The sequence below is a fragment of the Geobacter sp. AOG1 genome (genome assembly GCF_019972315.1).
GTDB lineage: Bacteria > Desulfobacterota > Desulfuromonadia > Geobacterales > Geobacteraceae > Geomobilimonas.
Genome location: NZ_BLIZ01000001.1, coordinates 922,417 through 980,087, shown reverse-complemented (window position 1 = coordinate 980,087; position 57,671 = coordinate 922,417). Strand labels below are relative to the sequence as shown.

Annotated in this window: 43 protein-coding genes and 1 tRNA gene (2 of these 44 only partly in view); 23 read left to right on the top strand and 21 right to left on the bottom strand. The window is 58.3% G+C overall.

Annotation, left to right across the window (positions count from 1 at the left end):
- On the top strand, positions 1–4,577 hold the 3' portion of the coding sequence (locus LDN04_RS04395) for a S8 family serine peptidase (protein ID WP_223906802.1). It extends 1,366 nt beyond the left edge of the window; 4,577 of the gene's 5,943 nt are visible here — the last part of the coding sequence; its start codon lies off the left edge, out of view; its stop codon occupies positions 4,575–4,577.
- Between the two features lie 141 nt (positions 4,578–4,718).
- On the opposite strand, the gene LDN04_RS04390 is transcribed toward LDN04_RS04395, so the two are convergent.
- From LDN04_RS04390 to rpmH, 10 genes are all read right to left on the bottom strand, one after another.
- Positions 4,719–5,216, bottom strand: coding sequence for a Spy/CpxP family protein refolding chaperone (locus tag LDN04_RS04390; protein WP_223906799.1), 498 nt, complete (start codon positions 5,214–5,216; stop codon positions 4,719–4,721).
- Positions 5,217–5,336: 120 nt separating this feature from the next.
- Positions 5,337–7,379 (bottom strand): ATP-binding protein, encoded by a 2,043-nt coding sequence (locus tag LDN04_RS04385; protein ID WP_223906796.1) that lies wholly within the window; start codon positions 7,377–7,379, stop codon positions 5,337–5,339.
- A complete protein-coding gene (locus tag LDN04_RS04380; RefSeq protein ID WP_223906793.1) occupies positions 7,376–8,230 on the bottom strand; it encodes a substrate-binding domain-containing protein in 855 nt (284 codons plus the stop codon). Before LDN04_RS04380 ends, LDN04_RS04385 begins: the two co-directional genes overlap by 4 nt.
- A 463-nt stretch (positions 8,231–8,693) precedes the next feature.
- Entirely contained in the window at positions 8,694–9,347 is a 654-nt protein-coding gene (gene rsmG / locus LDN04_RS04375; RefSeq protein ID WP_223906790.1) for a 16S rRNA (guanine(527)-N(7))-methyltransferase RsmG, read from the bottom strand.
- On the bottom strand, positions 9,344–11,224 hold the full coding sequence (gene mnmG, locus LDN04_RS04370) for a tRNA uridine-5-carboxymethylaminomethyl(34) synthesis enzyme MnmG (protein ID WP_223913334.1): 1,881 nt from the start codon (positions 11,222–11,224) through the stop codon (positions 9,344–9,346). The genes rsmG and mnmG overlap by 4 nt, the downstream gene beginning before the upstream one ends.
- Positions 11,225–11,466: 242 nt before the next feature.
- Positions 11,467–12,837 carry a tRNA uridine-5-carboxymethylaminomethyl(34) synthesis GTPase MnmE gene (gene mnmE, locus LDN04_RS04365; protein ID WP_223906788.1) on the bottom strand — a complete coding sequence of 457 codons (1,371 nt, stop codon included), beginning with the start codon at positions 12,835–12,837 and terminating at the stop codon, positions 11,467–11,469.
- 8 nt (positions 12,838–12,845) lie between these two features.
- Positions 12,846–14,441, bottom strand: coding sequence for a membrane protein insertase YidC (yidC, locus tag LDN04_RS04360; protein WP_223906785.1), 1,596 nt, complete (start codon positions 14,439–14,441; stop codon positions 12,846–12,848).
- Positions 14,442–14,457: 16 nt separating this feature from the next.
- The gene (yidD, locus tag LDN04_RS04355; protein WP_223906783.1) at positions 14,458–14,670 is read right to left on the bottom strand and encodes a membrane protein insertion efficiency factor YidD; all 213 of its coding nucleotides are present in this window, start codon (positions 14,668–14,670) and stop codon (positions 14,458–14,460) included.
- Positions 14,664–15,008, bottom strand: coding sequence for a ribonuclease P protein component (rnpA, locus tag LDN04_RS04350; RefSeq protein ID WP_223906781.1), 345 nt, complete (start codon positions 15,006–15,008; stop codon positions 14,664–14,666). The genes yidD and rnpA overlap by 7 nt, the downstream gene beginning before the upstream one ends.
- Before the next feature lie 10 nt (positions 15,009–15,018).
- The gene (rpmH, locus tag LDN04_RS04345; protein WP_223906779.1) at positions 15,019–15,168 is read right to left on the bottom strand and encodes a 50S ribosomal protein L34; all 150 of its coding nucleotides are present in this window, start codon (positions 15,166–15,168) and stop codon (positions 15,019–15,021) included.
- A gap of 268 nt (positions 15,169–15,436) precedes the next feature.
- Between rpmH and dnaA the strand changes: the two genes are divergently transcribed.
- From dnaA to hemH, 16 genes are all read left to right on the top strand, one after another.
- Positions 15,437–16,786 carry a chromosomal replication initiator protein DnaA gene (gene dnaA / locus LDN04_RS04340; protein ID WP_223906775.1) on the top strand — a complete coding sequence of 450 codons (1,350 nt, stop codon included), beginning with the start codon at positions 15,437–15,439 and terminating at the stop codon, positions 16,784–16,786.
- A 220-nt stretch (positions 16,787–17,006) separates the two neighbouring features.
- Positions 17,007–18,125, top strand: a complete 1,119-nt coding sequence (gene dnaN, locus LDN04_RS04335; protein ID WP_223906772.1) for a DNA polymerase III subunit beta — start codon at positions 17,007–17,009, stop codon at positions 18,123–18,125.
- Between the two features lie 85 nt (positions 18,126–18,210).
- Positions 18,211–19,311: a DNA replication/repair protein RecF gene (recF, locus tag LDN04_RS04330; protein ID WP_223906769.1), complete on the top strand. Its 1,101-nt coding sequence runs from the start codon at positions 18,211–18,213 to the stop codon at positions 19,309–19,311.
- Between the two features lie 4 nt (positions 19,312–19,315).
- A complete protein-coding gene (gyrB, locus tag LDN04_RS04325) occupies positions 19,316–21,703 on the top strand; it encodes a DNA topoisomerase (ATP-hydrolyzing) subunit B (protein ID WP_223906766.1) in 2,388 nt (795 codons plus the stop codon).
- A 78-nt stretch (positions 21,704–21,781) separates the two neighbouring features.
- Positions 21,782–24,340 carry a DNA gyrase subunit A gene (gyrA, locus tag LDN04_RS04320; RefSeq protein WP_223906764.1) on the top strand — a complete coding sequence of 853 codons (2,559 nt, stop codon included), beginning with the start codon at positions 21,782–21,784 and terminating at the stop codon, positions 24,338–24,340.
- Positions 24,341–24,417: 77 nt separating this feature from the next.
- Positions 24,418–25,983 carry a HEAT repeat domain-containing protein gene (locus LDN04_RS04315; protein WP_223906761.1) on the top strand — a complete coding sequence of 522 codons (1,566 nt, stop codon included), beginning with the start codon at positions 24,418–24,420 and terminating at the stop codon, positions 25,981–25,983.
- Positions 25,984–26,056: 73 nt separating this feature from the next.
- A complete protein-coding gene (locus tag LDN04_RS04310; protein ID WP_223913333.1) occupies positions 26,057–27,064 on the top strand; it encodes an NAD(P)H-dependent glycerol-3-phosphate dehydrogenase in 1,008 nt (335 codons plus the stop codon).
- Between the two features lie 128 nt (positions 27,065–27,192).
- On the top strand, positions 27,193–29,466 hold the full coding sequence (locus tag LDN04_RS04305; protein WP_223906759.1) for an ATP-binding protein: 2,274 nt from the start codon (positions 27,193–27,195) through the stop codon (positions 29,464–29,466).
- Entirely contained in the window at positions 29,456–31,003 is a 1,548-nt protein-coding gene (locus LDN04_RS04300; protein ID WP_223906756.1) for a response regulator, read from the top strand. Before LDN04_RS04305 ends, LDN04_RS04300 begins: the two co-directional genes overlap by 11 nt.
- A gap of 36 nt (positions 31,004–31,039) precedes the next feature.
- Complete coding sequence (locus LDN04_RS04295) at positions 31,040–31,966, top strand: ATP-binding cassette domain-containing protein (protein ID WP_223906754.1); 927 nt, start codon at positions 31,040–31,042, stop codon at positions 31,964–31,966.
- 83 nt (positions 31,967–32,049) lie between these two features.
- Positions 32,050–32,805: an ABC transporter permease gene (locus LDN04_RS04290; protein WP_223906751.1), complete on the top strand. Its 756-nt coding sequence runs from the start codon at positions 32,050–32,052 to the stop codon at positions 32,803–32,805.
- A gap of 152 nt (positions 32,806–32,957) precedes the next feature.
- Complete coding sequence (locus LDN04_RS04285; protein ID WP_223906748.1) at positions 32,958–34,028, top strand: radical SAM/SPASM domain-containing protein; 1,071 nt, start codon at positions 32,958–32,960, stop codon at positions 34,026–34,028.
- Positions 34,029–34,216: 188 nt separating this feature from the next.
- Positions 34,217–35,239 carry a uroporphyrinogen decarboxylase gene (gene hemE / locus LDN04_RS04280; RefSeq protein ID WP_223906745.1) on the top strand — a complete coding sequence of 341 codons (1,023 nt, stop codon included), beginning with the start codon at positions 34,217–34,219 and terminating at the stop codon, positions 35,237–35,239.
- Positions 35,240–35,994: 755 nt separating this feature from the next.
- Positions 35,995–36,900, top strand: a complete 906-nt coding sequence (locus tag LDN04_RS04275; protein ID WP_223906742.1) for an exopolyphosphatase — start codon at positions 35,995–35,997, stop codon at positions 36,898–36,900.
- Between the two features lie 147 nt (positions 36,901–37,047).
- Positions 37,048–37,812, top strand: coding sequence for an SDR family NAD(P)-dependent oxidoreductase (locus LDN04_RS04270; RefSeq protein ID WP_223906740.1), 765 nt, complete (start codon positions 37,048–37,050; stop codon positions 37,810–37,812).
- 46 nt (positions 37,813–37,858) lie between these two features.
- The gene (gene hemH, locus LDN04_RS04265; RefSeq protein WP_223906736.1) at positions 37,859–38,812 is read left to right on the top strand and encodes a ferrochelatase; all 954 of its coding nucleotides are present in this window, start codon (positions 37,859–37,861) and stop codon (positions 38,810–38,812) included.
- Between the two features lie 64 nt (positions 38,813–38,876).
- Here hemH and LDN04_RS04260 read toward each other — a convergent pair whose 3' ends face one another.
- Positions 38,877–39,779, bottom strand: a complete 903-nt coding sequence (locus tag LDN04_RS04260) for a protoglobin domain-containing protein (RefSeq protein ID WP_223906733.1) — start codon at positions 39,777–39,779, stop codon at positions 38,877–38,879.
- Positions 39,780–39,853: 74 nt separating this feature from the next.
- Here LDN04_RS04260 and LDN04_RS04255 point away from each other — a divergent pair, with 74 nt between their 5' ends.
- The 3 genes from LDN04_RS04255 to LDN04_RS04245 all read left to right on the top strand — a co-directional run bounded on the left by LDN04_RS04255 (position 39,854) and on the right by LDN04_RS04245 (position 43,337).
- Complete coding sequence (locus tag LDN04_RS04255; protein ID WP_223906730.1) at positions 39,854–40,081, top strand: hypothetical protein; 228 nt, start codon at positions 39,854–39,856, stop codon at positions 40,079–40,081.
- Positions 40,082–40,257: 176 nt separating this feature from the next.
- Positions 40,258–41,076 (top strand): MoxR family ATPase, encoded by an 819-nt coding sequence (locus tag LDN04_RS04250; RefSeq protein WP_223906726.1) that lies wholly within the window; start codon positions 40,258–40,260, stop codon positions 41,074–41,076.
- A gap of 269 nt (positions 41,077–41,345) precedes the next feature.
- The gene (locus LDN04_RS04245) at positions 41,346–43,337 is read left to right on the top strand and encodes a hypothetical protein (RefSeq protein ID WP_223906724.1); all 1,992 of its coding nucleotides are present in this window, start codon (positions 41,346–41,348) and stop codon (positions 43,335–43,337) included.
- Positions 43,338–43,376: 39 nt separating this feature from the next.
- Here LDN04_RS04245 and LDN04_RS04240 read toward each other — a convergent pair whose 3' ends face one another.
- From LDN04_RS04240 to LDN04_RS04195, 10 genes are all read right to left on the bottom strand, one after another.
- Positions 43,377–46,001: a pilus assembly protein gene (locus LDN04_RS04240; protein WP_223906721.1), complete on the bottom strand. Its 2,625-nt coding sequence runs from the start codon at positions 45,999–46,001 to the stop codon at positions 43,377–43,379.
- A gap of 72 nt (positions 46,002–46,073) precedes the next feature.
- Positions 46,074–46,538, bottom strand: a complete 465-nt coding sequence (locus LDN04_RS04235) for a PilX N-terminal domain-containing pilus assembly protein (RefSeq protein ID WP_223906718.1) — start codon at positions 46,536–46,538, stop codon at positions 46,074–46,076.
- Positions 46,535–47,605, bottom strand: a complete 1,071-nt coding sequence (locus tag LDN04_RS04230) for a PilW family protein (protein WP_223906715.1) — start codon at positions 47,603–47,605, stop codon at positions 46,535–46,537. Before LDN04_RS04230 ends, LDN04_RS04235 begins: the two co-directional genes overlap by 4 nt.
- Before the next feature lie 6 nt (positions 47,606–47,611).
- Positions 47,612–48,064, bottom strand: coding sequence for a prepilin-type N-terminal cleavage/methylation domain-containing protein (locus LDN04_RS04225; RefSeq protein ID WP_223906713.1), 453 nt, complete (start codon positions 48,062–48,064; stop codon positions 47,612–47,614).
- A 1-nt stretch (position 48,065) separates the two neighbouring features.
- Complete coding sequence (locus tag LDN04_RS04220) at positions 48,066–48,809, bottom strand: hypothetical protein (protein ID WP_223906711.1); 744 nt, start codon at positions 48,807–48,809, stop codon at positions 48,066–48,068.
- Between the two features lie 287 nt (positions 48,810–49,096).
- On the bottom strand, positions 49,097–49,537 hold the full coding sequence (locus LDN04_RS04215; RefSeq protein ID WP_223906708.1) for a DUF2721 domain-containing protein: 441 nt from the start codon (positions 49,535–49,537) through the stop codon (positions 49,097–49,099).
- A gap of 162 nt (positions 49,538–49,699) precedes the next feature.
- A tRNA-Arg gene (locus LDN04_RS04210) sits at positions 49,700–49,776 on the bottom strand.
- 34 nt (positions 49,777–49,810) lie between these two features.
- Positions 49,811–51,721, bottom strand: coding sequence for a selenocysteine-specific translation elongation factor (gene selB / locus LDN04_RS04205; protein ID WP_223906705.1), 1,911 nt, complete (start codon positions 51,719–51,721; stop codon positions 49,811–49,813).
- Positions 51,722–51,885: 164 nt separating this feature from the next.
- Entirely contained in the window at positions 51,886–53,682 is a 1,797-nt protein-coding gene (locus LDN04_RS04200) for an ABC transporter ATP-binding protein (protein WP_223906702.1), read from the bottom strand.
- A gap of 42 nt (positions 53,683–53,724) precedes the next feature.
- Positions 53,725–55,434: an ABC transporter ATP-binding protein gene (locus LDN04_RS04195; protein ID WP_223913332.1), complete on the bottom strand. Its 1,710-nt coding sequence runs from the start codon at positions 55,432–55,434 to the stop codon at positions 53,725–53,727.
- A gap of 502 nt (positions 55,435–55,936) precedes the next feature.
- Here LDN04_RS04195 and LDN04_RS04190 point away from each other — a divergent pair.
- From LDN04_RS04190 to LDN04_RS04180, 3 genes are all read left to right on the top strand, one after another.
- A complete protein-coding gene (locus LDN04_RS04190; protein ID WP_223906699.1) occupies positions 55,937–56,521 on the top strand; it encodes a 4Fe-4S dicluster domain-containing protein in 585 nt (194 codons plus the stop codon).
- Between the two features lie 55 nt (positions 56,522–56,576).
- Positions 56,577–57,461 (top strand): CoB--CoM heterodisulfide reductase iron-sulfur subunit B family protein, encoded by an 885-nt coding sequence (locus tag LDN04_RS04185; protein ID WP_223906697.1) that lies wholly within the window; start codon positions 56,577–56,579, stop codon positions 57,459–57,461.
- A gap of 113 nt (positions 57,462–57,574) precedes the next feature.
- Positions 57,575–57,671, top strand: the 5' portion of a protein-coding gene (locus LDN04_RS04180) for a CoB--CoM heterodisulfide reductase iron-sulfur subunit A family protein (RefSeq protein ID WP_223906695.1). It continues 1,901 nt past the right edge of the window; only the first 97 of its 1,998 coding nucleotides appear in the window; the start codon lies at positions 57,575–57,577; its stop codon lies beyond the right edge, outside the window.

Sequence of the window (57,671 nt, the reverse complement as noted above, 5' to 3'; positions counted from 1 at the left end):
CAGTATACTCCTATTCCATTATTGGAATTACCGGGGGCAGCAGTGCGGATTATCGAATCCAATGGTACAGCAGCCAGACAGTTTTTAGCAGCAGCACCTTGGCGAGAGACACCGTCTCGGCTAACCACGGAAGTGGCACCTATTACACGGCTGATTCGTATGTGCCGACAACTACGGGCTCCTACTCCGTACTCGTCTGCAAAGGAGCTTCTACAGGTGCTTGCCCTCCAGGTAACAGAATAGGCGTTGCCAACTTCACGGTTAATAAGGTCACCCCGACTCTGTCGGTAACCAATTCATCGGTCATCTATAACGGCTCTCCCCAAGCAGCGACCATATCTGCTGGTTCCGTAGCCGGTAGCGTAAGCAACGTCAAATACAATGGTTTAACAACTGTGCCGGCCAATGCCGGCACCTATACAGTCACGGCAGATTTCGCTCCGACAGACACGACCAACTACAATACCCTTACCGGTGCATCCGCGGGGAACTTCACGATCAGCCAGGCTTCATCCTCGACGGTGGTTACCTGCTCGGCAGGGCCATTCACATACAACGGGGCAGCCCAAACTCCTTGCACCGCTCAGATGTCGGGAGCAGGCGGATTGAGCCAGTCACTTCCGGTGAGTTACTCAAACAATATAAATGCGGGCACAGCGACAGCGAGTGCAAGCTTTGCCGGTGACACCAACCACACGGGGAGCAGCGACTCCAAGAACTTCACGATCGGCAAGGCCACACCGACAGCGACACTGGCAGTAAGTAATTCACCCCAGTCATACTACGGCACACCCCAAGCTGCCACCGTCGCTATCTCCACCAGTTCCGTCCCCGGTTCGGTCGCCAACATCCTCACCGGCGGTGCCACTACCCAGACCAATGCCGGGAACTATGCCGTCACGGCGGACTTCGTTCCTGCCGACACCGCCAACTATGCTAACTTGACCGGTCTCTCCGCAGGGAATTTCCTAATTGGTAAAGCCAGCCAGGCCATCACCTTTGCGGCTCTCTCCGACAAAACTGCCGGCGCTCCCGCATTTGACGTAACCGCTTCAGCGGATTCCGGGCTTACCGTGGGCTTCAGCAGCCTGACGACATCGGTCTGTACGGTTACGGGGTCAACCGTCACCCTTACAAACCTTGCCGGTATCTGCACGATCCGTGCATCGCAGGGAGGCAATGACAATTTCAACGCCGCCACTGATGTCGATAACTCCTTCAACGTAATTCCGGGACCCGCCGTCGCCTTCACCGTGACCGCCCCGTCGAGCAGCACTGCCGGCTCTTTCTTCGATGTAACCGTCACGGCAAAAGACCAGTACAACAACACCGCGACGGGCTATCTCGGAACAGTCCATTTCACGACCACGGACAGGCACACCGGGATAACTCAGCCAGCTAACTTTACCTTCCAGGCGACCGACAAGGGCACTAACACCTTTACCCGTGGTGTAGCACTGCTCACGGCGGGCAATCAGACAGTCACCGCCACCGACATAGCAACCGCCTCGATCAACGGCACCAGCAGTAATATAAACATCACTCCTGCAGCAGCCTCCGCATTCATCATTGACGTACCAGCCGCCGCGACGGCAGGTACCCCCTTTACGGTAACCGTGACTGCACAGGACTCCTACGGCAATACCGACACCAACTACACCGGGACTGTCCAGTTCACGAGCTCGGATAGTGGAGCAGTGATCCTGCCTGCCAATTACCACTTTGTGGCCAGTGACAACGGCTCACATGCCTTCACAAATGTCACCCTGGTAACCGCGGGGAGCCAGACGGTCACCTTAACAGACACTACTAACTCTTCAATGACCAGGACCAGCGGCAGTATCAATGTCGGAGCCGGCGCCGCAAACAAGCTGGCCTTCACTGCACAGCCGACGAACACGACCGCGCTGCAAAAGATTACACCACCGGTGGCAGTGGCGGTGCAAGACCAGTACGGCAACATAGTAACAAGCAATACCGATACCGTCTCACTTGCAATCGGCACCAACCCCGCAGGCGGGACCTTGAGCGGAACGGCCTCAAAGGCGGCAGTCAGCGGTATTGCCTCCTTTGAGGACCTCTCCATCGACTATGCCGGAACCGGGTACACGCTGGCCGCAACCAGCGGTACCTTGACCGGCGCTACAAGCAGCGCCTTCGACATAGCCAAGGCTGATCAGACCATTACCGTAACGACCCATGCTCCTGCCAACGCGACTTATGGGACAAGCTTCACGGTAGATGCATCGGCACCAGGCGGAGGAATTAATTACAGTAGTGACGGCGGCTGCACGAACATCGGTGCAATATTCACCATGACAAGCGGTACCACCGCATGCACCGTGATGTACGACCAGCCTGGAAATAACAGCTATAAACCGGCAACGCAAATCAAAGAGACGGTCACCGCCCAGAAGGCCGACGCCGTTATCACCGTCACCCCCTACAGCGTAATCTACGATGGCAACGCCCACACGGCAACCGCCACGACCACCGGTGTCAAGGGCGAAGACCTCAGCAGCCAGCTGACCTTGAGTGGCACTACTCACACCGATGCAGGCGACTATCCTGCTGATGCGTGGACCTTCGCCGGTAACGGCAACTACAACGCGGCCAACGGCACAGTCAACGACAAGATCGCCAAGGCCAACGCGACGATTAATGTCGTTGGCTACACCGGCACGTACGATGCAGCAGCTCACGGTGCTACCGGCACGGCGACGGGCGTGGGCGGTGTTGACCTGAGCACCGGCCTCAATCTGGGTGCAAAGTTTACCGACTACCCCGGCGGCGCTGCCCACTGGACTTTCACCGGCGGTACCAATTACAACGACCAGAGCGGTGCCGTGGCCATCGTGATCAACAAGGCTGACGCCACGGTCACGGTCAACGGCTACACCGGCACCTACGATGCAGCAGCTCACGGTGCCACCGGCTCGGCTAAAGGCGTGGGCAATGTAGACCTCGGCGCCGGTCTTAACCTGGGCTCCACATTCACTAACGTTCCTGGCGGTACGGCCCACTGGACCTTCACCGGCGGTACCAATTACAACGACCAGAGCGATGACGTGGCCATCGTGATCAACAAGGCCGACGCCACGGTCACGGTCAACGGCTACACCGGCACCTACGATGCAGCAGCTCATGGTCCTACCGGCACGGCGACGGGCGTGGGCGGTGTTGACCTGAGCGCCGGCCTCAATCTGGGTGCGAAGTTTACCGACTACCCCGGCGGCACCGCTAACTGGAGCTTCACCGGCGGCACTAACTATAACGACCAGAACGGCACAGCGGCCATCGTCATCAACAAGGCCGACGCCACGGTCACGGTCAACGGCTACACCGGCACGTACGATGCAGCAGCTCACGGTGCCACCGGCTCGGCTAAAGGCGTGGGCAATGTAGACCTCGGCGCCGGCCTCAACCTGGGCTCCACATTCACTAACGTTCCTGGCGGTACCGCGCACTGGACCTTCACAGGCGGTACCAATTATAACGACCAGAGCGGTGACGTGGCCATCGTGATCAACAGGGCCAACGCCACGGTCACGGTCAACGGCTACACCGGCACCTACGATGCAGCAGCTCACGGTGCTACCGGCTCGGCTAAAGGCGTGGGCAATGTAGACCTCGGCGCCGGCCTCAACCTGGGCTCCACATTCACTAACGTTCCTGGCGGTACCGCGCACTGGACCTTCACAGGCGGTACCAATTATAACGACCAGAGCGGTGACGTGGCCATCGTGATCAACAGGGCCAACGCCACGATCAGCGTCGGCAGCTGGACCGGCACCTATGACGGCACTGCCCACGGCGCCACCGGCACGGCGAAGGGTATAGGCGGCATAGACCTCTGCGCCAGTCTTAACCTTGGCAGCACCTTCACCACCTTCCCCGGTGGCACGGCCCACTGGACCTTCTCCGGCGGCATCAACTATTACGATGCCAGCGGTGACGTGGCCATCGTGATTAACAAGAAACCCGCCTCGGTAACGCCGAACTCAACGTCCAAGGTCCTCGGCGCTGTCGATCCGGCATTCACCGGTACCCTGACCGGCTTCCTGGCTTCTGACAGCGTGACCGCCACCTACACCCGCGTTGCAGGTGAAGCGGTCGGCCCGTACACGATCAGCGCCACACTCAGCCCGGCTGGCGTGCTCGGTAACTACGACATCACCTATAAGACGGCCACCTTCAATATCTACTTCAGCTGGCCCGGCTACCTGCAACCGATCAACGACACCGCCCACCAGATTGGCTCGACCATGAGCAGCTTCAAGGCTGGTCAGACCATTCCGGCGAAGTTTGTTCTGCAGAATGCAGTGGGTACCGTTGTGCTTCAGACAAAGGGTAACCCCACCTTTACCCGTACCGGTAACCTTGGGACATGCGGAACAGCAACAATAGCAGAAGATGTAGCGGCTCTTCAGGCCGACACGACTCCCGTCTATATGTGGGACGGCAGCCAGTACCACTACAACTGGAGTACAAAGGGCCTGAGCGCTGGCAAGTACCGCATCTTTGCGAACCTCGAAGACGGCACAAGCCAATGGGTTGACATCTGCCTAACCAAGTAGCCCTCTGATGCGGACAACCTCAAAAAGGGGAGCACCGAAACGCTCCCCTTTTTCTTTGAACCCCTGACCTTAACGCAAAAAAAAGCCCCGCTTCGCACATAGTCGAAGGGGGCTTTTATTGTTCATAGAAGACAGCCGCCACTACGGCCTTTTCATCTTCCGTATCGGCTTTTTCTGTGCCTTCATCGGCATCAGCTTCTTCATCTTCTGAAACTGCGCATCCGTCAGGATGGTCCGTGCTTCTTTCATGGATTTCAGCATCTCCAGATGATGGGTCGTCTTGATGTCGGAAATCTTTTTGACTGCGGCGTTCGCCTTCTCCAGGTCAAAATCCTTCACCTCCATGATCTCCATCAGCTCGATCTCTGCGATCTTCAGGTCCGCCTTGAACCGCGCGTGCTTTTTCTCCATCTCCCGATGGATCGGGGTGAGCTTCTTGACCTGCTCATCGCTCAGCCCGATCTTCTCCGCATTCTCAAGGCACATCCCCATCATGGTCCCCATCCGGTCCATGCCGCTCCCCATTTCCATCATGTGCCCATGCCCTTCCATGTGCTCCTGCATGGGCATATCCATCTGGGAAAACGCTGGTACTGCGAAAACGACCGTCAGGAACAGTGCCACGACTATTCTTTTCATGTTCATCTCCCCCTTGCCTGCGATTAGTACGTTCTTATATCTATTACTGCGAAATGGGGGATAGTCAAGAAAGGGTTGATCGGACCGCACAGCAGGCAAAACCCTGTGCTGTCCACGCCTTCAGGGGAGGACGCTGTTTACGGCATTCCGCAACTGATCCGGCTTGTACGGCTTTTTTAAGAAGCCGGTATGTTCATCATCGAGGATGTCGGCCGGAAGCTCTTCTATACTGCATCCGCTGCAAAATACAATCGGAATGGTCTTGGATAGTTCACGCAGCCGGTAATATGTTTCGACACCATCCATCTCTGGCATGAGCAGATCTAACAGAATCAGATCGATCCCGTTCCCTTTCTCCCGGTAGATTCGGAGAGCTTCAAGGCCATTGGCAGCAGTTAGTGAAGAATAACCGAGTGCTTTAAGCCGGATGGGACCAATAATACGCAGGTCCTCCTCATCATCCACCAACAGGATGGTGCCACTTCCCGTTGCAACGGTAGTTTGGCAGGCTGCTGGCTTGGTTTCAGCCGGATCGGAAACGAAAGACAAGGGGAGGTAGACCTTGAAGGTGGTGCCGACACCCGGCCTGCTTGACAACTGCAAGGCACCGTCATGTGACTTGATAATGCCGAGCGTGGCGGACATGCCCAGTCCACGACCCGCAAATTTCGTGGTGTAGAACGGCTCGAATATCCGGTTTTGTGTCACGTCATCCATGCCACAGCCATCATCCGATACTTCCAGGCAGACGTATCTGCCGGCAAGGGGGGTTTTGCCGACAAAATCCATGTCAGATTGCCCTGTCAACGCTTCCGCCTCTCTGAGGGAGATAGTGATTGTGCCTTTACTGTCTCCGATCGCCTCGGCGGCGTTCAGGATCAGGTTCATGACAATCTGCTGAATCTGGCTGCTGTCAGCTATGATCACCAGGTCATCATGCAGATCAAGCTTGATCGTTACATTCCTTTTGATTCCGGAATGCACCATTTTTACCATTTCATCCACCATCATGCGCATATTGACGGGGGAGTGTCGCAGTTCATGTTTTCCTGCGTAGGACAGCATCTGTCGGCAGAGATCGGCAGCGCGGTCGGCAGCTCCTTCAATCTTCTGAACAGAGTCTGCATGTGCCGATAGCGGATCGATATCGGCCTTGATGGTTCCGCAGTATCCCGTAATTATCGACAGGATATTGTTGAAGTCATGGGCTATACCGCCGGCAAGCACCCCGAGGCTCTCCAGTTTCTGGGTCTGCTGGAATTGCCGCTCCAGCACCAGACGTTCTTCTTCGGCTTTGATGCGTTCGGTAATATCATCCATCGATACCACGACGCCCGTAATTGCTTTTCCACTTAACAGCGGCATGGCCCCACAGGAGAGACTCCGTACCACGCCATCCCGTCGCGGGAGTACCGTCTCGAAGGTGGCATTTTCCGCCGTTCCCGATAACACGCTGTGTAATCCGGCATCGACGTACGGCCAGGCATCACCCGTAAACAGACGGTTGAAGGAGTGCCCCAGGAGTTCTTCCCGGGAACATCCGGTGAGAGTCTCGACTCGCCCGTTGGCCATCTGGACATTCCCGGCGAGATCGAGGACGACCAGGGAGCTTGTGCTGCCTTCCATGACCTTCTTCAGAAACTCGTTCGCATCCTGTAGTTCTTTTCCCGCCTTGAATAAGGCCTGGAACGGAAGCCATCGATACAACAGCAGGCCAAACCCAAGGCCCAGAAGTCCCATAATCCCTGATTTCGCCAGAATGGGCAACACCGAACGGCTGATTTCGATCCTGCCGACACCTTCTCCACCATCCCTGATTTCATATGATGCTTTCACCTGTGGCAATGGTAGACGGTTAACACTTTCGGCGACCAGAACATTCTTCTCGTCAAATATGCGCCGCGTTTCAGCCGTCCCTGACCTCGGTCGACGTGCCAGCAGTTCTTCAATGCGAATCGTCTCGTAACGCCACAGTTCCGGATTGGTACTGATTACCCTGGAGACGAGCTTGGCATTGATTTCCGCCTCCGTTTCCATGGTTCCCAGCAAATGCCCATAGGAGATGACAAAATATCCGACCGGCAAAATGAGCGCCGCAACCACAGAAAACATCACCGTGAATCTTGTTGCCAGAGTGGCAGTTTTGATGCTGTTGAAGCTCATTTCGTCCTCTTGTTGCCAGCATGGGGCAGTGCTCCGGATTTTGCCAGAATCGCCCGCCCCCTTGCCGATCGTACAAACTGAACGAACTGCAACGCAGGCGCCGATGTTTTTGGCGTCGACACCAGGTAAATAGGTTTAACCAGCGGATAGCTCCTCGTGGCCAGCGTCTCAGACGTTGGCTTGATGCCGTTATATGACAGCACCTTTACCGGATGCTTTTCGGTTTCGATTTGAGTAAGCGTCGACCCACTCAGCGCTCCCGGAGTTTTGGATACCATATCAACAGCTTCCTGGTCGGTAACCGCCAGGATCATGGTCTGCCGGGCATTCGCAGCTTTCACCGCCTGCTCCATTCCCTTTGAAATACTGCTCACAATCGTGGTATCCGTGTCACCTGCCGGTCGGAGAATCAGACGGATACGTGTCCCGTCTGGCCACGTCAGCTGCTGGCCCGCATAGATTGCTTCCAGTTCGCGGGTCGTCAGATCCGCTTTGTCGACGTTTTTGTTTGTGACAAACACGAAAGGTGTCCGGGCACATTCCACGGCAACTGCCCCCCCCTTCAGCTCTTCTGCCTTCAAGGCTCGCCCGCTGATAGCCACGTCGACCGCCCCGTGCAACAGTGCCTTGATCCCCCCCGAACTCCCCAGGTTCGGCATTACCGTGATCTTTATATCCGGGTGGGATTTCTCGAACGCCTCGGCTATTATTTTCATCACGCCCAACCCGGAGCCGGCGCCACCGACGCGGACCACAACCTCCGCCTGCGCCGTTGCGTAAACGACACCACTCATTATCACCGCCATGAACAGGACAGCGAGGAGTCTCATGTTCCGTTTCAGTATCCTCATGTTCTTCCCTTCTTAGTGAGCAGTACCCCGGTCTTGCATCAGATGGCAAAAAATACTGGCCAAGTCCCGAATTAGTAAACAAGGGTTTTCAAAACTGCTTATGTTATCCGAAAATAATTAGTCGCATTTTACATAATACGAAAACGCTTTATGTGCAAGAAATATACACATCCCCAGTTCCCGGCCGGAAATTTCAATCTGGAAGAGATCAATTTTTTGCACAAAATTAAGGCAGAATACGGCTTTCAAATTTCGATTTTGACAGCTTTTTTCGTAACGAGCTAGGGAAAGGGTTTCGCGGATGGTCGCGGCGGCTTACGGCAAGGATTTGGTGTAAATATTAGAATTTCGGGTTTTGGGCGCTTTTCAGGGTGATCGGGGAGTGGTCTCGGCAGGGGATGGGTGGCAAATCACCCTGTCTCTCTTTGAGAGCATTTTTGCACTAAGCGCTGATGTGGAAAATTTAAAACCGCTCGATGATGACCAGTGACCTTGCATCGCCGCTGACCGGGAGGGTAAATTCCATGACCTCGACCACCCGGGCACCCATGTCGATCAGGGGGTGCTCGGCGGCACGCGCTTCGTCCTTCCCCCCCCTCCCCTTCATGGCGACGATTTTTCCCGACCCCTTGATGAGGGGGAGTGCCATCCGGACGAAGGTGGGGATGTCGGAAAAGGCGCGGGAAACGACCCAGTCGAAATGGCCGGCGTAGTTTACGGCCAGCTCTTCACCCCGGACGTGGAGCGCGTCAAAGTGATGGAGGCCGAGAAGCCGCGCGGCGTGGCGCTGGAAGATGATCTTCTTCTCCACCGCGTCGACAGAGACGACGTGCAGGTCATGACAGGCGATCTTGACGGGAAGTGCGGGGAACCCTCCCCCCGAACCGATGTCGAGAAGTGACCCCTTGGAGCCGATGGCCCTGAGGAGGGTAAGAGAATCGAGGAAATGCTTGACGACGATATCCTCGTCCCCCCGGATGGCGGTGAGGTTGATCTTGCGGCTCCACTTGGTGAGCTCGGTGGCCAGCTGGTAAAACTTCCCCAGTTCGGCACTGGTGAGCTGAAGCCCAAGCTGCGTCAGACCTCGGCTGAACAGCTCCTTCGCCCGCTCGTTCACTGGCTGCTCCGGACCTTGAGAGCTATGGCGACGATGCCTACGGCGGCCGGGGTGACACCGGAGATACGAGAGGCCTGCCCCAGGGTGTCGGGGCGGAACTTCTGGAGCTTTTCCCGCACTTCGGCGGTGATGCCCGCCAGCACTGCGTAGTCGAAGTCGGCCGGTATCCGTGTGTGCTCCATCTTTTTGCTCCGCTCCACCTGTTCCAGCTGCCGGTCGATGTACCCCTGGTATTTCACCTGGATCTCCACCTGCTCCTGGACCTGGTGTGGCACCTCGGCCGACGCGGCGTCGAAGCGGGCCAGCTCTCCATAGGTGATGTCGGGACGCCGCAGAAGCTGCTCCAGGGTGACCGCGTTCTGCAGATCGGTGAAGCCGAACTCCGCCTTGATCGTTTCGTCCATCTCGGAGCGGACCAGCCGGGTCTCCCGCACCCGTGCCAGTTCGGTCCCAATCAGTTCCCTCTTCCGGAGGAACCGCCCGTACTCATTTTCCCGCACCAGTCCTATTTCGTGACCCTTTTCCCGCAGCCGCAAGTCCGCGTTGTCCTCCCGCAGGAGCAGCCGGTATTCGGCACGGGAGGTGAACATCCGATACGGCTCACGGGTGCCGAGGGTGACCAGGTCGTCGATCATGACGCCGATATAGGCATCGCTCCGGTCTAGCAGCAGCGGCTCCCGGCCCCGCACCCTGAGGGCAGCGTTGATCCCGGCCATGAGCCCTTGGGCAGCCGCCTCCTCGTAACCGGAGGTGCCGTTGATCTGGCCGGCATGGTAGAGGTTTCCGAGCAGCTTGGTCTCCAGGGAGGCATGGAGCTGGATCGGATCCACATAGTCGTACTCGATGGCGTAGGCGGGGCGCATGATCTCCACCCGTTCCAGTCCCTCGATGCTCCGGTAGAAGGCGAACTGCACGTCGATGGGGAGGGAGGTAGAGAGGCCGGATGGATAGACCTCCACCGTCTCCCGTCCTTCTGGCTCAATAAAGGTCTGGTGCCGGCTCTTGTCCGGAAAGCGGACCACCTTGTCCTCGATGGAAGGGCAGTAGCGGGGGCCGATCCCTTCGATGATCCCGGCATAGAGAGGTGACCGGTCGAGTCCACCCCGGATGATGTCGTGGGAGCGCTCGTTTGTGTAGGCGATGTGGCACGGGACCTGGGGCTGGTCGATCCGCTCGGTGGAGAAGGAGAAGGGGATCGGTGGATCGTCGCCGTACTGGGGCTCCAGGCGGCTGAAGTCGATGGTCCGGCCGTCGAGCCGGGCGGGTGTCCCGGTCTTGAGTCGGCCGACGTTGAACCCCAGGTCACGCAGCTGGTCGGAAAGGCCGATGGCGGGGAGGTCTCCTGCCCTGCCGCCGGGGTAGTGGGTAAGGCCGATGTGGATGAGCCCCCGCATGAATGTGCCGGTAGTGAGGATGACGGTGACACCAATGAAGCTTACCCCCGCCTTGGTGTCCACGCCGACTACCCTCCCCTCCTCTATACGGAGTCCGATCACCTCCCCCTGCTTCAGGTCCAGGTTCGGCTCCGACTCCAGGACATGCTTCATCCGGAGCCGGTAGAGTTGCTTGTCCGCCTGGGCACGGGAGGCACGGACCGCCGGACCCTTGCGGGTGTTGAGTATCCGGAACTGGATGCCGGTGGCGTCGATGTTCTTGCCCATCTCGCCACCCAGGGCATCGATCTCCTTGACCAGATGCCCCTTGGCCAGGCCGCCGATGGCCGGGTTGCAGGACATGAGGGCAATGGCATCAAGGTTGATGGTCAGGAGCAGCGTGCGGCATCCCATGCGCGCGGCGGCAAGGGCCGCCTCGCAACCGGCGTGCCCGGCACCGACTACTATCACTTCGTATTTCTTATCGTAAACGATCACCTGCAGACTCCACAATTACGCACTACGCAGAACGCGGCCTAAGAGCCGCGCGTTATCCACCGTCCATACTACCGAAAACCATCTCTCCGCGCAAAGGGAAATAAATAATCCGGTTCGGGTGGCCACACAGGGCCGCAAACAAAGTCTCGCCAACCACGTTCCACAACGTCCCTCACGGGACACTGTATCCCAACCACAAAACCACACCCTGCAAGGGATCAGGCAAAACGTTCCACGTGGAACATTTGCTATTTCCCGATGCAGAACCGCTGGAAGATGAGGTCAAGGATATCATCGGAGGTCGTTTCGCCGGTCACCTCGCCGACGGCCTGGAGGGCATCCCGGAGGTCTATTGCAAGAATCTCAACCGTCTCACCCACCGCCAGATTCATGCGAAAACGGTCGAGCGCGTCCCGCCCCTTAGCCAAAGCATCCCGCTGCCTGGCCTGGGAGATAGCCACATACTCCCTGCTGTCCACCGCACCGTCCCGGAGAAAGAGATCGTGGATCATCTGGCGCAGGCCATCAACCCCTTCGCCAGTCAGGGTGGAAATCTCCATCGTCGGCACCCCTTGCAACTGAGACGGCAGCTCGATGGTTACTGCCAGGTCTGTCTTGTTTTTGACGAGAATGAAGCGCCGATCTGCCAGGTTGTCAAAAAGAAGCTGATCCTCACTGTCAAACGGTCGGGAGACATCCACCATGAAAAGGACCAGGTCCGCCTGGGGAATCTTCTCGAGAGTCAGCCGCACCCCCTCCTGCTCCACCACGTCAACCGCCTCCCGGATGCCCGCCGTATCCAGAAGCCGAACCGGCAGACCGCGGATATTGATCACCTCTTCGATGATGTCGCGGGTGGTGCCAGGTATGGCAGTGACAATGGCCCGCTTTTCTCTGAGAAGGGTGTTGAGGAGGCTCGACTTCCCCACGTTCGGCTTCCCCGCCAAGAGAACCGCAACTCCTTCCCGCAGTACCCTCCCCTCCCGATAGCCGGCGAGGAGCTCTCCCATACCGGTTGCGGCGTTCTCGACGCGCCGGGCAATCTCGTCATAGTCGGCCGGTGGGATGTCCTCCTCGGGAAAATCGATGTAGGCTTCCAGGAGCGCCAGGGCGTTGACAACCTCTTCCTTGAGGATTCCGATCCGCTGTGACAGAAGGCCTTCACGTTGGTGCTGCGCCAAGGCCAGGGCCGTTTCGGTCTTGCTCCGAATCACCTCGATGACCGCTTCCGCCTGGATCAGGTCGATCCGGCCATTGAGAAACGCGCGGCGGGTAAATTCTCCCGGCTCGGCCAAGCGGGTCCCCAGCCGGAGAACCAGGTCAAGAATCTTCTGTACTACCAACGACCCACCATGACAATGGATCTCCAACACGTCCTCACGGGTGTAGGAACGGGGCGCCCGCATGAGGACGAGCATCACTTCGTCAATGACGCTCCCCGTCCCGGGCTCGGCGAGGCAGCCATAATAAAAACGGTGGCTTTGCAGGCCACCGTCTGTCGTACCACGGAAAAGTTGTGTCGCAACCTGCAAAGCCGCATCACCGCTAACCCGGATGATGCCGATCCCCCCTTCGCCAACAGGGGTGCTGATGGCCGCGATGGTGTCCTTGACGTACATACCCTTACCTATTTGGCCTCAGCCTCGCGCAGCGATTTGTTGATGTACATCTGCTGGGCGATGGTCAGGATGTTATTGACCAGCCAATAGAGGACCAGACCGGACGGAAAATTGAGGAACATGAAGGTGAAGACGACGGGGAGCGCCAGCATCATCTTTGCCTGTACCGGGTCCATATTGGTCGGGGTCATCTTCTGCTGAATGAACATGGTCGCCCCCATGATGATGGGAGTCACATAGTAAGGGTCCTTGCCGGCAAGGTCGGTTATCCAGAGCATGAACGGGGCGTGGCGAAGCTCTATGGAGAACATGAGCGCCTTGTAGAGGGCGAAGAAGACGGGAATCTGAACGACCATGGGGAGGCAGCCGCCCATGGGATTGACCTTGTGGGTCTGATAAAGCTCCATGATCGCCTTGTTCATCGCATCCCGGTCGTTCTTGAATTTCTCCCGCAGCTCGGTCATCTTCGGCTGGAGCTTCTGCATCTCCTTCATGGACTTGTAGCTCTTATGGGTCAGGGGGAAGAAGATCAGCTTAAGAATGACCGTTATGATAATGATCGCCACCCCGTAGTTGTGCGTGTAGCCATGGAAAAACTTGAGAGCATGGAGGAGCGGTTTGGCCAGCATGGAAAACCAGCCGAGATCGATAACCGCTTCGAGCCGGCTCCCTTGAGCCTTAAGTACATCAAGGGATTTGGGGCCGATGAAGATTTTGTCGGCAACAACGGCAGTACCGCCAGGCGCCACGTTGAGTGGTGGAGAGATAATGGTGGTGTCTACGTAGCCGTTTGCATTGGCAATGGCCACAGCAGCGATGCTCCCCTCTTTGGCCAGCACCCCACTGAAGAAATATTTGTCTCCGAACCCGGTCCAGAGAATATTCTTTGAATACTGTTTCGCCCCCTTGAGAAGGTCTTTGACCTTCGGTGCGTCGACAGCGTCGTCCGTCAGGGTTACGGGGCCGTGGACCTCAAAACGGCTGTCTCCTGCCGTCGTGTCGGCCCTGTTTTTCAATTGCAGCTGAACGACCGCATTGGAGAGACCACTCCGGCTCGACAGTTGCTGCTCCAGATCAATTGCATAGCCATCACCAGCGAACGTAAAAACCTTGCGCAGTTGATTACCCTGGGGGGAGGTCCAGACGAACGTAAGGGACTTCCGCTCACCCTTCGCCACCTTCAGGGTATCGGCATCGACCGAGAAGACGGCCGCGATGGGAAGCCCGATAGCGGGAGCAACCGTTGCGAAGTTATAATTGACCGGGCTGTTCTCGGTCAGCAGCGTTTCCTGTTTCGACCCAGCTACAGCCGACTCCTTGTATTGTTTGAGGACGATCTTCCTGAGTGCGCCGCCGGCTGTTGAGAAGACTGCCGTGTAGGTATCGGTCTCAACCGTGACATCCTTTGCCGCAAGATTGGCAACCGGAGCAAGGAGGTCCGGAGCTTTAACCGAAGACGCTATGACCGGGGCGGTGCTTACGCTAGAAACCTGCTTCTGCACGGCCTTGACCGGTGCAGTCGGTTTCGGCGTCGGAAATATGAGGGAATAACCGTACAGTACGGCAATGGACAACACAACGGCTATGAGGGCACGCTTTTCCATGGTATCTCCTAAATGGCTACTTTACGGGATCGTACCCGCCCGGATGGAACGGATGACACTTCAGCAGGCGCATCATGGTCAGTACTACCCCCTTGACGACGCCATGACGCTCCAGTGCTTGAATTGAGTAATGGGAACAGGTGGGATAAAAACGGCAGGTGCTCCCCTTCAGGGGAGAAACGAAGCGCTGATAGACAACAATGCTGCGGACGATAAATGATTTCAACATTGTTTGCCGAGTGAGCGGCGGAGTACCGGGATCAAGTCCTGACAGACCCCCTGGTAATCGAGCCGCTCGGCCCCTCTTTTGGCAATGATCGAATAATCTGCCTGGTGAAACAACTCTTTGTGCTGACGGTAAAATTCCCTGACCAGCCGCTTGATGCGATTTCGCACCACCGCATTGCCGACCTTGCGGCTTGCGGTTATGCCGACTCGAGTAACGGTACTGCCGGAGGGGAGGAGGAGAATAATAAAATGAACACTGTGGTACTTGTGCCCCTGCCGGGAAACCGCCAGGAAATCGGGTCGCTTTCTCAGACGCTCGGTTTTGGGAAACCCGATCACCTGGGACGGATTACTTGGCAGCGATGGTGACGGCGAGCCGCTTTCTCCCCTTGGCACGACGACGCTTGATGACCAGACGGCCATTTTTAGTGGACATGCGGACAAGAAACCCATGGGTTCTTTTCCGTGACGTATTACTCGGCTGAAATGTTCTTTTCATGTGTTTGTAACTCCTTGCTTATACTAATAGGGAACTGAATTATTAACCATACCCACCATAAAAAGTCAAGGACAAATTTACCTGACGTCCAAATATTTAACCTTGCAAATTACCGGCTCGTCTGGTAGTCTGCATGGCGCTATAGCGCATATCATCATTAGACCCCAGTAAACCATCTAAGTATCCTATTTTACACGAATAATTTTATCAACACCTGTTGATATCCCTGTGTAAAACCTACGTTATTTTCAATCAAAAAGGTAGCTGTATGGAAAAAGTCTGGCTCGAAGCCCAGGGAAATATAGAGAAGGTGCTTACTCCCCAGACTTTCAACACCTGGATCCGGCCCATCAGGTTCGGCAGCGCCACCTCCTCGTCTCTCATTCTCGAAGTGCCGAACAAATTCATCAAGGAATGGGTAACGGAAAAATACCTCTCCATGATCCAGGAGGCAGTCTCCGCCCTTGCCGAGACCCCTTGCCAGATAGAGTTCAGACTGGAAGAGAAAACCGAGGACGTAAAGTCCCTCGAACCGGTAAAACCGGGCGAAAAACCCGGCAGTTCGAGCGGGCGGGAAAAAGCCAGGCCGGGCGACCCGACGTCCAACCTCAATCCCAAGTATACCTTCGAAACCTTCGTCTGCGGCAGCAGCAACCAGTTTGCCCATGCAGCGTCCCAGGCTGTTGCCAACAAGCCAGCCAGCAACTATAATCCGCTCTTCATCTATGGAGGAGTCGGTCTCGGCAAAACACACCTGCTCTGTGCCATCGGCAACCAGATCCATGCCAAGAACGGTAAGGCCCGGGTCTGTTACTACACGTCCGAAAAATTCATGAACGAGATGATCAATTGCATCCGTTACAAGAAGATGGACGAGTTCCGCAACAAGTTTCGGAAAATGGACGTCCTCCTCATCGACGACATTCAGTTCATGGCGGGCAAGGAAGCTACCCAGGAGGAGTTTTTCCACACCTTCAACTCCCTCTATGAGTCACACAAACAGATCGTGGTCACGTCGGACAAATTTCCCAAGGACATTCCCCAACTAGAGGAGCGGCTCCGCTCCCGGTTCGAGTGGGGCCTTATCGCCGACATCCAGCCCCCCGACATCGAAACCAAGGTGGCCATCCTTAAAAAGAAGGCGGAACTCAACGCCATCAACCTTCCCGACGACGTGGCCATGTTTCTCGGCACCAGTTCCACGAGTAATGTCCGGGAACTTGAGGGGATGCTGATCCGCCTTGGCGCCTTCGCCAGCCTGACCGGCAACGAGATTACTCTTACCATGGCCCGGGAAGTCCTGAAGGATATCATCGTCGACAAATCCCGGGACGTGACGGTGGAAATGATCCAGAAATACGTAGCAGACCAGTTCAGAATCAAGCTGAGTGAAATGAAATCGGACAAGCGGCTCAAAACACTGGTGGTCCCCCGCCAGATAGCCATTTACCTGTGCCGGGAGCTCACCAAGTCATCATACCCGGAGATCGGCGAAAAATTCGGCGGCAAGGACCATTCGACCATAATCTATTCCATGAAGAAGATCGAACGGCAACTTAGCCAGGACCTTGAACTGAAAACAACCGTAGAAAACCTGAAGCGGGGACTGTTGAGCTGAGGGGGTATTCCCTGTGTATTTCTCCCCTGCCCCTGTGGAGAAAAAAGCCGCCTGTGCATAATCGTCGCAAAGTGGCCCGTCTTTCGTAAAGTTCTTAACACTCCCGGTGACCGATCAGCCGGAGGTTCGGGTCGCTTATCCACATATCCACAGGCACTACTAACTACTGCTAAAAAGAATTTCTTTATATAATATACAAGACACTGTTCATGGAGGAGACATGGAATTTAAAATCGACAAAGACACCTTCTTGAAGGCCTTGCAAAAAATCCAGGGAATTGTCGAAAAAAGAAACACCATGCCAATACTTTCCAACGTCCTTATCGAGGCAAGCGAGGACCGGATCCAGGTTACCGCCACCGACCTGGAAGTCGGCATGCGCAGTTCCTATCCGACTACGGTCGTTAGAGACGGAAAGATCACCGTCTCAGCCAAGAAGATTTACGAAATCATCAAGGAACTCTCCGACCAGGAAATCACCTTTTCCACCAAGGAAAACGACTGGGTGGAAATACGGAGCGGCAAGGCCCGGTTCAATATCGTCGGACTCTCCCCCGAGGAATTCCCCTATTTCCCCAAGATCAACGACGACAGCTTCCTCGCAGTGAGCACCACCATGCTCAGGGAGATGATCGAACATACCTCCTACGCCATCTGCCATGACGAGACCAAGTACAATCTCAATGGCATCCTCGTTCGTACGGCCACCGAGGGGGGGCGAACCCTCCTCCGCATGGTTGCCACCGACGGCCACCGCCTGTCGGTCAGCGAAAAGGAGTTGGCCGGAACCACGGCAAGCGAGCTGGGGAATGGCGTGATATTCCCCAAAAAAGGGATTTACGAACTGAAACGGATGGCCGAAGAAGAGGGTGACCAGATATTCCTCGGTTTCATGGACAATAGCGCGGTTTGCAAGAAAGGTACTACCGTCGTGGTCATGCGCCTCGTGGACGGTGAATTTCCCGACTACACCAAGGTCATCCCGGTGAGTAACGACAGGCTCGTCACCCTCAACCGGGAAGATCTGCTGCATTCCCTGCGCCGGATGGCCATTCTTTCCAGCGAGAAGTTCAAAGGAATAAAATTCGACGTGAAGGACGGCAAGGTGGAGATTTCATCCAGCAATCCAGAACTGGGTGATGCATCAGAAGAACTGGAAGCGATCTACAGTGGCGACGACCTGACCATCCGCTTCAATGCCCGCTACCTGATCGATGTCCTGACGGTGCTCCCAACTTCCCAGGTAGAGTTGCTGCTGCGGGATGAGATGTCCCCTGCCATCGTCCGGCCGGCTGCAACGGAAGGATTTCTTGCGGTTATCATGCCGATGCGGCTCTGATCGGTTGGTTTGTCGCAGCCCGGCGGCAGGCACAACAAAGGCCACTCTTGACAGGAGCGGCCTTTTTCACGGATGATGGAGCGCGATGAAGCTCAACAGACTGTCCATCGCCGCTTTCCGCAATCTCCAGCAGGTCGAGTTCAATCCCGGGGAGCGTTTCAATATACTCCATGGCAATAACGCCCAGGGAAAGACCAATCTGCTGGAGTCGATCTATCTGCTCGGCACCATGAAATCCTTCCGTCATGCCAGGAACCGGGACCTGATCACCTGGCAGGCTCCCCACGGCATCATCCGGGGGTGGGTGGAACGGGATGGGGTGACGCGGGAGATAGCCCTTCTCCTGGAGCGGGAGGGGAAGAAGGCGCGCATCGATCAGAAGCTGGTGACCCGGTTGACAGATTTCTTCGGGAGTCTCAACGTGGTGGTGTTCGCCCCGGAAGAACTCGCCATGCTCAAGGGATCGCCGGAGGCACGCCGGCGCTACCTGGACCGGGCCGTTTTCAGTGGCAGCCCGACCTATATCCTGCTCTACCACGACTATTACCGGCTCCTGAAAAACCGCAACGCCCTCCTCAAAACGGGGGACATGACGGGCCTGGATATATGGAGCGAACAGCTGGCGGATGCGGGAGCCCGCCTGGCAAGGGAACGGATTGCCTATCTTGCAGACATCGAACCGCTCCTGCAGGATTACTATCGGACCATTGCCGGCACGGGGGAAACAGTAGGCATCGGCTACCGGCCACATGGCATTGAACGGGAAGCGCTGATAGCCGATGGCAGGAACGCCATTCTGGCGGGGCTGGAACGGTCCGCCCACGAAGAGCGGCGCCACGGGACGACTGCAGTCGGCCCCCACCGGGACGACCTGGAGTTTCTCCTCGATGGCCGGCTCCTGAAGCTCCATGCCTCCCAAGGGCAGCAGCGCAGCTTCATTTTGGCGCTCAAGATGGCGGAAATAGAGTACCTGCAGCGGACCTTCGGCGCCCCCCCTATCCTGCTCCTCGATGACATGACGTCGGAACTGGATGGAGAGCGGAATCGTAATCTGCTCGGGTTTTTGCAGCAGAAAGAGATGCAGGTTTTCATCACGACCACGAGCCTTCGGAACATCATGTTCGACGGTATGGATCATCACACGACCTTTCACGTGGAACAGGGAAAGGTCATCACCCAGAGGTAAAATTATGGCTGAAGAACAGAAAGGTACGTACGGTGCCGAGCAGATCAAGGTACTGGAAGGGCTGGAAGCTGTACGCAAGCGCCCCGCCATGTACATAGGATCGACGTCGGCCCAGGGTCTGCACCACCTGGTCTACGAAATCGTGGACAACTCCATCGACGAAGCCCTGGCCGGCTACTGTAACGAGGTGAACGTCACCATCCACCTGGACGGATCGGTGACGGTCGTGGACAATGGCCGCGGTATCCCAACGGACATGCACCCCACGGAAGGGAAATCGGCCGCAGAGGTCGTCCTCACCGTCCTCCATGCGGGAGGCAAGTTCGATAACGACTCGTACAAGGTATCCGGTGGTCTCCACGGTGTTGGCGTTTCCGTCGTCAACGCCCTGTCGAAAAAACTCGAACTGGAAATCCGCCGCGACGGCAAGCTCTGGCGCCAGTCCTATGCCTTCGGTAATCCCCTTGCCCCTCTGGAAGTGGTGGGGGAAACGAAGAAGCGGGGGACCAAAGTCAATTTTCTTCCCGACGATACCATCTTCGAGACGACCGATTTTTCCTTTGACGTCCTGTCCCAGCGGCTGCGGGAAATGGCCTTCCTCAACGCTGGGGTGCGTATCACCATTGCCGACGAACGGGAAGACAACAAGCACCACGATTTCCACTACGAAGGGGGGATCGTATCCTTCGTGGAGTACCTTAACCGGAACAAGGCTGGTCTGCACCCCAAACCGATCTACTTCCGGGGGGAGAGGAATGGCGTCGATATCGAGGTGGCGCTCCAGTACAACGATTCCTACGACGAGAAGGTCTTTACCTTTGCCAACAACATCAACACCCACGAGGGGGGGACCCACCTGGTGGGGTTTCGGGCGGCCCTGACCCGTACAATGAACACCTACGCCACCGCCAACGACCTACTGAAGAAGGAGAAGGTGGCCATATCGGGCGAGGACCTGCGGGAAGGGCTCACGGCGGTCGTATCCGTCAAGATTCCCCAGCCCCAGTTCGAGGGACAAACCAAGACCAAGCTCGGCAACTCGGAGGTCAAGGGGTACGTGGAATCCCTGATGAACGAGAAGCTGGCGGTCTATCTGGAAGAGAATCCCAAGGTCGCCAGGGACATCATCGGCAAGTCCATCGAGGCTGCCCGGGCTCGTGAAGCGGCCCGCAGGGCCCGGGAACTGACCCGTCGCAAGGGGGCGCTCGACATCTCCAGCCTCCCCGGCAAGCTGGCCGACTGTCAGGAGCGGGATCCGGCCCTGTGCGAGCTTTATCTGGTCGAGGGTGATTCGGCCGGCGGCTCGGCTAAACAGGGACGGGACCGGAAGTTCCAGGCCATTTTGCCCCTCAAGGGAAAAATACTCAACGTGGAGAAGGCCCGTTTCGACAAGATGCTTTCCTCCCAGGAGATAGGCACCCTCATAACTGCGCTCGGTACCGGCATCGGCAAGGACGACTTCACCATCGCCAAGCTCCGCTACCATCGCATCATCGTCATGACCGATGCCGACGTGGACGGTTCCCACATCTTGACCCTGCTTCTCACCTTCTTCTTCAGGCAAATGCCGGAGGTGGTGGAGCGGGGACATCTCTACATAGCCCAACCGCCGCTTTACAAGGTCAAGCGTGGTCGCAAGGAGCTCTACCTGCGCAATGAGGCGGCTATGCAGAACTACCTGCTGGAGGAAGGGACCGAAGAGACTACCCTCTTCCTGGAAAACGGCGCGAAAACCTATACGGGGAAGCAGATCATCCCGCTCCTCAAGCAGCTGGTGGAGTTCCGTACCCTCTTGGACAAGGTGGTGCACAAGGGGATCAACGAGGAGGTCATTCGCCTCTGTCTGCGGCTCGGCATCCCGGCAGGTCTGGAGGATATTGAGGGGCTGCATCCGCACATGGCAAAGCTCGCCGATGCCTATCCCGGTGCCGAATCGAGCATCATGGACGACGGCCGGGTCATCCTCCGGCTCGGCAATCTTCGCTATGCCCTGGACCAGCACACCCTGGACGTCCTCACCTCCCACGAGTACGGATTGCTGCGGGAAAGTCACCGCCGGGTGCGGGATATCTTCGGCGACGGCCGGGCCGTGGTTTCCGTCGAAGAGAAGGAGGTGTTCGACACCACCGTCGGGCTCGACCTGCTCGCGTTTTTTATGGGGGCTGCCAAGAAGGGGCTGTCGATCCAGCGTTACAAGGGGCTGGGGGAGATGAACCCGGAACAGCTCTGGGAAACCACCATGGAGCCGACCAATCGGACTCTGCTGCAGGTCAAGATCGAGGATGCGGTGGAAGCGGACAACGTGTTCACCGTGCTCATGGGAGATCAGGTGGAGCCGCGCCGCGAATTCATCGAGACCAACGCACTCAATGTGTCCAACCTGGACATATAACGACTGGCACGAGGCGATAGGCTATGGGCAATTCGCCCATAGCCTATCGCCCCTTGCCTGATTTTATGAGGTTTATGAATGCTTGAAACAACCATAAACAAAACTTCGGTCAACATCGAAGACGAGATGAAGCGGTCCTACATGGACTACGCCATGAGCGTCATCATCGGCCGGGCGCTCCCCGATGTCCGCGATGGCCTCAAACCGGTCCACCGGCGCTGTCTGTTCGCCATGCACGAGATGGGGAACGACTACAACAAACCGTACAAGAAATCGGCCCGCGTGGTCGGTGACGTGATCGGTAAGTACCACCCCCACGGCGACACGGCGGCCTACGACACCATCGTCCGGATGGCCCAGGACTTCTCCCTCCGGTATCCGCTGGTGGACGGCCAGGGGAACTTCGGCTCCGTGGACGGCGACTCGCCGGCGGCCATGCGCTATACCGAAATCCGCATGGAGCAGCTGACTCATGAACTGCTGAACGACCTGGAGAAGGAAACGGTGGAGATGGGGGCGAACTACGACGGCTCCCTGGAAGAGCCGCTGGTGCTGCCGGCAAAGTTTCCCAACCTCCTGGTCAACGGCTCATCCGGCATTGCCGTCGGCATGGCAACCAACATCCCGCCCCACAACCTGACCGAGGTGATCAACGGCATCATTGCCTACATCAGCGATCCCGGCATGACCGTGGATGACCTCATGGCCTATGTCCCCGGCCCCGACTTTCCGACCGGCGGCTTCATCTACGGCCGCGAAGGGATCATCCAGGGGTACCGGACCGGCCGCGGCATCGTCCAGATGCGGGCCCGGGCCTTCATCGAGACCCAGAAGAAGTCCGAGCGCCAGTCCATCATCATCACCGAGATTCCCTACCAGGTGAACAAGGCGAACCTGATTATCAAGATCGCCGAACTGGTGCGGGAGAAGAAGCTGGAGGGGATCAGCGACATCCGGGACGAGTCGGACCGCGACGGCATGCGGATCGTCATCGAGCTGAAGCGGGACGAAGAGCCCCAGATCATCCTCAATCACCTCTACAAGCAGACCCAGATGCAGTGTTCCTTCGGCATCAACATGCTGGCCATCGTCAATGGCCGTCCCAAGTTGCTTACCCTGAAGGATGCCATCGCCCACTTTGTCGACCACCGGCGGGAAATCGTCACCCGGCGTACCATCTTCGAGCTGAAGAAAGCCGAGGCCCGGGCCCATATCCTGGAAGGCCTCAAGATCGCCCTCGACTGGCTCGATGCGGTGATCGAGCTGATCCGCGCCTCGAAAAACCCGGAAGAAGCCAAGGCAGGACTCATGGCCGGCAATTTTTCCGACGCCGACTATCTGAACAAACTGGGGATTGCCGATGCCATCTTCGCACCGAGCGTCCGGTTATCGGAAAAGCAGGCCCAGGCGATCCTGGAGATGCGGCTGCAACGCCTCACCGGCCTGGAGCGGGAAAAGATCCTGGCGGAATACGCCGAGATTCTCAAGTTCATCGAGCGGCTGAAGGAGATCCTGGCCTCCGAGGCGGAGATCCTCAAGATCATCGTCGGCGAACTGACGGAAATGCGGGAGAAGTTCGGCGACGAACGCCGTACCGAGATCGTCGACCGGAGTGCCGAGATATCCCTGGAGGACACTATCGTCGAGGAAGACATGGTGGTGACCATCAGTCATACCGGCTACATCAAGCGGAGCGCCGTAACCCTCTACCGGGCTCAGCGCCGCGGCGGCAAGGGTAAAACGGGGATGAAGACCAAGGAAGAGGATTTCGTGGAGCAGCTCTTCATCGCTTCCACGAAGGACTACCTGATGTTCTTCACGGACACCGGGCGGGTCTACTGGCTCAAGGTCTACGAAATTCCCGAGGCAGGGCGCACTGCCCGGGGTAAGGCGATAGTCAATCTCCTCAACCTGGCGGCCAACGAGATGATTACCGCCATCCTGCCGGTGAAGGAGTTTGTCGAGGACAAATTCATCATGATGGCGACCCGGCATGGGGTGGTGAAGAAGACCCCCCTGGTGGAGTACTCCAACATCCGTTCCGGTGGAATCATTGCCGTCAACCTGGACGAGGGGGACAAACTGATTACGGTGGCGCTGACCGATGGCAAGCAGGACGTGCTCCTCGCCTCCCGGCATGGCAAGTCAATCCGCTTCCGGGAGGAGGATGCCCGTCCCATGGGGCGTGTCACCCGCGGGGTGCGGGGGATGACACTGGAGGACGACGACGTGGTGATCGGCATGGAGATCATCAACGATATGACCGGCTCGACCCTCTTTACCGTCACTGAAAACGGCTTCGGCAAGCGGACGGAACTCACCGAGTACCGCCGTCAGTCCCGTGGCGGCAAGGGGGTCATCACCATCAAGACCAACGAGCGGAATGGCTGCGTGGTGGACATCAAGCAGGTCACCGACGAGAACGACCTGATGTTCATCACCGACCAGGGGAAAATCATCCGGATGCCGGTGGCCGGCTTCTCGGTGATCGGCCGTAACACCCAGGGGGTACGGCTCATGGTAACCGAGGCGGACGAGCGGATCGTGGCGGTTGCCCGCCTGGCGGAGAAGGAAGAGAGCGACGACGCTGCCGACGCCGACGCGGATGTTGCCGACGCGGAGATTGTAGAGGAGTAAGATCAGTGACGGGTGATCAGCGACTGGATTAAGCGGTTTTACCAGTCCCTGGCCCCCGGCCACCAATCCCCGATTCTATGGAACGTTACAAGAAGATCGACAAGAGCCTGGCCGAGCGCCGGGGGATACTTCACCTCCTGGCACGGCTGGAGCAGAAGAACATCAGCGTTGAGGAGATGGAGGAGATCGGGTCGACCCTGCGGAAAGAGGGGCGCCGCGCCCTGTCGCCGCTCGTGAGGCGTCTCTGGCACGAGCGGAACGGAGAACTCATTTCCAAGTATGCCTATCTCCTCGATTTCTTCGAGGACGAGACCTGGCTGGAGCAACTCATCCAGATGGTCCTCAGGCGGAAGGATCTGGAAGATGAGGGGAAGGCGGCTCTCCTTGCCGCCTTGGAAGGGTACGGCATCGACGTGACCTCTCCCCCCTTTGACCGGCTTCTGGCTGAGGTAGGCCGGCCGCTGCAGGTCTCCCTTCCCCGTCTTCTCGACCGTGGTGAGGAGGGGCTGGCAACCTTTCTCGACAACCTTCTCTGCTACCCCCCCGAAGGACGTCTGGCGGTCATCGCCGAGCTCGTGACCGTTTCCGACCCGCGGGTCATCAATGTGCTGGAGGTGCTGGTCGGCATCGACGACGGTGACATCGTCCGTAGTGTGATTACCGCTCTCGGCCGGATTCGGAGCGATGGGGCCGCAGCCCTGCTGCAAAGGCTTTGCCGGCAAAATGATTCGGACCTTGCCGAGCTGGCCCGCCGCAATCTGCGGCGACTGGCATTTCTCGGCATCGCGCCGGCCGACGGTCGCCCCTCGCCCGCTCCCCTTCCTATCCACGCCGCCTATGCTGGCCCCCTGGATGGCAACGGCAACCGCACTCTCTGCGTGGCGGGGAGAAATGAGGACGGGCGGTTCACCCTCCTCTATCTGCAGACCCACAACGACAAAGGGATGCAGAGTGCCAGTGGTGAGAGCGGCGTGGACATGGAGGAGATGAGTCGCATCCTGGCCGACCTGGAGTATGATGAAGGTATTGTGGCGGTTTCGCCCGACTACCTGCTCAAACTCGTGGGGGATGCGGTGTACCGAAGCAGGGAAAGTGGCATATTCCTGCCGGTGGATTTCTACCTCCGGCAGGAAATGTTCGGACCGGGAGCTCTCGTCGCGGCCCCCTACGAACCGGATTTCGGGGTGTTCGACCTGGGACGGTTAGGACTTTCCGCTTCCTATCTGCGAGCCAGTGCCTCCCTCTTTGACGAAGAGCTCTTTGCCGGCTGGTTCGTCGCCAGCAACCGGATGTACGACTTCGCCGAGGAGTGGGATCTTCTGGAAGAGAACTCGGAGCGAAAGCTGAAGGGGCGAGTCCTGGACAGCTTGCTGGAACGGTGCTGCAAGGAGGTCTTCCCCTCCCAGCTCGAGCAGATCAAACGCCGGCTCTTCCTGATGGCGGACCTGATCAGGGAAAGCGGCGGGGAGAGGACACTTCAGGAACGGGTGCTTGCGGTGGCTTCCAGTCTGTCTGAGAGCGGCTTTCCGTGCCACTGCCACCCCTTCCTCAGGCGCCTGGCGCTGGAAAGCCTCCAGGTTGCCCGCGAATCGCTGGGCGAAGGGTACGATCCGCGCCAGTTCTCCGAGGATGGGGAGTGGTAAAACGGCACTTTTGCGTTGTGAATTTCGAGGTAACAGCGGGAGCAGCGAGTTCAAGGAAGTGGCGGGGGTAACCATGCGGGAAAAGATCGGGGTGATCGGCGCGGGGAGCTGGGGTACGACGCTGGCGAACTTGCTGGCAAAGAAGGGGCACGAGGTCACCCTCTGGGCCTATGAGCAGGAACTGGTGGAAGAGATGGGGCGCACCAGCGTCAACGGGCTTTTTCTCCCCGGCATCACTCTCGATCCAGGGCTTCGCTACACCAACGACTTGGCGGAAGCGGTCAGGGGCAAGGGGATGGTCCTCTGCGTGGCCCCTTCCCAGGTGGTGCGCAAGGTAATCGCCCAGCTTCTTCCTTCCCTGGCGGTGGACGCTGTCATCGTCAGCGCCTCCAAGGGGATCGAGCTTGATACCCTCCTGACCGTCTCCCAGGTCTACGAAGAACTCCTCCCCCCCGAACTCTACCGGAACTTTGCCGTCATCTCGGGACCGAGTTTCGCCCGGGAAGTGGCCATGGAGATGCCCACCGCCGTGGTGGCCGCTGCTGCCGATGAACAGGTGGCCCGAAGGGTGCAGCAGGCATTCAGTACTCCCTATTTCCGGCTCTACACGAACCGGGACGTGGTCGGCGTGGAACTGGGTGGGGCGATCAAGAACGTCATCGCCATTGCCGCCGGTATTTCCGACGGGCTCGGCTTCGGCTGCAACACCCGGGCGGCCCTTATCACCCGCGGCCTGGCGGAGATGAGCCGACTTGGGCGGGCGATGGGGGCGGAGAGTGCCACCTTTGCCGGTCTGGCCGGCATGGGTGACCTGGTGCTCACCTGCACCGGTGACCTGTCCCGCAACCGGACGGTCGGCATACAGCTCGGCAAGGGGAGGCTGCTGGCAGACATTCTGGGGGAGATGCGGATGGTTGCCGAAGGGGTGAAGACGACCGAGTCGGCATATGCCCTGGCCCGCCGGCTGGGGATCGACATGCCGATCACCGCGAAGGTATACGAAGTTCTCCACGAGGACAAGCCGGCCCGTTCCGCGGTCATCGAACTCATGGGCAGAGACCTGAAGGCCGAGAGTTCCTGACGGGCCACGTCCCTGCACATCGTGTCGAGTCAGACCTGGCCGTTCCCTTCTGAGGGAGACGGAAATGGTCGGCGGATTGTGTTATCCATGCGTACCGTGAAGCGCCAATCCGCTGCAGGGGACAGGTTATGCTGCTACACATGAACATACGCAACAAACTGCTCTTTGCCATCCTGCTCGTTCTCCTCGTTTCCTATGCCATTCTCGCCGTAACCACCTTCAAAAGCGTCAATTACGCCCTGGAAGCACAGGTTTCCAGGAATCTCGAGGAAAACCTCCACTACGCCCAGAGCCAGTTCTTTGCCCGGGCCGACCTGATCACCTATTCCCTTTCCCAGCCAACAACAGCCCCGCCGGTGCTGGAAAACATCCGGATGCGTAACCACCCGTGGCTCGCGGATGCCCTTCAGCGCTGGCGCAAGGTTATTCCCTTCGTGGAAGTCCTTACTCTCGTCGATCCACAGAAACGGGTACTGGCCAGGGTCGGGTCCGGAAAATCAGACCGGCTTGCGGGACTTGAGTATACGATGGAGCAGGCCTTCCGGACCCGGAAAACGGTGATCAGTACGGAGTTGGTCTCCCGCGAGTTCCTGGAGCAGGAAGGGGGAATCGCCATCACCCCAAGCATGCTCCAGGACAACGAGGCTATGGTGATGACGGTCGCCATCCCGGTCTTCGCCGCCGACGGCACCCTGATCGGCGGCGTGCTTGCCGGTGACATCATCAACAATGACCCCAACCTGCCGTTCCAGGTCCAGGAGGTTTTCGGCAAAGAGGTGGAGGTCACCATAACCCAGCACGGGCACCGCATTGCCAGTAGCATTGCGGAAGAGATACCCATCCCCGTATCCATAGACGCGAAGATCATGGAACGTCTGGAACGCCGCCTTCCCTACCGGGGGGAAGCGAAGATCGGCAGCAGGCTTTACGAGACGGTCTTTGCCCCCATTGCCGACCTTCGCGGCGAGGTGATCGGGTCCCTCTCCGTGGCCCTGTCCAACGACTATTTCACCAGGATCAAGCGGGACAACATGCGCAACATCATGGCATCGGGGGCCATCGGCGTCATCCTCTCCTTCGGCCTTGCCTATCTGATGGCGCGACGGTTGACAAAACCGCTCTCTGACCTCACCCGTGGCGTCGAGCAGATCGAGGCAGGTGAGCTCGACCAGCGGGTCGTCGTAACCTCGGCAGACGAATTCGGCATGCTCGCCGACTCCTTCAACCGGATGGCCGGCACCCTCTACGAACGGGAACGGACCATCACCCGGAAGACCCAGGACCTGCAGCGACTCAATGATGAACTGGAGCAGCGGGTTGCGGAGCGGACGGTCGCGCTCCGGATGGAGATGGGGATGCTGGAGGCAATTCTCACCAGTATGGCGGAGGGGGTGGTAGTCACGGACCGGGACAACAATGTCACTCTCTTCAACCCCTCGGCCCAGAAACTTTTCGACCTTGTGCCGCACCGGGTCATGCATAAGCCGATAGAGCAGGTCTGTGATCTGGGAGGCTTCTGCATGCTTCTCGAGAACATTCATGCCGTCCGTGCCGGAGAAGGCCCGACCCCCCGGGAAGAGGAGTTGAGAGTAAAGGGGCGCAAGCTCAAGGTAAATCTCTCTCCCCTCATAGATGAGGCGGGCGAGTTTGCCGGGGTCGTCATGTCTATCCGTGATGTGTCGGTGGAGGAAGAGGTGGACAGGATGAAGACCGAATTCATCTCCACGGTCTCCCATGAGCTGAAAACTCCCCTCACCTCCATGAAGGGTTCGCTGCAGTTCATCCTTACCAAGGGGAAGTGGCTCACGAGGACGGAACGGGAACTTCTCTCCATCTGCCAGCGCAATACGGACCGGCTTATCCGGCTCATCAACGATATCCTTGACGTCTCCACCATCGAGTCGGGAGGGATGCAGTTCGCCTTTGGCCAGGTATCCATCGGTGAACTGGTGGTCTACGCCTGCGAGGAGATCAAGGGGTTCGCCCAGGGGCGAAACATATCCATCGTCAGTGACGTGGCGATCGATTTGCCGCCGGTTTGGGGAGATCATGACCGGCTCATCCAGGTCCTGACCAACCTCCTTTCCAATGCGCTGAAGTTTTCGCCGCCCGGGAAAACGGTACTCGTCTCGGCCATAAGGAAGGGGAATTATGTGATGGTTTCCGTTGCGGATGTGGGGAAAGCCATCCAGTGGTCGGACCGGGACAAGCTGTTCAAGAAGTTCCAGCAACTGGGGAGCTCCGATCCGCGGGAGAGAAGCGGGACCGGTCTCGGTCTTGCCATCTGCAAGGAGATCGTCGAGCGGCACCACGGCAGGATTTTTTACGAGAGCGGCGCAGCAGGGGGGAACGTCTTTACCTTTGCGGTACCGGTGTACGAGGAGACGGCGCATGAACAGTGACAGGATACTCATAGTCGACGACGAGCCCGATATCGCCCTGATTCTTAAGCTGCAGCTGGAGGATGCCGGCTATCGAACCGAACGGGCCCGGGATGGCATGGATGCCCTGGATCAGCTCTCCCGGGGGGAATATTCCCTCATGCTTCTCGACATCAAGATGCCGCGCATGGACGGCATGGCGGTGCTGGCACGGGTCAATCAAGAGTATCCGGATCTGGCGGTTATGATGATGACGGCCCACGGCAGCGAGGACATTGCCGTGCAGGCCCTGCAGAAGGGGGCGATCGATTATATCGCCAAGCCCTTTTCCACCGATGACATGCTGAAACGGGTGGAGCGGGCAATCCAGTTCAACCGGACCCGCCTGGAAAATCTTCGCCTCCAGAAGCAGCTGGATGTGGAGCGGCAGAAGATGGAGGTCGTACTGCAGGGAATGGCGGACCTCCTCGTGGCCATCGACACCAACGGCAGGATCATGACGGTCAACCGCAGGGCGGAGGATATCCTGGGGAAAAGCCGGGATGAGCTGCTGGGAATGCCGGTGGAGGAGGTCATAACGGCGGACATCGGCGCGGATCTCCTGCCGTGCCGGCTGGTTCTTGCCAGCCGTGTACCGTGCCTCGACATCACCTACCAGCTTATACTCGGCACGACGCGTATCCCGGTCCTCTCCAGCGCCACTCCCCTTGTCAACGGCGCCGGCGAGCTGGTCGGGAGCGTAGAGATTCTTCGCGACATTTCCACCCTCAAGGCCCTGGAGCAGGAGCGGGAGGACTTCGTCAGCATGCTCTCCCACGATCTGAAAACCCCCATCACCGCCATAGTCGGCTCTCTCGACCTGGTGCGGGAGGGGCGACTGGGGCCGATCAACGAAGAGCAGCGTGAATACCTGGAGTCGGCGCTGGAGAGCAGCACCGAGATGACGGAGATGATCGACACCCTTCTGGACGTGCACAAGTTCGAGGCGGGAAAGATGGTGCTCGTTTTTCGGGAGGAGGATCCCCGTCTGCTGGTACAGAAGATCCTTGCCAGGTTCCGGTCGGTTGCCCACCGCACCCAGATCGATCTCCACGCTACCTGTCGTGAGCCGCTTCCCGTGTTCCGGGTGGACCGGCATAAATTCTCCCGCCTGGTCAACAATCTCCTCTCCAATGCCTTCAAATTCACACCTGACGGGGGAGAGATCGAGGTGGGAATGGAAGAGCTGGTGGACATCGCCGCCTGCCGTGACCGGATCCCTGCACAGACCTATCCGCCGTCTGCCCTCCCCGTCAGCGGCCGTTTTCTCCAGGTGACGGTCAGGGACACCGGCGAAGGAATGCCGGCGGAGGCCCTCGGCACCATCTTCGACCGGTTTGTCCAGGCGAAAAATCGCCGCCTCGGCAAGACGCGGGGTACCGGCCTGGGGCTCGCCTTCTGTCGCAAGGTGATGGATGCCCATGGCGGGTTCATCTGGGCCGAGAGTCGGGAGGGGCATGGCAGCACCTTTTTCCTCCTCTTTCCCCTGGAAGAGGGAAAAACCAATGTTGAATTATGAATTTTGAGTGTTGAATTAACTAAAAGACAACCTACCATGGCTTTCGCCCTCGAAATAGACGGCCTTTCCAAGGTCTACGGCACCCTCCGGGCGGTGGACGCGTTCTCCCTGTGCGTGGCGCAGGGGACTATCTTCGGTCTCCTGGGTCCCAACGGCGCCGGTAAGACCACCCTCATCCGGATGCTCACTACCCTGCTTCGCCCCTCGGCGGGGAGCGCCCGCATCGAAGGACACGACATCCTTTCCTCTGCCCGTACCGTCCGCAGTCTGATAGGGGTCGTTCCCCAGGATAACAACCTGGACCGTTACCTTACCTGTCGGGAGAATCTGGTGCTCCATGCCCGGATGTATGCCATGGCCCCGACGGAATACAACCGGCGCATCGACGAACTGCTGGAGCTGATCGGCCTGACCGGACGCCAGCACGATTTCCCTGACACCTTCTCCGGGGGGATGCAGCGGCGCCTCGTCGTCGCCCGCGCCCTGGTTCACGCCCCACGGGTCCTCTTCCTGGACGAGCCGACCACCGGCCTCGACCCCCAGTCGCGACGGGCGGTCTGGGACTACGTCCAGTCCCTCACGCCCCAGATGACCATCTTCCTCACCACCCATTACATGGACGAGGCGGATGCCCTCTGCGAGCGGATCGTCATCATGGACCACGGCCGGGCGCTGGTGGACGGCACTGCCGCCGAGCTGAAGGAGCGGCTGGCCCACGCCCACACGTACGAGCTGGAGTTTAGGAGCGACGGGGAACGCTACGAGAAGATATTGCGGGGACTCCCCTTTGTCAGGAACCTGCAGCGAACGGGAAACAGCTTCCGCCTTGCCCTGGCGGGGGAGGAATTTCTGAAACCGCTCATGGACCGGATCGGGGGGGACGATATCCGGAAGATCTGTCTGAAGGAGCCGTCGCTGGAGGATGTGTTCATCGAGCTGACGGGCCGCGAAGTCCGGGAATAAAAATCGGTCCAAATAGAACCTAAAGGGCTTAAAGAGCCCATAGGTCTCATGCGTTCATCAAGTCCCAGAGGTAAGAGGTTTTCATGTTTCGTGGCGCTATTGCCATATTCTGGCGGGATCTGTTGGTGCTCCGCCGCAGCCTCTTCTCCGAACTGCTGGCGGTGATTGCCTACCCCCTTACCCTGTATCTCGCCTTCGGCATCGGCCTCAGGGGGTACATCGCCGACGTGGACGGGGTCCCTTACGCCCTCTTCATCGCGCCGGGGCTCATCTCCATGACCGCCGTCTCGGCGGCGTTCAATGACAGCGCCTGGAGCGTCTGGTTCCACCGCCGTGTGCAGCGGACCATCGAGGAGTACCGGGTCACCCCCATCACGGTCTACGACATCGTCATCGGCAAGATATTCTCCGGCTTCGCCCAGGGAACCCTCAAGGGGCTCGCGGTGGCGCTCGTGATTTTCATCCTCACGCCGTTCCGCTTTCCCCCCGCACATCTCCTCGCCTATCTCCTCTTCATCTTCCTCGGCTCCATGGTCTTCTCCTGCGTCGGCACCATCTGTGGCACCATGATCGACAAGCCGGAGAACATCGGCAGGGTGGAGGCGGTGGTCATCGTCCCCCTCATCTTCATGTCCGGCATCTTCTTCCCCCTCTCCTCCTATCCGAAAGCTGCGTTTGCCGCCATCAGCCTCCTCCCAACCACCGCCATCTTCGAAGGGGCACGCCAGGCGCTTCTCAATGGGAAGCTGGCACCGCTATCCATCGCCATTCTGCTGGTGACGGCGGTCATCGCTTTTGCCGCCGCGACATTCACCTTCAACCGGAAGATGTCCGAGTAGGGGGATCCTTCCTTTTTCCCCGTAGTCCGTTCCATTGCCAGGTGGGCGAATCTTCTTGAGTTTTTCGCCCCGTTCATAGTACGATTACAAAGTTAATGTGAAAAATTCCGGCGCAAAAACCATCCGCACCGCTACGGATTTTGGAGAAAATGATGGCTGAAGAATTTATTCCCAAATGGATCGCCTGGGAAACCACCCAGAAATGCAACCTGAAGTGTGTCCACTGCCGCTGCTCGTCGGACTTGACTTCTTCCGAGGGGGACTTCACCACCGACGAGGGGAAAAAGCTCCTGAAGGAGATCGCCGACTTCTCCAAGCCGGTGGTGGTCCTCTCCGGCGGCGAGCCGTTGCTCAGAAAGGACATCTTCGAGTTGGCCGGTTACGGTACCTCCCTGGGGCTGCGCATGTGCATGGCCACCAACGGGGCGCTGGTGACCGACGAGATCTGCGAACAGATGAAGAAGGCGGATATCAAGATGGTCTCCCTCTCCCTGGACGGCTCCACCGCAGAGGTGCACGACAACTTCCGCCAGTGCCCCGGCTCCTTTGACGGGGTGGTCCGGGCCGCCGAACTGTTCCGCAAGCATGGCCAGAAGTTCCTCATCAATTCCTCTTTTACCAAAAGGAACCAGCACGACATAGCCAATACCTTCAAGGTGGCCAAGTCCCTGGGGGCCACTGCCTGGTACATGTTCATGATCGTCCCCACCGGCCGAGGCGAGGAGATCATGAGTGAGCTCATCTCCAAGGAAGATTACGAGGAGATTCTGGACTGGCACTATGAGCAGGAGAAGCTGGAGGACGACATCCTCATGCGCCCCACCTGCGCCCCCCACTACTACCGGATCGTTCCCCAGAAGGCCAAGGCCGAAGGGACCAAATTCGAGCGTCGCTCCCTCACCTTCTCCACCGGAGGCGGCAAGGGATGCATCGCCGCCCAGACCATCTGCCTCATCGACTGCTTCGGCAACGTCAAGCCCTGCTCCTACTTCCACCGCACCGCGGGGAACGTGAAGCAGACCCCCTTCCGGGAGATCTGGGAGAACTCGGAGATATTCCGGGACCTGCGCGACTTCAAGGCGTACAAGGGGAAGTGCGGTCAGTGCGAATATCTGAACGTCTGTGGCGGCTGCCGGGCGCGGGCCGATGCGGTGACGGGGGATTATATGGAAGAAGAACCGTTCTGCAACTACGTCCCGATACGCCTTCAGAAGAAGGCGTAAGGAACGCGATCTTCCGCCCATCTTGCCGCCGTCCTCGTCGCTTCCTTGTGCGACGTGGCGCTGTTTATGCCCGATGTTTGGGTACCACGCCTCCGCGGTCGCTTCTGCGGGTGCGACAATCTGGGCAAAATCTCGCGTTCCCGGGTCAGATCAAAAACGACAACGTTATTTCCTGAGGAGGGTTTTATATGAATACACGTTTTCTCGATGCCTGCTGGGGGAAGCCGGTCGACCGGACCCCGGTCTGGCTCATGCGCCAGGCGGGCCGCTATCTCCCTGACTATATGCGGGTGCGGAGCAAGTGCACCTTTCTGGAACTCTGCAAGACCCCGGAGCTGGCTGCCGAGGTATCTATCCAGCCGGTGGACATCCTGGGCGTGGACGCCGCCATCCTCTTCTCCGATATCCTCACGCCGGTGGAGCCGATGGGAATGAAGCTCGACTTCGTCCCCGGGCCGGTCTTCGAGCATCCGATCCGGACCATGGCCGATGTGGAGGCGCTCCGTATACCCCAGATGGAGCAGGACGTTCCCTATGTCCTTGATACGATCAAGATACTGCGCCGTGAGCTCGCCACCAAGGTGCCGCTCATCGGCTTCGGCGGTGCCCCCTTCACCCTTTGCTGCTACATGGTGGAAGGTAAGGGCTCCAAGGACTGGGCCAACATCAAGCGGATGATGTACGCTGCGCCCGACGTCTATCATGCCCTCATGGAGAAGGTGACCATGATGGACATGGAGTACCTGAATGCCCAGATCAAGGCGGGTGCCCAGGCGATCCAGATCTTCGACACCTGGGGAGGGGTCCTTTCCCCTTCCGATTACGAAAAATTCGTTCTCCCCTACACGACGAAACTGATCAACGGCCTGAACCGGACCCATGTGCCGGTCATCCACTTCGTCAAGGGGGCGGCCACCATGCTCGATACCGTGCAGAAGGCGGGTGGTGACGTCATGGGACTTGACTGGCACGTCAATCTCGGCAAGGCCCGTGATGTCCTCGGAACGAAGATGGCGGTGCAGGGGAACCTGGACCCGACCGTTCTTTACGCGCCGAAAGAGGTGATCGAGGCGGAGGTGAAGCGGGTCCTGGACGAGAATGCCGACCGTCCCGGCCACATCTTCAATCTCGGCCACGGCATCCTCCCCACCGTTCCGCCGGAGAACGCGATCTTCATGGTTGAATGCGTGCATCGGTTGTCGCAGAAGTAATACCAATTCCACATCAAGGCGCTATCTGCGTTGGCTCGTCTTCGGCTCCTCAACGTACTGCCTGTACGTCTGCGTCGCCTCAATCCTCGCCGCCTTGATTTCATCCTTGATCTGAAATTGGTATAAAGTATAGTGCCTATCCGGAAGCTCCGGAGGGGAAATGAGTTCGCTACAGGCGTTCAGTACAAGAAAGGGAGGCCGTCTGGTCCCCCTTTCTTGTATAATCGTTGCGATAAAAATGAAAGGCCCGCCAATTTCGGCGGGCCTCTTTTTGTTAACTTCCGCGTTCCCTTTTCAAGGGTCATTTCCGGCTCGATTACTGCCGGGTCGATACTTCGCTCATATTCAGGTTACAGCCCGGTGGAGTATCTTCGATAGTATCGCCCTCCTTTTCGTGCGGTCTGTTGCAGGTTGTTACAGGTAGCTACCTAGTTACACTATAGCAACGGAAATATGTTATTACCAGTCTGTTTAAAAATTTTTATTCTGGTATACTTATGTCTGTTTGTGCAGGAGGGGAGCGGTTGTTCGCTCCCCTTTTCTTTTCTGTGTTCAATTCCCCGAATCGACAAACGGCGATGCTGACTATGGCGGTCGGAATGCAACGAAAAACCGTTGCTTTTTTTATTGGTTTCTCTGCCATGTACTTCATTAATATCTTGACTTCCCCGTGCCCCAGAAGCTATAGAATGCAGCATCTGATAGAATTTTCCGATTCCTGCGGTTTATTTAATCCCCCAAGGAGGAACATAACGATGCGCCTGCTTACCCGCTCCGATTTTGACGGTATCTGCTGTGCGGTACTCCTGAAAGAGCTTGGCCTGATGGACGAGATGGTCTACGCCCATCCGAAGGACCTGCAGGACGGGAAGATCCCAGTTACAAAGGACGATATCCTTGCTAACGTTCCCTATGTGCCGGGGTGCGGTCTCTGGTTCGACCATCACTCCAGCGAGCGGGAGCGGGTGAGCCTCCAGGGACAATACGAGGGGCGAAGCACCAACGCTCCGAGCGCCGCGCGGGTCGTTTACGACTACTACGGTCCGGAAAAGCTCGCGCGTTTTTCTGAGATGCTCCGCTATGTGGACAAGGTGGACTCGGCCCAACTGACCGAGGACGAAATCCTCAACCCGGCGGGATGGATTCTCCTCGGCTTCATCTGTGACCCCCGAACCGGCCTCGGCTACCACAAGAACTACCGGATCAGCAATCTGGCGTTCATGAACGATCTGGTGGAGCATATGCGTACCAAGAGCATCGACGAAATCCTTGCTCTTCCCGATACCCGGGAACGGATTGCCCTCTACCGAGAGAACGACCAGAAGGGACGGGCATTTCTCAAGGAGCGTTCCCGAGCCGACGGGCCGGTGGTCGTTACTGATGCCAGGGGTGCGGCGGAGATCCCCCCGTCCAACCGGTTTCTCATCTATTCCCTCTTCCCGGAGACCAACATCTCCATTCGCCTCATCGACGGCAGGGGGAAGGAGTTCGTCGCCATCTCCGTTGGCTACAGTATTCTCAATCGTTCCGCCACGGTCGACGTGGGCTCCCTCATGCTTCGGTACGGCGGAGGCGGACACAAGGCGGTCGGTACCTGCCAGGTGCCGTACGATCAGGCCGATAAGGTGCTCAATGAGCTGATGGCTGCCTGCAAGGGTTAGCAGGCGAAACACGACAGTGCGTCAAGGAAAGGCAGGGGAACCCCTGCCTTTCCTTATTTCATCGACCGACAGGGATAAAATTCGGTTGCGTGAGACGGGAAGAGAGGGCATAGTAAAAGCTATTACGGGATTTTGCAGGGGGGTATCATGGCCAGAACCGTAGTCATCACCGGTGCGTCGGCTGGGTTCGGTGCGGCGTGTGCGCGGCTGTTCGCGGAGCAGGGTGACCGGCTCGTGCTGGCGGCGCGAAGAATGGAGCCACTCCAGGAGCTCAAGAATGAACTGGTGGGGAAGGCGGAAGTGCATGCCGTAACCCTCGACGTCCAGAGCCGCCAAGCGGTCCAGGAGGCGGTGGAAGCTCTGCCGGCGCGGTTCAGTGAAGTGGATATCCTTGTCAACAACGCCGGTCTCGCCCTCGGCCTGGAGCCGGCCCATGAGACCAGTCTCGATGACTGGGACGCAATGATCGATACCAACATCAAGGGGCTTACCTACTGCACCCGCTTTCTTCTCCCCGGGATGGTGGCGCGCAACCGGGGGCACATCATCAACATCGGCTCCACGGCGGGCGCCTGGCCCTATCCGGGGGGGAATGTCTACGGTGGGACCAAGGCATTCGTCGAACAGTTCACCCGCAACCTCCGGGCCGACCTGCTCGGCACGCGCGTGCGGGCGACTTGCCTGGCGCCGGGGATGGCCGCGACCGATTTTTCCCTGGTTCGGTTCAAGGGGGATGCGGCAGCGGCGGCGAAGGTCTACGCCGGAGCCGAGGCCCTGACCGGCGAGGATGTGGCCGGTATCGTCGTCTGGGTGGCCGGGCTCCCCTCCCATGTCAATGTCAATACCCTGGAGGTGATGTCCATCGACCAGGCGTGGGGACCACTGGCGGTGCACCGGAAGAAGCAGGATTAGCCGAAGGTGTACCGTTGATGTATGATAACTTACAGGTGAGGTGCCCATGTCCGCGAAAACCGCCGTTCTTCTCCTCCAGATGGGGGGACCCGATTCCATCGATGCCGTTCAGCCGTTTCTCACCAATCTCTTCTCCGACCGGGACATCATCAGGATCGGCCCGGCCTTTCTCCAGCCGCTCATCGCCCGGATCATCGCCCGGCGGCGCGCCCCGAAAGTAGAAGGATACTACGAGCAGATCGGTGGCAAGTCCCCCATCCGGGAGCTGACGGACGCCCAGGCACGGGCACTGGAGGAGCAGCTGGGGGAGGAGTACCGTTGTTTCGTTGCCATGCGCTACTGGCACCCCTCTACCATCGAGGCGCTGGCTGCCATCCGGAAGGAGGGGATCAACCGGATCATCGCCCTCTCCCTCTACCCTCACTATTCCCGAGCCACTACCGGGTCGAGCTTCAACGAGCTGAAGCGGGTGCTGGCTGAAGCGGGTGTGCAGTTCCAGGTTTCCACCATCGACCGGTTCTACGACCATCCTCGCTACATCGACGCCCTCGCGGAAAAAATTCGGGAGGGGATCGAGCAGTTCCACCCCCTTGCCGACGTGGAGATCCTCTTTTCTGCCCATTCCCTCCCCCAGTCGTTCATCGATGGCGGTGACCCTTATCTCGCACATATTGAGGAAACGGTACGGCTCGTCATGGAGCGGTTCGGTACTATCACCCACCACCTGGCCTTCCAGTCCCGGGCAGGGCCGGTCAAGTGGCTGGAACCGTCCACCGAGGCGATGCTGGAGCACCTGGCGGCGCACGGCAGCAAGAATCTCCTCGTTGTCCCGCTCTCCTTCGTTTCGGACCACATCGAAACCCTCTACGAGATCGACATCCAGTACGCGAAGGAGGCGTTCAAGCTCGGCTATGCCAAGTTTTGGCGCAGTGGCTCGCTCAACGCCTCGCCGGCGTTCATCGATTGTCTGGCGGACCTTGTGCGGGGGTGTGAAAAGTAAAAGGTGGCGCCCGCCGAGGGCGTCTCTTGGGAAAAACGTGTAAATTTTGTTGAAGGAATGCTGGCTACGGGGTGGTGCGGAACTGCTGGCTTTTGGCGACCAGAAAGTAGACCACGCCGAGGATGAGAAGGGTGCCGGCCAGAAACGCCTGGGTTTCCAGCGCGTCGTGGCGCAGGGTAGAGATGAGGATCTCCCGGATCATGGCGACGATGATCACTCCGATGAATACCAGGATGTTGAACCGTCCCCCTTTGAGCGTTTTTATCTCGTTGTCCATGAGTTCGATCATCATCCAGAGGATCAGAAGCGAACCGAGGGCGGACAGTATCCCTTTTTCCATGTCTCCCCGGAAGATGTGGAAAATGTCCCAGCCGAACAGGCCCACGATGGAGATGGAAACCCCGGCCAGGGCCAGGACGAGGACCAGGTTGAGACCGTAGGTGAACCGTTCGGTGGCGTGGATCAGCTTGGATTCCAACCGGTGGGAGATGAAGACCTTTTTCAGTTCTTCCTCGATATAGGAGGCGGTTATGATGTCGAGGTTGATGTCGATGATTTTTTCGACAGCCTGTGTCTTCATCCGCCGCTCTTCGCGGTCGGTGAAGTTCTCCCGGATCATGCCGACCGAAAATCGCCGCACTACCTGCATGGCTGCATTGACGAAATGGGCATTGAGGCCGATCTGTACGTGGACATGGCCGATCCGCTGAAGACGGTGGAGGTAGAGATTGTCGTAGGTGCCGGCGAACATGCCGACGAACCAGTCGGCATGGTTTTTCTTCAACCGGTACAGCCGCTGGTCATCCTGCAGAAACTGGGCAGTTTCCGGAATTCCCAGCAGGTGGTCGTAAAATTCCTCGATAAGCTGTTCCTTGTCTGCCTCGGCGATGGGGAGCAACGACTTCAGCTGCTCCGCGTCCTCGTCGGTGAACAGGTAATGGCTTTTTATCTCCTGCATGGTGAACATGGCGTGCTCCGGCGGATGGAGTCGTTTTCAACAGTATAGGCGCTGACCACCCATTTGCAAATGGGGAGGCGGATATGGTAAAAGTGAGGAGTGAAGCGGTGAGTTCTGACGCGGAACTGCAGCGAGTTTGCAGCATCTGTCGGCAGGAGTTTTTCCTCTCCGACCAGGTCCCGTCGGTCTTTGCCGAAGCTGGCGAATGGCTGGCGGAGGAGGTCTGGAAGGACGCCGGCCAACTCTGCCCACGATGCCTGGAAAACAGGGCACGGCTGGCCATGATGTATCTGCACGAACACAACACGTGAGAAGTTCACGCTGAAAAACGCCCATCTGCGGCGTTGCGCTTCGGCCTGCGTCGCTGCGGCGTACCGGTGTACGCCTCACTCCTCGGCCTCGCGCGCCTTGCATCTGGACATTCTTGAGCGTGAACGAAAATGTGGTTGTTGTCCAAAACCAAGAACCACATCACGTCGGAGAACACATGGAAACGACGGTTATTGACGGTATTGCCCTTTCCCTGGCGCGGCCGGTGGAGTTGCCGCTCCGCTGGGTCGGGCAGGAGGAGTTGCTGAAACAGCTCCTTGCTGCCTGGATGGTAATCGACGAGCGGGACATCCCCTTCAACCCCCGCCTCATCGGCAAGCCGGGGGTTGGGAAAACCACCCTCGCCTATGCTGCGGCTAAGCGGTTGGGGCGGCCGGTCTATCTCTTCCAGGCGACCATGGATACCCGGCCGGAGGATCTCATCATTACGCCGGTCATCGGGCCGGACGGCAAGATCCAGTACGCCGCCTCGTCCCTCGTTTCTGCCATGCTCAAGGGGGGAGTGCTGATCCTCGACGAGGGGAACCGGATGAGCGAGAAGGCGTGGGCGTCGCTGGCGCCGCTTCTCGACGACCGCCGCTACGTGGAGTCGATCATCACCGGTCTGCGGGTGCCGGCCCACGCCGATTTTCGCATCGTGGTCACCATGAACGAGGACTCTTCCACCTTCGAGGTGCCGGAATACATCCACTCCCGTCTCCAGCCCCAGATCTACATCGACTTCCCCGAGGCGGACGAGGAGCTGCAGATTCTCAAGGAGAACCTCCCCTTTGCCGGGAGCCGGGTCCTCCGCTACGTGGTGGATTTCCTCCAGCGGGCCCATGCCGCCGACGAGCTCTATTCGGTGCGGGACGGCATCAACATCGCCCGTTACGCAATGAAGATGATGGAGGGGGTCGGCCAGGTGCCCGAGGAACTGCTGGCGCTGGCGGTGGAGAGAATCCTTGGCGAGGAGGCTCTCAGGTACCTAAAATGAAATGTCGCTTTTTCGCCAGCTCTGTGTAAGTCTTCGGAATTCCTTGTGACTCGGCCTGCGGCCGCCCCCTGCGGGGCGCCTTCGCGGTCCAATTTCACAAGCGAAATTGTGCGACGTAGCGCTGTTTATGCCCGATGTTTGGGTACTACGCCTCCGCGTCATCCCTCGACAGCCTTGATCTGACGAAAAATCGACATTTCAGGAAACGGCAGCCGTTTTTCTCAATCGGGCGGCCACAGGGGGCCGCTCCAACAGGCGAATAAACAACCATGCCCCATCGCATCCATCTTGAACAATTCGGCAACGTCCATGCCCTTCCCGTCCTCCATTACAAGATGGAGTTCGCCCACCTGGTGCGGCAGGCGGTGGAGCTGGTGCAGCCCGACTGCATAGCCATCGAGTTGCCACCTACCCTTGAAGCTCCCTTTCTGCGCGGGGTCCGGCGCCTGCCGGAAATATCGGTCCTTACCTACGACGTGAGCACCGCCAGCCTTCTCAGGGGGAAGGTGGCCGAGGGTGGCTCCCAGAGTGTCTATCTCCTCATCGAGCCGGCCGACCCCCTGGTGGAGGCAGCCCGGCAGGCTCTGGAACGGGAGATCCCCCTCCACCTCATCGACATCGATCTGGATGACTACCCCCTCCACGAAGAGCCCGTTCCCGATTCCTATGCCGTGCAGCGGATCGGCCTTGCCCCCTATTACCGGGAATTCGCGGCAGCCTTTGCCCCTGTGGTGCCGGACCGGGAAGACCTGCGGCGGGAAAAGGGGATGGCCTGGCACCTGCAGCAGCTTTCCGCGAAGCACGGCCGAGTGCTGCTGGTCTGCGGCATGTACCACCTGGGGCGGATCAGGGAGTTTTTTCAGGACCCCCAAGGGGAACCCCTGGCGAGGGTGAAACGGGAGAACGTCCGCCTTTTCAACCTCCACCCTGCATCCTGTCGGGAGGTCCTCGGCGAATTCCCCTTTGTCAACGCAGTGTACGAACAGCGCCGTGGAGAGTTTCCCCCCGAACCGGCGGGGGAGGGTCCCTCCCTGCGCAAGCGGTTCCACGCCCTGGAACTGATTGCGGGGGGAAAACGTGATATCCCCGAGGCGGAAGCGCTCACCCTCTCCATCGCCCGGAGCGTAAGGCTCGTGGGGTGTCTGGGGGAAATGCCCGACCGGCAGCGGATCATCCTCCGCCTCTTCCTGGAGTCGGCCCGACACTACAAGCAGGAGACCGGCGAGCCGGTGCGCGTCTGGCAGAAACGGGCCTTCTTCCGTTTCGCCCGCAACTGTGCCCTTCTTGACGGCCTGCTCCTCCCCGACCTCTACCATCTGCTCTCCGCGGCTCGCGGTTGCGTGGACGACAACTTTGCCCATGCCTTCTGCCGTCTCGCCACGTTCTATCCCTGGCAGAAAGAGGTAAGCGATCTCCCCACCATCAGTCTGGACCTTGCCGATCTCTGGCGGCAGAGCCGTCGCATCCGGTTCCGGCCCAAGGAGCGGCGGCACGGCAAGGGGCTTTCCCGGCTCGCCTTTCTCAACCGGAAACGGGAGAAACATCCCGGCGAATGGCTGGAAGGGTTCGACGATCCCTCCATCTGTTCCTACCCCCCTGAGGACCTGGTCATCGAGGATTACGGCCGGTTCCTGAAAAAGAAGGGTGCGAAGCAGCTTTCGGAAGAGCAGTGCCGGGTGGAGCCGTTCACCGTCTCCATGCTGGACGGTATCGACATGCGGGAGACCCTGCGTAACATCCACGAGGGGCGTATCTATGTGCGTCAGCAGGAACGGGTTAAGGGGGGAGTGGGAAGCGTGGTGGTGATCTTCGACGAGGACCGGCGCGGCGAACGGTACCCCTACCTGATGACCTGGTTGGGGGAGCATACCCAGGAGTCGGACATGGCATTTTACGCCACACCCCCCGAAGACAACATCGTCGGTCCTGGCATCTCCCGCTGCGAGTACGGCGGCTTCGTCCTTGCCTCACCGCCTCGGCGGATGCTCGACGTCTGGCATACGGCCGATTACTCCTTCGCCCGGAGCAAGTCCGAGGTGCTGCTGCTGGCGGCCCTGGATTACTCGCTGGAAAAGCACGTGGTGTACGTGGCGGCCCGGCCGCCCCGGAGTTATTTCAAGCAGCTGGCGGCCCGGTTCGGCAGGAAGATCGTCTACATCCCCTTGGGCTCTCTCTCGCCGGTACGGCTCAAGCACCTGCGGGTGTTTCACGTGCTCGCCGGCCACGACAAGCGGGGGATCGCCAGGGACTATGTCTGGTAAGGGGCGCAAAAAAGCCGGGCTAAAAAGCCCGGCTTTTTTTCACTTGAGTTGTCGCCAGCTGAGTACTCCGAATCGTTTAAGTTTACCTATAACTACTGGTGGTTTAGTCGGATCATTAGGATCTATACTTACAACAGTTCCATCGTCTGTTACAATAATTTCCGGAGGTAAAGGCGGACCAGGTATACCGCCAGGTGGAGGGATTATGTTCACTTTTTTTCCTGTTTCCATTTCCTGGTGAAACGGCCAGTTTATACCCCCCGACGAGCAGGGATCAGTCGAAGGGACAAAAGTGTTGAAGTTAATCAACCCTGCTATGGCAACGGGGTTGGTAACAACCCGTTCCCCGGTGATGGGGAGGTTAAGATACCAACCGTTCGCGCCAACGGGATTATTTGAGACATTGCGATCGGTTATTATCCCGCCGGATGTAACCTGTGTTACGGTTTGCTGGCCCAGATCACTCTTGGTCAACATCCCTTCGTTTGTCGCCTGGGCATTTGATGGGGTGGCGGTAGTGGAAATGTCATCATAGACCCCGTAAAAACTCTGGGTCTGAGTCGTTGCGTTGTCTCCCGTCTCGTAGTACTTTCCCGTGCCGAAGAAGACGATCTGGTAGCCGACCCGCTGTGATATGGCTGGCCGCGTGGTAATCGGCTGGGGAGCTCCGCCAGGGTCTGTAGCCTTGAAGAGCGCTACCGGCGAGCCGGACTTCCTCCAGGCAACATCCCAGTTGGCGATGGTATCGCTCGTTACATCGAATTTCCAGAGGTGCCCCTTGAGGTCGCCAGCGTAGAGATAATCGGTATACCCGTCATTGTTCACATCAACGGCTGCAGATGTTGCCAGTCCGTTCTGATAGGCCCCACCGTTCGTGTTGCCGTCCACGACGATCTCACGAAGAATGGTCCCGGTTGCGAGATCGGCGATGATCAGTGAGGCGGCTTTGCTGGTCGCGGCCCCCTCATAGCCGTTGGGAAGCACCGTCACCCACCGGAATTTCTCGGGCTGGGAATTGTCCTTGAGCTTGAGGATCAAGGGAGTGCCGAAAGAGTATCCAAGTCCGTTGGCAGATGACGCGTTGATTTCCCAGAGGGGGACAGGGTTCTTGGGATCGGTGATATCCAGTGCAAAGTAGCTTTTGCCCCCTTCCCGCAGTCCGCAGACGGCGATGGAGTGCCAAGCGGCGGATGGGTCGACAGTACCGCTCGTATTCTTTGACTTGATGTAGGCGTCACCCACGGTGATCATCCCGTTCACGTAGTTGGTATGGGTATAGGGTATGCTCCGGAGAAGCTTGAGCTTGTTCAGGAGACTGGCGGGGATGAATGCCCACTCTTCGTCCCCCGTATCGACATTGAAGGCATGGAGCATCCCGTCGTTGGCCCCCACAAGGACCAGTGACTGCCGGGCGGCATTGTTTTTCCGGAAAACTTGATAATCATGGTCAGTGTAGAGTTTGTTGGGGGGGGCATACTTGAGCGGCGAGGAATAGATGATGTCACCCAGTTTGTTTGTTCGTGTCCGGTAACCTGAAATGGCGTCGCCACGCACATAGCTTATCCAGTTTGTGGAGAAGTTGGTGAAGTTTGCAGCCGTTGCGATGTTCGCCTGGTTGGTAGTGGTGAAATCGGTCCGTTTATTGCCCGACGGGGTTCCAGCGGTGTAAATAACACGGGATGCAGTTGTCCTGCTGTTGAGGCGAGCGCCCGCTTCCCAGAGAGGAGTGCTGCCGATGCGATTAGCGGTTGCAGTGTCTAGCTGGTAAGCCTCCAGATAACCGCTCCAATCGGTGGAATCGAATATCGGTTTATAATTGCTGTTGTCCGAATCCAGAAAGAGACTCGCTCTTGTGCCAGTTGTTGCAGTCGATACCATGCCGATAATGGTGTTGACTACCGATTGCAGGGAGCTTGCGAGGGCAGCCTCGTTTGCGGCAGTATAGTACTGCCCTCCGCCGTTTGTCGCCGCCGTTTGCAGTATGGGGACGTTGACTGCGAACCCGACGGTGTAGGTGGTGATGGTGGAACCGGGGTACGCTGCCACGGCGGGATGTTCATGCATGTATTTTGCTACTTCGGCGAGGCGGCTCACGCTCGACGTATCGCATCCGTAGGTGCTGAAGTCCCCCTTGTAGCAGAAATCCCTCGTCGGTTCGCCATCGGTCACGATAATGACAAAGCTCTTCTGGCAGCTGGAAGTGATGGGACTCGAATAGGAGACGCCGGAGTTGTAGGAAGAGGAGCTCCCCTTGAAATATTGCCAGATTTCCGCAAGGGTCTCGCCCAAGGGGGTAAATGTTTCCGCATTGATGGCATTGACAGTTGCATCCACGTTTGCCGCCGTAAGTTCGCCGCATTTCATGACGACACGGCCGCCATTGTCCGTATTGAAAATCGTCAGGCCGAACCTGACGCCGGAAGTCGACTTTACGAGGTTGCTGACCACCCTTCGTGCGGATACAATCTTTACTGCACCGTCTACGCTTTGACTCATACTCCCGGAGTTGTCCAGCAGGATCATGATATTGGGCTGGTTGCTGTTTACCAGGTAGAGGGGTGTCTGGGATATTGCTGCCAGGGAAACAGCCGCTGCTATGGCGCAAAAAACAAGCGTAGTTGCAAGAAAAGTGCTTTTTTTTAAAAGATAGGCGTTATTGCCCATTCTTATCTCCTGCTAACAATGAACCTTGGTTACGCTTCGACCGTCTGAATGTAGTGCATTTGACCTTGATAATTATAATGCCCCAGCTGTTAGTGTCGTTACGATTTGCGAACGTTTTTTTGTGGTGCCGTCCCTGCTCATTCCTTCGGAGGTGATCCGCAAAACAGGAATTTGAAACGACGCATCCATCCCTGGATCCGACATGGACCCAATGTACTCGATGTAATAGTGATATTTTGCTTCCCCAATCGTGGTATTAGGTGACCATGATGGCGGCTCTGCTATCGTACCTGGTAGTGCAGGGTCATAATACCAACTGCGCGAATATTTCCTGTCATCTCGACAGTTCCGAAGCCCTTCCCTGAGCCCCGCTTCCGCTGCGTAAAATGCCTTCTGTCCTTCCTGGTAGTTCCGGCTGAACAGTATTTCGATAATTGTTGTTCTATGAAGTACTGCCACGAGGATCGACAGGACCATGAGAAACAGCAATGCCATGGCCAGCGCTGCCCCCCGCTCGTTTCGCAGTAATGCGTTCATGGAGTATTCCGCATAGCCAGGTTGCGCAGGGAGACCATGGTGCTCATGGTCATCCGGCGATAGCCTCCGCCGCTGTAAACCTTACCGTTGCCCAAGGGTCCCGTCAACTGGAAGGCCTGGGTTGACTGGTATCGGGGGTCGGGCTTTGCCGTCCTGGCGATAATACTGATTCGCGCTCCCCTTACGTCCTTGACATCGTGACTCGAACCTGTCGAGGAGTCCATGTCGTCTCGCCATGTGCCGTCCTTGAACTGGTACCTGACCTGCAAATCCTCGATCCCCGTCGCCACAAAATGGCGCTGTGTTTGCTTCGTTGTACTCGACCATTCGTTCCGGACAAGTTTATCGCCATCGAGGAAGTACGTAACTCTCTTGATATCGTTCGCACTGAGGCTCAGCACCGTACTCCCCCGCTTTTTGTAACCACCAGCGGGGAAAAGTTCGGTCGCGTTCGGAGGGTTATAGGGATACTTGGTGCCGGAAGCATGACTAATCCAGTTGCCAGGGGCGGGAACGTTGGAAACTTGCAGCAAAGAAGCAGGTCTGGTTTGGTCCTCCGGATTGTATATGAGAAAAAGATCCGATTCCTTATAATCCGTGGTCAGTGTTGAGGAGCTGACGAGCAGATTATTCGGTTTCGACGAGGGGTAGTCGGCGGACAAGGTTACTTGCGCTGGTTTTTCCCCTCCTTTTTCTTCGTCGGTAGGCGATGTGGGGTTCTGATAGAGAATCGTTATGCTGTCGGGACCGCCGCTGCCCCCATCTCCCCACTGCACCATGCCCCATGTGGTTATCGTTGGCGTTCCAGTGTAGACATTGATTTTCAGGTTGCCGAGATTTGCCAGGCCACTACCGGCCATCTTGATATCCCGCTCCATGAAAGACATGGCGAGCCTGGCCTGTTGCTGCATCCTGATGGTCGTATCCCGTTCGCTGTACTCCCGCTGTCCCGTGATGAATGTCACCGTGAGACCGGTGGTGACCAGACCAAGGATAACGATGACAATGAGTACCTCCACGATGGAGTACCCTTTATCTGAAATTTCGCCAAGTAGTAGTTTCATCATCCGTGCCTAGTATTCATTCCGCATGGTCATGACAAACGTTCGGGTCTTAGTTGTGACCTCACCAATCGTGGCATTCCAGCTTACGGTGGCGGTGATGGTTTTCGTTCCCGTTTGCGGCGTGTCGTTCTCGATTCGCCATTTCCGGGTAAATCCAACTGCCGAGACTCTCGCCGTCGTGTAGTTAACGAATCCCCCCGGAGCCGGGAGGTTACTGTAACCGAGGGTCTGTGCCCGTTCCAGCATGTCCTGGCCCAGGCTTGCGGCCGTGGTCATGTCCCGGGTGAAGCGCCCCGAGGCGGCCGATCCCCAGAGGACGGTGAAGACCGCCAGGAATCCTATCATCATCAGCACGAGGGCTACCAACAGCTCGATCAGGGTGAACCCCTGCTGGCGCGCCAGGCGATTCGTTATCGTCACCGAATGGGCAACGGCGTGCCGCTTTTCACTCATTTCCGCCATGCTAGCGTTTTCCCGCCTGGTAAGGGGCACATTTCTTTTCCGCCGCTGCGAAGAGGTCCATCATTTCCTGGGCTGTTTCCGGTGGGGATTTTCCGTCAAGTTGCCGTTCCATGCATTCTGCGTAATTACGGTACCGTTCAGGCTTTTCCTCTGCGGAGGCAATGCTCTTTCCGGCTGTCTGACGCACTGGAGATGGTATGCGCATGGTTTGTTTCTTTTTGGGTAGGAGGTGCTTCCTGCTGACCTCAGTCTCTCTCTCGCCGGTTTCCAGTTCCTCATCCTTCACCAGCTTCCCCTTCCGGTCAGGGTTGTCCGTGAAATAGATGCTGCCGTCCCGTGTTGGCACCTTGTAGACGACCGTCGGCGGTGGAGGCTCTACGGCCGGTGCAGCGGTTTCTTCTTTCGTGCCTGCTGGGGAATTGATCCCCGACGTCTTGTCCGCATCCTTTGCCTCTCCACTAACCCCCGCTTTTTCTCCGCCCTTGCCTGGTTCTTTTCCGTCGGGTTTGCCGGTAGCGGCAGGCTTTTCCTCCAACCGATCCCCCTTCTCGGGACCAGGAAGCACGAACCCTTTCGCCATGAACACCACGCCGAATTCATTCAACTTGGGAACGGTCGTATGGCATGCATCGCATTTCATATTGAACTTCTGCGCAAAAGTTGTAATGGCATACGCGGTTCCGCTGAAACCGGTTACGATGACGGCGGCAATCGCAGCTGTGCAGAGGATCGAAAGCCTCCCCATATTCACCTCTCTCTACCCGTGAAACGGTCGTCTCGGACCGTCGTTGGCTGTTCCCGAACTGCAAAGAGAAACCAAGAAGATTAGTTTTATGCAATATTGCTACCAGTTATAGCCTAACATGGTGAATTTATCTACATTTTTTTGAATGTGCCGCGACAGGTGCAGCTTGAGGAGATAAAGATGAGAATTAATATTTCATGGAGTTATTCGGCGTCGCGGATAAACCGCTAGCGTAAGCATTGGTCGCAGCGGCCGGTGGTCATATACGGATTTTCCGCCCTCCCCCGTCAGTGCGGCCCAATCCGTAGATTGGCGGTAGCAACGAAAACTTCCCGAAGAAAACTGAGAAGTGCCAAAACCAGTGACAGCATAGCTATGATGAACAGAACAGCGACAGGGATCGTGATATTGAAACTGAAAAAGTCACCCAGGAACAGGATTGCAATGACCGCGCAGACCAGGAGAGCCGCTGTGGTGGAGAGGGTGATAGCGAGATATATGAGTTTAGAGCGGCGCGACAGGTTAGCAAGTTGGGAGTGTATCTTCGCTATTCCCTCGGGGGGCGTGCTTTCAAGTTTGCCCTCCAGGTTGCGGGCTCGGTCGATGATGCGGCCCAACCGGTTCGTCGTTACTGTCAGCAACGTGCCGATTGCCGTAAGGAGGAACACCGGGGCGATGGCCAACTGAATGACGTGGGCGATGGTGCCCATGTTTGATAGTTCATGCATGAAATTCCTCCCGGCGGGTGTCTGTGTGTACTCACTAAGCTAGAAGGCAAGTAAGGTTCAGTAATGCGCCCGGCTTCACCCTACCCCACAGCATGAAGGTTATACCAAAGGTTACACAAATGAAAAAAGCACCGAGATAATTATCTAAGTGCTTGTTTTAAATGGCGCGCCCGGAGAGATTCGAACTCCCGACACCCAGGTTCGAAGCCTGGTGCTCTATCCAGCTGAGCTACGGGCGCGTGATGATGCCGATGGTGATGTTTCTTCCGTTCCCTACCCTTTTCGCAGCACCCGCTTGTCGCCGACCCGTATGGTCAGCTTTTCGCCGTCGAAAAATTCCAGCAGGGGAATCATGAACTTGCGGGAGAGGCCGGTCAATTCCCGGAAGTCGGTGGGGGTGATCTCCTTTCTCTCCTTCAGGTAGACGATGAGTTTTTCCCGGATGGCTGCGACGGGGTCCGGCGCGTAGAATAGATCGCTCTTGACCTTGACGGCGCGCCCCTCCCGGACCAACAAGTTGAGATGCCCGAGGACATCCTTTTCACCGCAACCGGCGGCATCCGCGAGTTCCCTGACGGTTGGCGGCTCCATCTCCCCCTTGCGGAGGAGGTCGGCGATCCGCTCCTGTACCTCGGCTTGGGCGGTGGAGGGGATTCCTTTGCGGCCGGGGAGCTTGACCAAGTCGCGTTCCACCACTACCTTACCATCCTTTTCAAGCAATGCCAAGAGCGGACCGAAGAAACGGGGGTCGCTCCGTTTCGGCAGACGCCCCTTCAGTTCCTCCTTGCCGATCCCTTCCCTCAGTGGGTTGTCCCGCAGGAAGCGTTCCAGTTCGCCGAAAAGAAGTTCCTGCAGATCGGCGAAGGCGCCCTTCCCTAGGAAGATGCGCGGTTCCCTAACCACTTGGATCAGGGTGCCGTCCGACAAGAGCGGCGCCAGGGCTGCATCTGCCTGTTTGAGGGGGAGTCCACTCCGGGTGACGATTTCCTGGATTGTAATCCCGGAGTAGAGGTTCTGGGCAACCAACAGGTTGACCTTAAGCCGGTCGTCGTCTCCGGCAAGGGAGTTGAGAAGGTTCAGCGCCTCCGTGGAACGGCGCCGACGTCTTGCCGGGGCCGGGTCGAGCACCCGCCCGCCGCCGACCGTAGCCGGGGGCGAAAAGGTGCGGAGAACGAAAGGGTCGCCGGGAAGGAGCAGGACGGGGTGCTCCAGGCGAAGCTGGGCAAAGGCGGATTCCCCCGGTTTGAGCGTATCCCTGTCCAGCAGTATCACCTGTGCCGGCACCTCGTAGGTGGCGGAATGGAGCCTCAGGGTGGCCCGATGCTTCAGGTTGCGGGGGGCCGAGGGAAGATGGACGAGCATGGCGTCCACGGTACGGGTGGTGCGGAATGCGTCGGGAGAGACAACCACGTCGCCGCGTCGGACCTCCGTATGCTCCACCCCCTGGAGGTTCACTGCCACCCGCTGGCCGGCGGCACCCTTCTCCCCTTTGCTGCCATGGCTCTGCACTCCCCTCACCCGTGTACGGATCCCGGACGGGAGGAGCTCCACCTCGTCACCGACGGTGATGGACCCGCTCAGCAGCGTGCCGGTCACAACGGTGCCGAAGCCGGTGACGGTGAAGACGCGGTCCACGGGGAGCCGGAACGGGCCGGCGCTCTTCTTCTCTTCCATGTCGACGGCCAGCCGGGCAAGCTCCGCTTTCAGCTCAATCAGGCCGGCGCCGGTGCGGGACGAGACCGGCAGAATGGCCGCCCCTTCCAGAAAGCCCCCCGCCAGGTATTCCTTCACCTCCTCGATGACCAGCCCGAGCCACTCCGGGTCCACCAGGTCGCTCTTGGTCAGTGCCACCAGCCCCTTCTTTACCCCCAGCAGCCGGCAGATATCCAGGTGCTCCCGGGTCTGGGGCATGATCCCCTCGTCGGCAGCGATGACGAGCATCACCAGGTCCATCCCCCCTACCCCGGCCACCATGGTCCGGACGAACCGTTCGTGTCCCGGAACGTCGACGATGCCGAACTGCACGTCCCCCGGCAGTTCCAGATGGGCGAACCCGAGTTCGATGGTGATGCCGCGAGCCTTCTCTTCCGGCAGTCGGTCGGTATCGATGCCGGTCAGGGCCTTCACCAGCGAGGTTTTGCCGTGGTCGATGTGGCCGGCGGTGCCGAGGATGAGGTGTTTCATGGGTATCTCCGGTTAAAGTCAAGGCAGTTTACCACAGAGGACTCGGAGGGCGGCAGAGGAATAACGAGGCCATTACATATCGAAGTCAACGTCATTTGAAAAAATACGTAGTGTGATGATTTTTGCGAAAACTGCTGTGTCCTCTGTGGTTAAAAATAAATGCGTCAATCCCTGAACTGCAGCTGGTAGAGCCGGTAGTAGAGCCCCCGCATCGCCAGCAGCTCCTGGTGGCTTCCCTCCTCCATTTTTTCCCCTCGGTGGATGACGACGATTCGGTCGGCGTCCTGGATGGTGGAGAGGCGGTGGGCGACGACGAGGGAGGTACGCCCCGTCATGAGCCCCCGGAGCCCCTCTTGGATGAGCCGTTCGCTGGTCGTGTCTATGCTGGCCGTAGCCTCGTCGAGGACGAGGATCTCCGGATCGAAGGCGACCGCCCGGGCGAAGGAGATGAGCTGCCGCTCTCCTGCGGAGAGATTCACCCCCCGCTCCCGCACCTCTTCCCGGTAGCCGTTGGGAAGCTGGCTTATGAAGCGGTCGGCGCCGACGATGTGCGCCGCCTCCTCTACCCGCCGGCGGGCCCTCTCGTCACCTAGGGAGATGTTGAATTCGATACTCCCCGTGAAGAGATAGGGGTCCTGGAGTACCACGCCGATCCGACTGCGCAACTCATTGAGAGGGATATCCCGGATGTCGGTGCCGTCGAAGGAGATGATCCCCCGCTGCACGTCATAGAGGCGCGACAGGAGGCGGGTGACGGTGGTCTTTCCCCCGCCGGTTTCTCCCACGAGCGCTACGGTCTCCCCTCGACGGAGGGAGAGGTTGAACCCCTTCAGTACGTAGTCGTAGCCGCTATAGGCGAACCAGACGTCGTGAAACTGGATAGTCTGGACGGGAGGAACGGTGGTGGGCGCTTCTTTCTGCGCTCCCGGGTCGTACATTTTTCCCGTTGGCACCTCCGCTTCTTCTCGGTCCAGCAGATTGAATATCCTCTCCAGCGCCGCCATCGCCCCCTGCATGATCGAATACTTGGCGGACAGGTCGCGGATGGGGGAAAAGAACTTCTCGATGTACTGGATGAAGGCGACCAAGGCGCCGAAGGTGAGGGCACCCTGAAGAATCTCCCCTCCGCCGTACCAGACGATGATCCCCACCGCCACCGAGGAAAGGGTTTCCACAAGGGCGTAGAGGGCTGCATCCCAGCTGATGACCGGCAGATTGGCGTCCCGGTAGGCGGCATTCAGCCGGGTGAACTCCTCCTGTTCTCGGGCCTGCCGGTTGAAGAGTTGCACCACCGCCATCCCGCCAATGCTTTCGGCCAGGAAGGCGTTGAGGTTGGCGAGCCGCGCCCGCACCTGGCGGAAAGCTTCGCGCATACGGCGGCGGAAGGTAAAGGCGACCCAGACGAGGAGCGGGAGCACGGAGAAGGTGACCAGGGACAGCTTCAGGTTCATCCAGAGCATGATGCCGATGATCCCGATCAGCACCATGATATCGCCGACGATGGTGATGATTCCGGCGGCGAACATCTCCCCGAGCACCTCCACGTCGCTGGTGAGCCGGGTTACCAGGCTGCCGGTGGGGGTCCGGTCGAAAAAGGCTGCAGGCATACGCTGGACATGGGTGAAGAGTGCCAGGCGCAGGTCGAACATCACCTTCTGCCCCACGTACTGGAGGAGCCAGACCTGGGCGTAAGTGAAGAGTGATTCGGCGAGGATAAGGAGAATGAACCAACCCGCCAGGAGCGGCAGCCCCTCCATCTGGCCTTTCACGATGTGGTTGTCGATGGCCAGCTTGAGGAGGTAGGGCTGTGCCAGCCGCGCCGCCGCCATGGGGGGGAGCAGGATGAGCGTCACCGCCACCAGCAACCGGTAAGGGCGCAGGTAACCGATGAACCGTCCCATGAGGCGCCGGTCGTAGGCCTTGCCGACTATTTCGTCTTCGTAGATGCCGCCGTAGTGCATAAGAGCCTTTTATCTTGTTGCTGTGTCTCGGGGCAGACTTTATTACAGCCTTTCGATCTCCGCCCGCAGCTGCTGTTCATGCCAGGTGGCTGCATAGCGCCCGCCCATGGCCAGCAGGTCCTCGTGGCTTCCCTGTTCCACCACCCTTCCCGCTTCCAGCACCAGGATCAGGTCGCACTCCCGGAGGGCGGAGAGGCGGTGGGAAACGATGATGACGGTCCGGTCGCCGTAGTAGCCGCCCAGACTTCCCAAAATCTCCTCCTCGGTGCGGGAATCGACGGCGGAGAGGGGGTCGTCCAGAATCAGGATGGCTGAATCCTTGAGGAGCGCCCGGGCGATGGCCGCCCTCTGTTTCTGGCCGCCCGAAAGGGTCACCCCCCGTTCCCCCACCAGTGTATCGTAGCCGTCAGGGAACCGGTGCACGTCATTTTCCAGGCTGGCGAGGCGGGCAGCTGTGGCGATCTCCTCCGGGGCAGCATCTTCCTTTCCGTAGCCGATGTTGTCCCTGATACTGCGGGAGAAGAGGAAGCTCTCCTGGGGGACGAAACCGATGGCGTCACGGAGGCGGGCGAGGGGGATACGGTTGACATCGATGCCGTCGAGGAAGAGCCGGCCATCGGCCACCGGGTAGAGACGGGGGATGAGCCGAACCAGGGAAGACTTGCCGCTCCCGACCGGACCGGCGATGCCGACCTTCATGCCGGGTTTGATGGTCAGGGAGATATCTGCAAGGAACGGCTCATCGCCATAGGAAAAGGCCAGGTTTCGAAATTCGATCTCTCCCCGCAACCGCTCCACCGGTGCCGGTTCGGTCGGTTCCGTGACCGTTCCCCTCGCTTCCAGCACGTGGTTCAGCCGCGACATGGAGGCGGCCCCCCGCTGCATGAGGTTGAGTATCCACCCCATGACGATGGTTGGCCAGATGAGCATGGCGAGGTAGCCGTTGAAGGCGACGAAATCACCGAGGGTGAAAGTACCGGCGATGACCCGGCTGCCACCGAGGAAGAGGACGATGAGGGTGCCGAACGCCCCGGCGGAGGCCATGACCGGAATCATCCACCCCCGAAGCCTCGCCATTCCCATGTTGCTTTCCAGGTAGCGACTGTTGATCTCCCGAAATGCGTCGATCTGAGCGGCCTCCCGGCAGTAGGCCCGGACCACGGCGGCGGCGGAGACGTTTTCCTCCACATGGCTGGAGAGCCTGGCCAGCTCTTCCTGGGCACGTTTCGAGCGACGGAACATGGAGGCACTGAGGCGTTTTACGATCAGGATCATGAGCGGAAAGGGGATGATGGCGAAGGCGGTCAGGCTCGGACTGATGCGGACCATGAGGAAGAGGGCGGCCACGTAGATGATCACCGTGTTGATGACGTTGAGGACACCAAACCCCATGAGCATCCGGACGTTGGTCAGGTCGTTGGAAAAGCGGGAGAGAATATCCCCCGTCCGTTCCCGGCTGAAGTAGGGGAGGTCGAGGTCGAGGAGCTTTGCGTAGAGCTCCTCGCGGAGCTGGAACTCGATGCGGCGGGCGGCATGGAGCAGGGTCGTGCGGGAGAAGATGCGGATGATCCCCTGGAGCAGGGCGGCGGCAATGATGAGCAGGGCGTAGTACACGGAGGAATGTGGCGCCTTCAGGGGAAACTGGAGCCCTTCAACCGCCAGTTTCATCAGCCAGGGGATGAGAAGGGCGCAGCTGTTGGTACCGAGGAGGAAGAGCCCCCCCAGGAGGTAGGTCCCCCGGCGTGACCGCATGTAGCGGTAGAGTCTGGCAAGTTCGCTAATGGTCCGCTCCGTATATCCATTGGCCTGGTTTTGCGACGACAGTTCCAGTTTTAATCCATTTACCCCCCCCCTGTCAAAGTCTTTGCCCGGTATCCATTCTCTTGTTGCCATTTTGTTACCGAAAAGGGTATAGTTCTCATGAGAGTGATGGGGAAGGTTATATGTGCATTTTTGTGTCCACTGTTTTATCATGACCGACGAACGCCTAAATAGTTGTTGACAAATGAATTTCCGGTATGCTATTGATTTTTACTATAATTAAATATGTAGTCGTAACCACCACAAAATAACCGGGTTATTGTTTTGTTGAATTTTAGCAATACTAAAAGAGCTGTCCAGAGCCGATAACCGCATCTTCCCGTCCCAGGCGCCTGCCACCCTTCTCCCGTCGCGCCACGTTTCCCCTTCCCCTGCTGTCTATCGCCTGACCATCCATGGATTCACCCTGCGCCGGGGCAGGAAAGGAGTTTCAGTGAAGAACTCAAAAATGCACCTCTCCACCGAGACCATGAACCTCGGATTCGTGCGGAAGGTGGAGGCCCTTTCCGGCAGTTCGGTACGCCGCTGTTTCCAGTGTGGTAAATGCTCCGCCGGTTGCCCCATGCGCACCTTCATGGAGCACCCCCCCAACCGGATCGTCCGTCTGCTCCAGCTCGGCCAGTGGGAGCGGGTACTTGCCGGTCGCTCCATCTGGTACTGCGCCTCCTGCGAGACCTGCTCCACCCGCTGTCCCAACAAGGTGGACCTGGCTGCCATCATGGACGCCCTGAGAAAGCTCTCCTGGGACGCCAACGGCCCCTCCAAGGAGAGCTACGTCCAGCTTGCCAACCGCCTGTTCATCGAGAACATCAAGACCTACGGCCGCCAGTACGAGATGCGGCTTGCCGCTGTCTTCAACATAAAGAGCGGCCAGTTCATGAAGGACTTCCTCCTTGGGCCCAAACTCCTCACCAAGGGGAAGCTGAAAGTGTTCCACCAGAAGAACCGGAACATCGGTGAGATCGAGCAGATATTCTCCCGCATCGAGGAGATGCGGAAAAAAGGTGAAGCACCGTGATAAAGACCGGGACCCGGGACCCGGGACGCGCGACTTGTAAAAGGACAGGAAGATCATGACGAAGAACCTGCTGAACTATTCCTACTACCCCGGCTGCTCCCTCCATGCCTCGGCCAAGGAGTACGACGAGTCCACGAAAGGGGTGTTCAAGGCCCTGCGGATCGGCTTGAAGGAAGTGCCCGACTGGTTCTGCTGCGGTGCCACCCCGGCCCACAACGTGGACGAGCTGTTGTCCCTCTCTCTCTGTGCCAAGAATCTCTCCCTCGCCGACAATGTGGAGGGGGACCTGGCGGTTGCCTGCGCTGCCTGCTTCTCCCGGCTCAAGACTACCCAGCACCGGCTGACGGAGAACGATATCAAGCGAAAGCAGGTGGAGACAGCCATTGCCGGCTCCGTTTCCCTGGAAAAGCCAGTCAAGCACCTGCTGGAGATCCTGGCGAAGGACTACGGCCTTGACAGGCTCGCCGACGCGGTCAAAAAGCCCCTGACCGGTCTGAAGGTTGCCACCTACTATGGCTGCCTCCTCACCCGCCCCCCTGATGTACCGGAACTGGACTGTTGCGAAGCGCCGACCATCATGGAGAACGTCATAGCAGCCACCGGAGCTGAGCCGGTCTCCTGGAGCCACCGGCTGGAGTGCTGCGGGGCCAACTTCACCCTGTCGCGCCCTGGCGTGGTCCTCAATCTCTCCAACGCGATCCTCGCCTCCGCCAAGAGAGCCGGCGCCGACTGCATCATGGTCGCCTGCCCCCTCTGCCACGGCAACCTGGACATTCGCCAGAAGGAGATTGAAGAGGCCAACGGCACCCGCTACGGGATGCCGGTGTTCTACATGACCCAGCTCCTCGGCCTGGCGGTAGGGGTGCCGACGGGGAAACTGGGGCTCGAAAGCATGATCGTCAACCCGTTGCCGCTTCTGCGGGAGAAACAACTGCTTTAACCACAGAGGGAGCGGAAGAACCCCGAGAAAAGGCAAAAACTTTCGGGCTTATCGGGGTTGCCTCCGATATCCTCTGTGTCCTCTGTGGTAAACGATTTTTTTTGAGGTTTTACATGTCCAGAATCGGCGTTTTTGTCTGCCACTGTGGTGAGAACATATCGAGAACGGTTGACGTGGAGCGGGTGGCTGAGGCTGCCGGTCACATCTCCG

What these genes read in the sequence shown, in the direction of transcription:
- LDN04_RS04290 (WP_223906751.1), top strand. Translation starts at nt 32,050, where the DNA reads ATGTTTCGTGGCGCTATTGCCATATTCTGGCGGGATCTGTTGGTGCTC.
- hemH (WP_223906736.1), top strand. Translation starts at nt 37,859, where the DNA reads ATGTCCGCGAAAACCGCCGTTCTTCTCCTCCAGATGGGGGGACCCGAT.
- LDN04_RS04295 (WP_223906754.1), top strand. Translation starts at nt 31,040, where the DNA reads ATGGCTTTCGCCCTCGAAATAGACGGCCTTTCCAAGGTCTACGGCACC.
- LDN04_RS04385 (WP_223906796.1), bottom strand. Translation starts at nt 7,379, where the DNA reads ATGAGCTTCAACAGCATCAAAACTGCCACTCTGGCAACAAGATTCACG.
- LDN04_RS04380 (WP_223906793.1), bottom strand. Translation starts at nt 8,230, where the DNA reads ATGAGGATACTGAAACGGAACATGAGACTCCTCGCTGTCCTGTTCATG.
- LDN04_RS04300 (WP_223906756.1), top strand. Translation starts at nt 29,456, where the DNA reads ATGAACAGTGACAGGATACTCATAGTCGACGACGAGCCCGATATCGCC.
- LDN04_RS04225 (WP_223906713.1), bottom strand. Translation starts at nt 48,064, where the DNA reads ATGGCGGAAATGAGTGAAAAGCGGCACGCCGTTGCCCATTCGGTGACG.
- LDN04_RS04250 (WP_223906726.1), top strand. Translation starts at nt 40,258, where the DNA reads ATGGAAACGACGGTTATTGACGGTATTGCCCTTTCCCTGGCGCGGCCG.
- LDN04_RS04240 (WP_223906721.1), bottom strand. Translation starts at nt 46,001, where the DNA reads ATGGGCAATAACGCCTATCTTTTAAAAAAAAGCACTTTTCTTGCAACT.
- yidD (WP_223906783.1), bottom strand. Translation starts at nt 14,670, where the DNA reads ATGTTGAAATCATTTATCGTCCGCAGCATTGTTGTCTATCAGCGCTTC.
- mnmE (WP_223906788.1), bottom strand. Translation starts at nt 12,837, where the DNA reads ATGTACGTCAAGGACACCATCGCGGCCATCAGCACCCCTGTTGGCGAA.
- LDN04_RS04285 (WP_223906748.1), top strand. Translation starts at nt 32,958, where the DNA reads ATGGCTGAAGAATTTATTCCCAAATGGATCGCCTGGGAAACCACCCAG.
- dnaN (WP_223906772.1), top strand. Translation starts at nt 17,007, where the DNA reads ATGGAATTTAAAATCGACAAAGACACCTTCTTGAAGGCCTTGCAAAAA.
- gyrB (WP_223906766.1), top strand. Translation starts at nt 19,316, where the DNA reads ATGGCTGAAGAACAGAAAGGTACGTACGGTGCCGAGCAGATCAAGGTA.
- yidC (WP_223906785.1), bottom strand. Translation starts at nt 14,441, where the DNA reads ATGGAAAAGCGTGCCCTCATAGCCGTTGTGTTGTCCATTGCCGTACTG.
- selB (WP_223906705.1), bottom strand. Translation starts at nt 51,721, where the DNA reads ATGAAACACCTCATCCTCGGCACCGCCGGCCACATCGACCACGGCAAA.
- gyrA (WP_223906764.1), top strand. Translation starts at nt 21,782, where the DNA reads ATGCTTGAAACAACCATAAACAAAACTTCGGTCAACATCGAAGACGAG.
- LDN04_RS04305 (WP_223906759.1), top strand. Translation starts at nt 27,193, where the DNA reads ATGCTGCTACACATGAACATACGCAACAAACTGCTCTTTGCCATCCTG.
- LDN04_RS04215 (WP_223906708.1), bottom strand. Translation starts at nt 49,537, where the DNA reads ATGCATGAACTATCAAACATGGGCACCATCGCCCACGTCATTCAGTTG.
- LDN04_RS04220 (WP_223906711.1), bottom strand. Translation starts at nt 48,809, where the DNA reads ATGGGGAGGCTTTCGATCCTCTGCACAGCTGCGATTGCCGCCGTCATC.
- LDN04_RS04310 (WP_223913333.1), top strand. Translation starts at nt 26,057, where the DNA reads ATGCGGGAAAAGATCGGGGTGATCGGCGCGGGGAGCTGGGGTACGACG.
- rpmH (WP_223906779.1), bottom strand. Translation starts at nt 15,168, where the DNA reads ATGAAAAGAACATTTCAGCCGAGTAATACGTCACGGAAAAGAACCCAT.
- LDN04_RS04260 (WP_223906733.1), bottom strand. Translation starts at nt 39,779, where the DNA reads ATGTTCACCATGCAGGAGATAAAAAGCCATTACCTGTTCACCGACGAG.
- LDN04_RS04275 (WP_223906742.1), top strand. Translation starts at nt 35,995, where the DNA reads ATGCGCCTGCTTACCCGCTCCGATTTTGACGGTATCTGCTGTGCGGTA.
- LDN04_RS04390 (WP_223906799.1), bottom strand. Translation starts at nt 5,216, where the DNA reads ATGAAAAGAATAGTCGTGGCACTGTTCCTGACGGTCGTTTTCGCAGTA.
- dnaA (WP_223906775.1), top strand. Translation starts at nt 15,437, where the DNA reads ATGGAAAAAGTCTGGCTCGAAGCCCAGGGAAATATAGAGAAGGTGCTT.
- LDN04_RS04230 (WP_223906715.1), bottom strand. Translation starts at nt 47,605, where the DNA reads ATGATGAAACTACTACTTGGCGAAATTTCAGATAAAGGGTACTCCATC.
- LDN04_RS04245 (WP_223906724.1), top strand. Translation starts at nt 41,346, where the DNA reads ATGCCCCATCGCATCCATCTTGAACAATTCGGCAACGTCCATGCCCTT.
- LDN04_RS04200 (WP_223906702.1), bottom strand. Translation starts at nt 53,682, where the DNA reads ATGCACTACGGCGGCATCTACGAAGACGAAATAGTCGGCAAGGCCTAC.
- LDN04_RS04270 (WP_223906740.1), top strand. Translation starts at nt 37,048, where the DNA reads ATGGCCAGAACCGTAGTCATCACCGGTGCGTCGGCTGGGTTCGGTGCG.
- LDN04_RS04195 (WP_223913332.1), bottom strand. Translation starts at nt 55,434, where the DNA reads ATGCGGTCACGCCGGGGGACCTACCTCCTGGGGGGGCTCTTCCTCCTC.
- LDN04_RS04255 (WP_223906730.1), top strand. Translation starts at nt 39,854, where the DNA reads ATGGTAAAAGTGAGGAGTGAAGCGGTGAGTTCTGACGCGGAACTGCAG.
- recF (WP_223906769.1), top strand. Translation starts at nt 18,211, where the DNA reads ATGAAGCTCAACAGACTGTCCATCGCCGCTTTCCGCAATCTCCAGCAG.
- hemE (WP_223906745.1), top strand. Translation starts at nt 34,217, where the DNA reads ATGAATACACGTTTTCTCGATGCCTGCTGGGGGAAGCCGGTCGACCGG.
- LDN04_RS04235 (WP_223906718.1), bottom strand. Translation starts at nt 46,538, where the DNA reads ATGAACGCATTACTGCGAAACGAGCGGGGGGCAGCGCTGGCCATGGCA.
- LDN04_RS04185 (WP_223906697.1), top strand. Translation starts at nt 56,577, where the DNA reads ATGACGAAGAACCTGCTGAACTATTCCTACTACCCCGGCTGCTCCCTC.
- LDN04_RS04315 (WP_223906761.1), top strand. Translation starts at nt 24,418, where the DNA reads ATGGAACGTTACAAGAAGATCGACAAGAGCCTGGCCGAGCGCCGGGGG.